The sequence below is a fragment of the Rubrivivax gelatinosus IL144 genome (assembly GCF_000284255.1).
Taxonomy (GTDB): Bacteria; Pseudomonadota; Gammaproteobacteria; order Burkholderiales; family Burkholderiaceae_C; genus Rubrivivax; species Rubrivivax gelatinosus_A.
On record NC_017075.1, the window covers coordinates 556,376 to 610,603 of the forward strand.

Sequence of the window (54,228 nt, forward strand, 5' to 3'; positions counted from 1 at the left end):
TACGGCTTCGACCTCGGCCGCCCGGCGCAGAACGCGCGTGAAGCCGTGCAGTGGACCTACCTCGGTTACCTCGCCGCGGTGAAGGAGCAGAACGGCGCCGCGATGTCGCTGGGCCGCGTCTCGACCTTCCTGGACATCTACATCCAGCGCGACCTCGACGCCGGCCTCATCGACGAAGCCCGCGCCCAGGAGTTCATCGACGACCTCGTCGTCAAGCTGCGCATCGTGCGTTTCCTGCGCACCCCCGAATACGACCAGCTGTTCTCCGGCGACCCGACCTGGGTGACCGAAGCCATCGGCGGCATCGGCGAAGACGGCCGCCCGCTGGTCACCAAGAACAGCTTCCGCTTCCTGCAGACGCTCAACAACCTGGGCCCGGCGCCCGAGCCCAACCTCACCGTGCTGTGGTCGGAGAAGCTGCCGCAGGGCTTCAAGGACTTCTGCGCCAAGACCTCCATCGACACCTGCTCGGTGCAGTACGAGAACGACGACCTGATGCGTCCGTACTGGGGCGACGACTACGGCATCGCCTGCTGCGTGTCTGCCATGCGCATCGGCAAGCAGATGCAGTTCTTCGGCGCGCGCGCCAACCTGGCCAAGGCGCTGCTGTACGCGATCAACGGCGGCCGTGACGAAGTCAGCGGCGAGCAGGTCGGCCCCGTCACCGAGCCGATCACCGGCGAAGTGCTGGACTACGACGAAGTCATCGCCAAGTTCGTGCCGACGATGGAGTGGCTGTCGGGCGTCTACATGAAGTCGCTCAACGCGATCCACTTCATGCACGACAAGTACGCCTACGAGCGCATCGAGATGGCGCTGCACGACCGCGACATCCTGCGCACGATGGCCTGCGGCGTCGCCGGCCTGTCGGTGGTCGCGGACTCGCTGTCGGCGATGCGTCACGCCAAGGTGCACGTCGTGCGCGACGAGCGCGGTCTGGCCACCGAGTTCCGCCTCGAAGGGCGCTACCCGGCCTTCGGCAACAACGACGAGCGTGTCGACACCATCGCCAGCTGGATCGTCGAGACCTTCATGGGCTTTTTGCGCAAGCAGAAGGCCTACCGCGGCGCCACGCCGACGATGTCGGTGCTGACGATCACGTCCAACGTCGTGTACGGCAAGAAGACCGGCAACACGCCCGACGGCCGCAAGGCCGGCGAGCCCTTCGCGCCGGGCGCCAACCCGATGCACGGCCGCGACTACAAGGGCGCGGTGGCCTCGATGGCCTCGGTGGCCAAGCTGCCGTACAGCTGCTCGCAGGACGGCATCTCCTACACCTTCACGATCGTGCCCAGCGCCCTGGGCCCGGACGAAGGCCAGCGCGTGGCCAACCTGGTGAACCTGATGGACGGCTACTTCGGCTCCGGCGGGCACCACATCAACGTCAACGTCTTCGACCGTTCGACGCTGCTGCACGCGATGGAGCACCCGGAGCTGTACCCGCAGCTGACGATCCGGGTGTCGGGTTACGCGGTGAACTTCATCAAGCTGACGCGCGAGCAGCAGCTCGATGTCATCAGCCGTACCTTCCATGCCTGCCACTGACGTCAAAAGCGTCGCGGTCGCCGCCCCGTGCGGCGGCACGCGGCCGGTGTCCGCGCCCGGCGCGGCGCCGGCTGCCGCCGTCACCGAAGGCTGGGTCCACTCGACCGAGACCTGCGGGACGGTGGACGGCCCGGGGATCCGCTACGTGCTGTTCCTCTCGGGCTGTCCGCTGCGCTGCGCGTACTGCCACAACCCCGACACCTGGCACCGTCACGACGGCACGCTCACCAGCGTCGCCGAGATCCTGACGGACATCGGCCGCTACCGCGGCTTCATCCAGGCCAAGGGCGGCGTGACGCTCAGCGGTGGCGAGCCGCTGACGCAGCCGCGCTTCGTCAAGGCGCTGCTGCGCGGCTGCAAGGCGATGGGCCTGCACACCGCGCTGGACACCTCGGGCTACCTGGGCGCCAAGGTCGACGACGAGATGATGGCCGACCTGGACATGGTGCTGCTGGACATCAAGGCCTTCAGCGAGAAGACCTACCACCGGCTCACCGGCGCCGAGCTCAAACCGACGCTGGACTTCGCGCGCCGCCTGGCCGCCCTGGGCAAGCCGATCATCCTGCGCTACGTGCTGGTGCCCGGCTGGACCGACCACGACAACGAGATCCGCGCGCTGGCCGCCTTCGCCGCCAAGCTGGGCAACGTGCAGCGTGTGGACGTGCTGCCGTTCCACCAGATGGGCGAGCACAAGTGGCACGACCGCGCGCTGGACTATCGCCTGGCCGGCGTGGCGCCGCCGTCCGAAGAACTGGCCGAGCACACGCGGCGGCTGTTCCGCGAGGCCGGGCTGGCCGTCGACTGACGCCGGCCCCGGCGCTTCCCACCGCTTCCGACACACCGGGTGCCTGCCCGGCCGGGCAGGCCTTTGCCTGGAGATCGCCACGATGTCGACCCTCTCCCTGTGCGCCGCGCCGAAAGCCCATGCGGCCGCCGCCCCGTGCGAAGCGCCGCTGCCGACGGCGCTGGTCTATCCCTGCGACGAGATCTCGCTGCGTGTGGCCGTCGAGGCCGCGTCTACCGGGCTGCTCGATCCGGTGCTCGTCGGCCCGGCGGCGACGATGCAGCGGCTGGCGGCGATGCACGCGCTGGACCTGTCGGGCTGCAGCCTCGTCGACGCCGCCTCGGCGCGCGCCGCCCTCGAGGTCGCCGCGCAGCTGGCGCGCGACGGCGAGGTCGGCGCGCTGATGCAGGGCGCGCTGCCGGCCGACGAACTGGTGGCCGTCGTGATGCGCAAGGACCACGGCCTGCGCGCCGCGCCGCGCCTGAGCCATGTCGCCGTCGTGCAGCTGCCCGGCCGGTCGCGGCCGCTGCTGATCACCGACGCGGCGATCAACGTCTCGCCCTCGCTGGAGGACAAGGCGCAGATCGTGCAGAACGCGATCCGGCTTGCGCAGGCGCTCGGTGTCGCGGCGCCCAAGGTCGCGATCCTGTCGTCGACCGAGACGGTGAACCCGAAGATCGCGTCGACGCTGGACGCGGCGGTGCTCTGCAAGATGGCCGAACGCGGCCAGATCGTCGGCGGCCTGCTCGACGGCCCGCTGGCGCTGGACGACGCGATCTGCGCCGACACCGCACGCGCCAAGGGCCTGGCCTCGCCGGTGGCCGGCGACGCCGACGTCCTGCTCGTGCCCGACCTCGTGGCCGGCGATCTGCTGGTCAAGCAGCTGCGCCTGTTCGCCGCGGCCGACGCTGCCGGCGTCGTGCTCGGCGCCCGGCTGCCGGTGATCCTGGCCGGCGCCACCGACACGCTGCGTTCGCGCCTCGCCTCCTGCGCCATCGCGGCACGGCTGGCGGCGGCGCGCGCGGCCGATTGAAAAAAGAACCCGATGAACGCTCCGCTGTTTGCTCCCGCCGCCGAGGCGGCCCCCCGCTCGCTGTTCGACCCGCTGGCGCCCGACGCGGTGGCCTGCGCCGCCGAGGAGATGGGCGTCAAGAAGGCCAAGGCCTCGGCCGCCCAGCAGTTCGGCCTGGCCGTGCTCGGCGGCGCCTTCGTCGCGCTGGGCGCGATGTTCGCCACCATCGCCATCGCCGGCGCCGACCACGTGCTGCCTTGGGGGCTGATGCGCCTGCTGATGGGCGCCGCGTTCTCGATGGGGCTGATGCTGGTCGTCGTCGCCGGCGCCCAGCTCTTCACCAGCGACGCGCTGATGGTCATGGCCTGGGCCAGCGGCCGGCTGGCCACGCGGCGCATGCTGCGCGTCTGGACCATCGTCTGGTTCGGCAACCTCGTCGGCGCGCTGGGCACCGCGACCATCGTCTTCCTCGGCGGCCAGTATGGTTTCGGTCACGGCGAGGTCGGTGCCAGCGCGCTGTACCTGGCCGCCAGCAAGGCCAGCCTGCCGCCGTTCAAGGCCTTCTCGCTGGCCATCCTGTGCAACGTGCTGGTGTGCCTGGCGACCTGGCTGTCGCTGGCCGCACGCAGCGTGACCGACAAGATCGTCGCGATGTTCCTGCCGATCACGGCCTTCGTGGCCGCCGGCTTCGAGCACTGCGTGGCCAACATGTACTTCGTGCCCTACGGCCTGATGGTGCGCTGGTTCGCGCCGGCCGCCTTCTGGGCCGAGCCCGCGGCGCAGGCCAAGGCGGCCACCGAGATCCCGGTGGCGCAGTACCTCGTCAACCTCGGCGTCGTGACGCTGGGCAACTGGGTCGGCGGCGCGCTGCTCGTCGCCGGCGCCTACTGGTGGCTGTTCCGTCGCGCGGCGGCGGGCGCCAAAGCCTGATGGCCGGCTTCGGCAACCCCAAGTCAACGGCGCGCGACGTCGAGCGTGCGCTGCTGCAGACCGGCCGCGCGCTGGCGCTGGACTGGCAGGACGCGGCGGCCGTGCAGGCGCTGGTGGCCGAGACGCTGGACCGGCGCCAGGGCCTGAAGGCCGCCGCCGGGCGTATGCCGCACGGGCGCGAACGCCAGCGGCTCAAACTCTGTGCGCTGGTGGTGTTGCGGCGCCGGCTGGAACTGGAGCTCGGTGCGGCCGATGCGCCGGGCGCGGCCTGGGCGACGCTGTCGCGCGCGCTGGACCGCGAAATCGAAAGCCGCCTCGCGGGCGGCTGAAAGCGCGCCGCCGTGCGGCGGCAGCATCGTGAAAGCCCGCCGCCTGGCGGCGGCGGGGGGGGGGCCGTTCAGGCGGCCGCGGTCTCGGCGAGCAGCAGGCTCACCGGGTCGTCTTCGACTTCGGGCGTCTCGTCGGCGATGACGTTGCTGAGGCGGCCGATGCCGGAGATCTCGACTTCGATCGTGTCGCCGGCATGCATGTACAGCGGCGGCACACGCTTCTTGCCGACGCCGCCGGGCGAGCCGGTGATGATCACGTCGCCGGGCGACAGCGCGCTGAAGGTGCTGATGTACTCGATCAGCTCGGCCACGGTGTGCAGCATCGCGCCGGTGCTTTCGTCCTGCACCTGCTGGCCGTTGAGGAAGGTGCGCAGGCGCAGCTGCTGCGGGTCGGGGATCTCGTCGGTGGTCACGATCCACGGGCCGAAGGCGCCGGTGTCGTGCCAGTTCTTGCCGGCGGTGAACCAGGTGTGCTGCCAGTCGCGCACCGAGCCGTCCATGTAGCAGGCATAACCGGCGACGTGCTGCAGCGCGTCTTCGCGCCGGATGCCGCGGCCGCCGGTGCCGATGACCACGGCGAGCTCGCCTTCGTAGTCGAACTCGCGGCTCTGCAGCGGCTTGACGACCGGGCAGCGGTGGCCGGTCTGCGAGTCGGGGAAGCGGATGAACAGCGTCGGCGCCGGGTTGGTCTCGTTGAACTCCTGGCGCTTGGCGGCGTAGTTCATGCCGACGCAGAAGATCTTGTTCGGACGGTCGATGACCGGCAGGAAGACGACGTCGGCTTCCTGGCAGTCGGCCGCGGCGTGTTCGTGCTGGCGCGCCAGCGCCAGGCCGTCGGGCGCGGCCAGCAGCGCGCGCAGCGTGGGGAAGCGGGCGCCCAGGCGCCGGCCCAGGTCGACGATGCCGTGTTCGTTGCGGATGCCGTAGCTGCGTTCGCCCCGGCCGTCGCGGAAGCTGAGCAATTTCATGAGGTCCTCTGAAAACGCTAGGGCATCGGCGTGCTCGTCGTGTCCGTAGCAAAAGGGTTGCGATGGCGACCACTGTAGGAAACGCGGCGATATCTTCATAGACTCAATTCCGAGGTTTCAGAGTTGCCACAAATGGCATTTCATTAGGTCGCCGATGCCCCGTTCGCACGAGGCGTTTGCCGCCGCGCATCGGTCTGCCTTAGCCTTGATTCCCGTCAATGCAGGGGCTGACATGGACCACATCCTCGTCTTCTACGGCTCGTACCGTTCCGACCGCATGGGCATCCGCCTGGCGCAGTTCATCGTCGACGGGCTGCGCGAACGCGGCGCGGCGCCCGAGCTGATCGACGCCAAGGCGGTGGGACTGCCGATGCTGGACCGCATGTACAAGGAGTACCCGCCCGGCGAGGCGCCGCCGGCGATGGAAGCGCTGGCGCGCAAGATCCGCGCGGCCGACGCCTTCGTCTTCGTCTGCGGCGAATACAACTGGGGCCCGCAGCCGGGGCTGAAGAACCTGACCGACCACTTTTTGGAGGAATGGTTCTGGCGCCCGGCGGCGATCGCCAGTTATTCGGCCGGGCGTTCCTCCGGCGTGCGTTCGGGCAGCACCTGGCACGCCATCCTGTCGGAGATGGGCATGGTCGTGATCTCCAGCGCGCTGGCCGTCGGCCCGATCGCGCAGACGCTGGACGCCGACGCCAAGCCGCAGGGCGGCCCCGGCGAATCGCTGCGCAAGGCCTTCGGGCGTTTCGCCGACGACCTGGCCTGGTGGACCGAGGCGGCACGCGAGCAGCGTGCGCGCAAGTCGCCACCTTATTGAAGGAAGAGGGCGGCGCTGCCGCCCGGCCATGTCACAGGGCTTTCACCCGCGGTCCAGATGATCCCCGGCTTTCATGACCCCTGGTGACCCTCCATGTCCTTGAATCCGCGACTGCGTCCGACCTTTCTGCGCCGCGCCGCCGTGCTCGGCATCACCTCGCTGGCCGTGGCCGCGCTGTCGGCCTGCGGCGGCGACGATGACGACAGCTATCCGGCGATCGAGCTGAACATCGCCCACGTCAACGACCACCACTCGCAGCTCGACCCCATCAGCGGCGTCACGCTGACGCTGGGCGGCGAAGCCACGCAGGTCGAGCTCGGCGGCTTCTCGCGCCTGACGACGCTGTTCAACGCCCAGTCCGGCACCAAGAACCTCTTGAAGCTGCACGCGGGCGACGCCGTCACCGGCACGCTCTACTACACCTTCTTCAAGGGCGAGGCCGACGCGAAGATGATGAACACCGTCTGCTTCGACGCCTTCGAACTCGGCAACCACGAGTTCGACGACGGCGACCAGACGACGCGCAACTTCATCGACATGCTGCACGCGGGCAGCTGCCAGACGCCGGTGCTTGCCGCCAACGTCGTGCCCGCCAGCGGCACGCCGCTGAACCCGTCCGGCACCTCGCTGGTCAAGCCGTACACGATCAAGACCTACGACGGCGTCAAGGTCGGCATCGTCGGCATCGACATCGCCGGCAAGACGACGAACTCCTCGCGCCCGCTGGCGACGACGCAGTTCCTCGACGAGGTCACGACGGCGCAGAAGTACATCGACGAGCTCAAGCACCAGGGCATCCGCCACATCGTGCTGCTGACGCACCAGGGCTACGACGTCGACAAGGCGATGGCCGCCAAGCTGACCGACGTCGACGTCATCATCGGCGGCGACTCGCACACGCTGCTCGGCGACTTCAGCGCCTTCGGCGTCGCCAGCTCGGGCGCCTACCCGACGCAGGTGACCAACAAGGACGGCGACAAGGTCTGCATCGGCCAGGCCTGGGAGTACTCCAAGGTCTTCGCGCTGATGAACGTGAAGTTCGACGACAAGGGCGCGGTGGCCAGCTGCAGCGGCAACGCCTCGCTGGTCATCGGCGACCGCTTCGCGCGCAAGAACAGCTCGGGCAGCTTCGTCGCCGTCGACGACGCGACCAAGGCGAACATCGTCGCCGGCCTGGCCAACGAGCCGCGCATCAAGGTGACGACGCCCGACGCCAACGCCGCCGCGCTGCTGGCGACCTACTCCTCGCAGGTCGCGGCCGAGAAGACCAAGACCATCGGCACCGCCACCGAGTCGCTGTGCCTGGTGCGCGTGCCGGGCGAGACGACCAACCGCTCGTCCGGCATCGACGGCTGCATCGAGACGGGGGCGCAAGCCAACCTGCAGGCGCGCGGCAGCGACGCGGCGCAGATCGTCGCCCAGGCTTTCCTCGCGGCCAGCAAGCGTGCGCACTTCGCGCTGCAGAACGCCGGCGGCGTGCGCGTGCCGCTGAAGGCCGGCACGCTGACGATGAACGACGCGTTCACGCTGCTGCCCTTCACCAACGTGCTCGTCGAGATCGACGTCACCGGCGCGCAGATGGTCGCGGCGCTGGAAGACGCCGTCTCCAACCACCTCGACAACGCCCAGTCCAGCGGCTCGCACCCCTACGCCGCCGGTCTGCGCTGGAACCTGGACATGAGCAAGCCCAAGGGCAGCCGCTTCAGCCAGGTCCAGGTGAAGGACCGCGTCAGCGGCGCCTGGTCGGCGATCGACCCGGCCAAGACCTACACGCTTGTAACCAACGACTTCGTCGCCGCCGGCCAGGACGGCTACGCCACGCTGGGCAAGGTCTACGCCACCGGCGCCTACGTGAACACCTACCTGCTCTACACCCAGACCTTCGCCGACTACGTGAAGGCCCAGGGCACGGTGGCGCGACCGGCGCGTGCCGACTACTCGCACCAGCAGGTGACCACGGCCGCGGGCGTGCAGCTGCCCTGAACCCGAGGCGGGCGGCGCGGCCGCCCGCGCCTCAGCGCCGCCCGGCCCGCCAGCGGCCGGGTGTCACGCCGGTCCAGCGCCGGAAGGCGCGGGTGAACGAGGTCTGCTCGGCATAACCGAGCCGGCTGGCCACTTCCACCAGCGCCAGCCCGGGCGTGGCCAGCAGCCGCGCCGCCTCTTCGCGGCGGAACTCCTCGACGACCTCGCTGAAGCTGCGGCCGATCCCGGCCAGCCGGCGCTGCAGCGTGCGTTCGGACACGCCCAGCAGCTCGGCCAGACGCGCGGCGTCGGCGTGGCCCTGCGCCAGCGCGTCGCGCAGCCGCGCGCGCAGCGCCTGCTGCAGCGACGAGTCGCCGGGCTGGGCGAGCTCGAGCCTGGCTGCCATGTCCTTCAGCGCGGCGTGCAGCATCGGGTCGGCGCTGCAGGTCGGCAGCGCCCAGGTGGCGGCGTCGATCAGCATCTCGGCGCAGGGGTGGCCGTAGGCCGGTGCCTGGCCGAACAAGGCCAGGCGTTCGTCGTCATCACCCGCCGGCCGCGCCACCGGCAGCCCCAGCAGCCGCGGCCGGAAGCCGCCGCCGGTGACCTGGCGCAGGCGCAGGAACAGCGTCGCCAGCGTGAATTCCAGCGCCTGCACCGGCATCGGCGCCAGCGCGCGCACGCGCAAGGCTTGGCCGCCGTCGTCCAGCGGGTCGATCTCCAGCGCGGTGTCGGTCGACACCATCGCGAAGTGCAGCCGCGCCGACTCGCAGCCGCCGGCCACGGTGTCGGCGCTGCCGACCAGGTAGTCCAGCGCCCCGAAGGCGCCGAAGGCGATCGTGCCGGCCAGCGCGCTGGCCAGGCCGGGGCCGTGCAGCGGCTCGGCGGCGTGCCACATGCGCACGTAGGCCTGCGCCGGCACCAGCGCGTCCGGCGCGTCGGGCAGGGGGCCCAGTGCGGCCTGCACGTGCGCCGCGTCCAGCCCCAGCGTCGCCAGGCCCTGGAGCTGCAGCCTGAGCGTCAGCGCGGGCACCCAGGCCGGGGCTTCAGCCATGGAGCCGGATGTTCAGAGACTGGCGCGTTCTGGCAAGCCGGCGCGGGGCCCGGTTCATACAGTGAGTCCATCGACGAGCGAGCCGGAAGCTTAGAACAATGAAACGACGTTCCTGGATGCGCGTGCTGGCGGCCGGCGGCGTGACGACCCTGCTGCCGGGCTGCGACACGATGCCCGCCGCGGCCACGGCCCCGTGGCACGAACCCGGCGCCGGTGAAATCGACCCGCGGCGGCGGGCGCTGGCCTGGGCGCTGCTGGCGCCCAGCCCGCACAACCTGCAGAGCTGGGTGGCCGACCTGCGCGAGCCCGGCCTGATCCGGCTGTCGGTCGACCTGCAGCGCCTGCTGCCGGCCGCCGACCCGCAGAACCGCCAGGTGCTGATCGGCTGCGGCGCCTTCCTCGAACTGCTGTGCCTGGCCGCTGCCGCGCAGGGCCAGCGTGCCGACGTGACGCTGCTGCCCGAAGGCGAGTACTCCGCCGGGGGCGTCGACGCGCGGCCGTTCGCCTGCGTCCGGCTGACGGCCGACGCCGGCCTGCGGCCCGACCCGCTGTTCGCCGCGGTGCCGCTGCGCCGCAGCAACCGTGCACCTTACGGCGAGCGCGTGCCCGACGCCGCGGTGCTGGCGGCCCTTGTCGCCGCGGCGCGGCGCCCTGGCCTCACGCTGCGCGCCAGCACCGAACCCGCCCAGGTGCGCCGCCTGGGCGCGCTGGCGGCCGCCGGCTGCCGCGTGGAGTTCGGCGACGCCGCCACCTGGGCCGAGAGCGCCGGGCTGATGCGCGTCGGGGGCGCGGCGGTGGCTGCTGAGCCCTCGGGTTTTGCCGTCACCGGGCTCCAGGCCTGGTTCGCACGGCGGCTCGGCCTGCTGGACGAGGAGCCCCGGCGCCGCACCGACGGCGTGGTCGCGCGCTCGGCGCTGGCCGGGGCGCTGGATGCGATCGAGCACACGCCGGCCTGGATCTGGCTGGTCAGCGACGACAACCGCCGGCACACGCAGATCGAGGCCGGCCGCGCCTACCTGCGCACCGACCTGGCCGCCGCCGAGCAGGGCTGGGCGGTGCACCCGAACTCGCAGCAGCTGCAGGAGTTCGACGCGATGGCGCCGCTGTACCGGCGCCTGCACGCCGAGCTGGGCGTCGCCGCGCCGGCGCGGGTGCAGATGCTCGTGCGCCTGGGCCTCGCGCCGCGTCCCGAGCCTGCGCCGCGGCGCCCGCTGGGCCGCTTCCTGCGCGGCTGAGCCCGTCTTTCCGAGGACCGTGATGAACAAGCTGACTCGTTTTGCTGCCACCGCCATCTGCATCGCCGCCTTGTCGGCCTGCGGCACCGTGATGCCCACCGCCGACAGCGGCTATCTCAGCGACTCCCGCGCACTGGTGCCCGCCGCCGACGCGTCGGGCGCCCGGCGCGTGGCGGCGCAGGCGCTGGACCCGGCCCGCGTGACGATCGCCGAGGTCGTCTGGCGCGCCGATGCGCACAGCGACCTCGGCGACGACGAACGCCAGGCGCTGCTCGCCGGGCTGGAGCGTGAACTGCGTCAGGCCGTGCAGGCGCTGCCGCCGGCGCCCGAGGGGCGGCCGGCGCGCATCCGCGCGGCGATCACGCGGGTCGAGACCGTCTCGCCGGGCCTCAACACGCTGGGCACGCTGCTGCTGATCGGCCCGCTGGACCGCGGCGGCGCGGCCTTCGAGATCGAGGCCGTCGACGCGGCGACCGGCGAGCAGCTCGCGGCGCTGCGGCTGGGCTACTTCGCGCCGCTGGGCGAGCTGAAGGCCCGCTTCAGCCGGCTGGCGCCGGCGGGGATCGCGGCCCACGAGGCGGCGCTCGAGTTCGCCGCCCTGCTGCGGCCGGCGGCATCCCCCGAAGAAGCGCCGCGCCGCTGAACCGCGGCACGGGGGCCGTGCCACACTGCTGCGGTTTCCAGCTCCGGCCCTTGGCGGCCTTCCGATGGACTCCGGCGATCGCAACCGTGTCCGCCTCGGCGGCGACGACGACGACACCCTGGCCCGTGCGGCGCGGCTGCTGCAGCAGCATGGCTTCGTCGTCGAGCGCGGCGACGGCGCCGCCCTGGCCGCCGAGACCGGCCGCCGCCGTGCCGCCGAAGCCGCCTTCCGCCTCAACGAGGAGCGCCTGGACGCGCTGCTGGCGCTCAGCGAACGCCACCATGCCTCGGTCGAGGAGCTGGCCCAGTTCGCCATCGACGAAGGCGTGCGCCTGACGCGCAGCACGATCGGCTACCTGCACTTCGTCAACGACGCGCAGGACGGCTTTCTGCACTACTTCTGGTCCCGGGGTTCGCGCGAGACCTGTGCCGCGGTCGAGCTGATGGACTACACGGTCTGCACCGCCGGCATCTGGGCCGACGCGCTGCGCCTGCGCCGCCCGGTCGTGCACAACGACTACCCGAACGAACCGACCCGCCGCGGCCTGCCCGAAGGCCACCACCCGCTGTCGCGCCACATGAGCATCCCGGTGCTGCGCGACGACAAGGTGGTGGCGATCTGCGGCGTCGCCAACAAGCCGGCGCCTTACGATGCGGCCGACCTGCGCCAGCTGCGGCTGCTGGCCAACCGGCTGTGGAGCATCGTCGAGTCCCAGCGCACGACCGCGGCGCTGGAAGCGGCCAACGCCGAGCTGTCGCGCGTGGCCGGCATCGACGCGCTGACCGGCGTCGCCAACCGGCGTGCGCTGGAGACCTTCCTCGAGCGGCAGTGGAAGATCGCGGCGCGCGAAGGCTGGCCGATCTCGCTGCTGATGCTGGACATCGACTGCTTCAAGGCCTTCAACGACACCTACGGCCACCAGGCCGGCGACGCGGCACTGAAGGCCGTCGGCGCGGCGGCCTCCGAGGTCGCACGCCGTCCCAACGACCTCGTCGCACGCTACGGCGGCGAGGAGTTCCTCGTCGTGCTGACGCGCGCCCAGGAAGACGACGCGATGGCCATCGCCTGCGGCCTCGTCGAACGTGTCCGGGCGCTGGGCCTGGTGCATGGCGGCTCGGCCTGCGCGCCGGTGGTGACGGTGAGCATCGGCGCGGCCTCGCACGTGCCGCAGCCCGACGGCCCGGCCGACTGGCCGGCTCTGGTGGCGGCGGCCGATGCCGCGCTCTACGCCGCCAAGCAGGGCGGGCGCAACCGGGCGTGCGCGGCGTCGAGCCGGGCCGCGGCCTGAGCCGCCGTCCTCAGCAGATGCGCGGCAGCTGCTCGCCGACCAGCATGTCGACGACACGCCGGCACCGGGCGAAGAGCGGCCTCTTCGTCAGCGCCGGCGTGGCAGCGGGCTGCGCGCGCACCGCTGCGGCGTTTGTCCACACCCCCAGTGGTGCTGGCCGCGGCCGGGTACACCGCCGCACGCGCCGCTTGAGACAATCCACATCCATGAAAACCGCGTCCCGCATGAGCAAGGCGACCATCGCCACCTGACCACGCCTTTCGACGCGATCGGAAGGCTTGCGCCTTCCGGCCCCGAACCCCGGCAAGCGCGAGCTTCCCGGGGTTTTCCGTTTTCCACCTTCCGGACTTCTGCCGTGCGCACCTACGACAAGCTGATCGCCACGATTCCCGCTCGCCGGAGCGGGAACTGCGTGCGCCCGTGCTTCGGCTGCGCCTTGCACATCAGTCGCTAGCCCTCAGGCGGATCGCCTGGCGGCTGGCGTTGCCGACCAGGCCCTCGACGGAGCCCCGAGCGGGGCTTCGCGACGAAAGATCCGTATGAACTCGAACGACAGAAACCTCCGCAACATCGGCGTCATCGCCCACGTCGACGCGGGCAAGACCACGGTCACCGAACGCATCCTGTTCCACACCGGCGAGAACCATCGCATCGGCGAGGTGCACGACGGCAGCGCGCGCATGGACTTCGACCCGCAGGAACGCCAGCGCGGCATCACGATCGACAGCGCTGCCGTGTCCGTGCAGTGGAAGGGCGCGCAGATCAACATCATCGACACCCCCGGCCACATCGACTTCAACGTCGAGGTGCGCCGCGCGCTGCGCGTGCTGGACGGCGCCGTCGTGGTGTTCGACGGCGTCGCCGGCGTCGAGCCGCAGACCGAGACCAACTGGCGCCTGGCCGACGGCTACGGCGTGCCGCGCATCGCCTTCGTCAACAAGCTGGACCGCGTCGGTGCGGACTTCCGGCGCGTGGTCTCGATGATCGGCGAGCGCCTGGGCGTCAAGGCCCTGGTGCTGCAGCTGCCCATCGGTGCCGAAGGCGGGTTCCGCGGCGTCGTCGACCTGCTGGCGATGCGCAGCCTGGTCTGGCCGCACGACGACGCCAGCGAACCGCCGCAAGTCGGCGCGGTGCCGCCCGAGCTGCTGGACCTGGCCGTGCGCGAGCGCGAGCGCCTGCTCGAGGCCGTGGTCGAACAGGACGACGAGCTGCTGCTGGCCTATCTGAACGGCCAGGCGCTGCCGGTCGAGGCCTTGCGCCGCGCGATCCGCAAGGGCGTGCTGGCGCAGGCCTTCGTGCCGGTGCTGGGCGGCTCGGCCTACCGCAACCGCGGGGTCGAGCCGCTGCTCGACGCCGTCGTCGACTTCCTGCCGCGCCCGGGCGATCTGCCGGCTACCGAGAACCGGCCGGCGGCCGATGCACGCGCGCCGCTGGCGGCGCTGGCGTTCAAGCTCGCTCACGACGGGCATGCGGGCATGGTCTTCGTGCGCGTCTACAGCGGGCGCCTGCGCCGTGGCGACACGGTGCTGAACACGGTCACCGGTCGCGTCGAGCGCGTGTCGCGGCTGTACGAGGTGCACGCCGACGAGCGCATCGACATCGACGAAGCGCAGGCGGGCGACATCGTCGCCGTCGTCGGGCTGAAGGACACGCTGACCGGCCACACGCTGAGCGACCGGGCGCATCCGGTGCAACTGGAGACCATCAGCGTGCCCGAGCCGGTGATCGACGTCGCGCTCGAGCCCCTGCGCCAGGCCGACCAGCAGGCGCTGACGGCGGCGCTGGCGTTGCTGCAGCGCGAGGACCCGAGCCTGCGCGTGCGCCAGGACGCCGAATCCGGACAGCTCATCCTGTCCGGCATGGGCGAGCTGCAGCTGGAGGTGGCGGTCGAGCGGCTGCGCTCGCGCCACGGCATCGACGCGGCGGTGGGGCGGCCCGAGGTCGCCTACCGGGAGTCGATCTCGAAGGAGGCGGAAGTGAACCATGTGCATCGCAAGCAGAGCGGCGGCCCCGGCCAGTTCGCCGAGCTGCGGCTGCGCCTGGCGCCGCTGGAGCGTGGCGCGGGCCTGCGTTTCGAGAGCCGGATCACCGGCGGCGCGATCCCGAAGGAGTTCATCCCGGCGGTCGAGGCCGGCGTGCGCCGCGCTGCGCAGTCGGGGGTGCTGGCCGGGTTCCCGACCGTGGACCTGCAGGCCACGCTGCTGGACGGCAGCTTCCACGAGCGCGACTCGTCGACGCTGGCTTTCGATCTGGCGGCGGCGGCGGCGTTCCGCGAAGCCGCGGCCCAGGCCGGGCCGGTGCTGCTCGAGCCGGTGATGGCCGTCGAGGTGATCACGCCGCAGGACCATCTGGGCGACGTCATCGGCGACCTGCACCGGCGGCGCGGCACCGTGCGCGCCCACGGCTCGCGCGGCAACGCCGCGGTGATCGACGCCGAGGTGCCGCTGAAGGAGATGTTCGGCTACATCGGCAGCCTGCGCGCCCTGTCGCAGGGGCGGGCGCAGTACACGATGCAGTTCGACCGTTATCGCCAGGCGGCGGCCGAACGGGCGGCGTCGATGCCGGCTTGATCGGCGGGGAGGGCGCGGGCGGAGGCCCGCGCCCTCTTGCGCATCGAGATCCGGTCCGACGCCCGGCGCGTCCCGGTCGCCGCTCTCAGGCCGGCTCGGTGCCGCCCGCCCCCAGTCGATACCAGTCCAGCCGCCGCGTCAGCAGCATCACCGCCGCCAGCGCCGCGAACAGGCCCAGCGAGCCGACGAGCAGCGCCGTCTGCTCGCGCAGCAGCAGCAGGTACAGGAGGCCGTAGAGCAGCGCCATGCCGGCGCCGAACAGCCAGCCGTCACGCACGCCGCCCAGCATGTGGCGGCCGTAGCTGCCCAGCAGCAGCACGCAGGCGGCCGCGGCCAGGCCGTACGCGGCGGCAAAGGGAAGTTGCTCCGACAGCGCCAGCAGCAGCAGGAAGAACAGCGCCAGCGCCAGCCCGACCAGCGCGTACTGCACCGGGTGCACGCGGCGCACGCGCCGGCGCGCCAGCGTCTCGGCCAGCGCCACCGCGGCGAAACTCAGCACGACGAAGAGCAGGCCGTACTTGATCGCGCGGTCGGCCAGCACGTAAGGGTTCACCGGGTCGGTGAAGGTGACGGCCAGCGTGTCCAGCGCCGCCAGCCGGGGTTTGTCGCCGCCGGCCTGTTCGACGGTCTGCGCCGCGTTGCTGGCCAGCGCGCTGACCGACCAGCGGGCGTCGAAACCGTCGTCGCGCACCTCGCGTGTCACCGGCAGGAAACGGCCGCCGAAGGACGGGTGCGGCCAGTCGGAGGCCAGCGTCCACTGCAGGCGGCGCGCGGCGGGTACCACCGCCAGTTCGGCCGTGCCGACGAGGTCCAGCACCACGTTCAGTTCGAGGGCGCCGCCGTCGGCCGTCGCGGCCGGCAGCCCGGCGTGCAGGCCGTCCTTCCAGGTGGCGTGGCCGGTGCCCGGTTGCAGCTCCAGCGCGCGGCCGGCGAGCTGGATGCCGGCGCCGCGCAGCCCGCGCGGGTCGGCCACCGCCACCCACACCGTCGGCGCCTGGCAGCTGACGCGGCCGCCGGCGTTTTCGGCTTTCGGCTGCAGCGCCGCCAGCTGCGGCCAGCGCGCCTGCAGTTCGAGCCGGGCGCTGTAGCCGTTCACCTTGAACAGGCCGCGGTAGCGCGCGTCGGCCTGGGTCTTCGTGTTCGCCACCAGCTCGGCGGGCACGGCCTGCAGCCCGAAGCTGCGGCGCGCGACGCCGCTTCGGCGCTCGCTGCCGCTGCCTTGCACCACGTCCCATTCCTCGACACACTGGCGCTGCAGCACCGGCCCCATCAGCGTCTGCGCGCCGGCGTACGACTGCTGCACGCTGGCCACCGCCTCGCGCTGGTAGTCCTGGCGCTCGTCGACCAGCCAGCCGATGCGCGCCAGCACCACAGAGATCAGCAGCACCGTGGCCAGCACGGCCATCACTTTCACCACCACCGGGTTTCGCATCGCTCCTCGCTCCGTTGTTTCACGATGCGCCGCAGTCTGGCCAGCGGCGGTGAAGCGGCGATGGGCTGCGTGAAGCGGGCGTGAAGTCAGGGGAAGCGCAGCACGACACGCAGCCCCGGCGCGGCCGGCTCGAAGCCGACGCTGCCGCCGTGCAGCCACAGCACCTGGCGCACGATGGCCAGGCCCAGGCCGCTGCCGCGGCCTTCGCCGGTGCTGAAGAAACGTTCGCCCAGGCGTGCCAGCGCGTAGTCGGGCACGCCGGGGCCGTGGTCGCGCAGCGACCATTCGAGCGTGCCGCCGTCGTGCCGCACCTGCACCTCCAGCGGCGTGCCGGCCGGGGCATGGGCGATGGCGTTGGCCAGCACGTTGGACAGCGCCAGCCGCAGCCGCTCGCCATCGCCCATCACCACGGCCGGTTCGGCCGGCAGCCGCAGGCGTTCGCCGGCGCCGTGGGCCTGGGCGACTTCCAGCGCCAGCGTGTTCAGGTCCACCGGCGTGCGTGTCGGCAGCGCCTGCAGGCTCTCCAGCTTGGACAGCTCGAGCATCTGCTCGACGATGGCCTGCAGCCGCCGCGCCTGCACGTCGACCTGCTGCACGAAACGCCGGCGGTCGGCCTCGGGCAGGTCTTCGTGCAGCAGCTCGGCGGCGCCGCGGATGCCGGCCAGCGGCGTCTTCAGTTCATGGGTCAGCGCACGCACCTGGTGTTCGAGCTGCTCGCGGCCTTCCAGGCGCTGGCGCATGCGGTCCATGGCCTGCGCCAATTCGCCGAGCTCGCCGCCGAGTGCGGGCGGCGCCGGCGGCGTGCGCCGCGGGCCTTCGGCGCTCTCGCCGACCGCCTGCGCGTAGGCGCGCAGCCGCCGCACCGCATGCACCGCCCACAGCGTCACGACGACGCCGATGGCCAGCGACAGCCCGAGCAGCAGCACGCCGGCCCACAGCACCTTGTGTTCGGCGCGTTCGACGAAGGGCATGATGGTCGCCAGCGGCTTGGCGACGACGAGCACGCCGACGGTGCGGCCGCCGCTGCGCACCGGCGCGGCGACGTGCATCACCGAGCTCTGGTCGCTGGGGCCGCTCTTGGTGGTGCGTGCGCCGTATTCGCCGCGCAGCGTCAGCAGCACGTCGCGCCAGCGCGAGTAGTCCTGGCCGGTGGCCGGCGGCGTGCCGGAGTCGAAGACCACGCGGCCGCCGGCGTCGGTGACGACGACGCGCAAGTCCAGCGTCGTCTTCTGCAGACCCCAGATCTTCACGTCGACCTCGCGTGCCGCGTACTCGCGCACCGCGCCGGCGAAGGGCCCGTCGCCCAGCGTGCCGCCGGCCGGCAGCGCCGCCAGTTCGGGCGCGGCGACCTCGGCCAGCAGGTTGGCGCTGTCGACCATCACGTCTTCCATCACCTCGCGCACGCTGGGCTTGATCTCGGTGACGAAGACGCGCAGCACGAAGAACGCCGCCAGCCCGGTGATCGCAGCGAAGGCGAAGAACAGGCGCAGGCCGATGTGCATTCAGCCCTCGCCGTCGGCCAGCGTGTAGCCCAGGCCGCGGTGGGTGGCGATCGGGTCGGCGCCCGGATGCACGTCGCGCAGCTTGGCGCGCAGCGTCTTCACGTGCGTGTCGACGGTGCGGTCGGCGGCTTCGGACTGGGTGCCCCAGACGCGGTCGAACAGCGTCTCGCGCGACAGGATGCGCCCGCGCGCCAGGATCAGCTCGCGCAGCAGGCCGTACTCCAGCCGCGTCAGCGCGAGCACGGCGCCGCGGTAGCGGATGCGCTGGCCCGGCTCGTCGAGCTCGAAGACCTGCTGCGCGGCACGCGGCATCGCGGCGCGGCGCAGCAGCGCACGCACGCGCGCCACCAGCTCGCGCGGGCTGAAGGGTTTGGGCAGGTAGTCGTCGGCGCCGGCTTCCAGGCCGAGCACGCGGTCGATCTCCTCGCCGCGCGCCGTCAGCAGCATCAGCGGCAGCGTCGCGACGCGGGCGTCGCCGTCGGCGCGCCAGCGCCGCAGCAGGTCCAGGCCGTTGCCGTCGGGCAGCGCGACGTCGAGCACCGCGGCGGCGGGCAGGGTGCGGCGCAGCGCCGCCTCGGCGTCGCGCAGCAGCGCCACGGCCTCGACGGCGAAGCCCTCGCGTTCGAGCGCGAAGGCCACCGTGCCGGCGATCGCGTTGTCGTCTTCCAGCAGCAGGATGCGGGGCTTCATCGCTCGCTCGGTCAGCTCACGCCTTGGTGGCGCCGAGTCTAAGCGGGCCCTCGTAGCACCCCCGGCGCTGCGGGCGTCGAGCCGCGGTCAGTCGCCTTGCGCCTGCGGCGGCCACTGGCCGGTGGTCACCCGGCTCTGGTGCCAGCGGTGCATCGCGGCGTCCTGCAGGGCGTACTCGCCGCGGGCCGACTTCCAGACCAGCGCCGGCGTTCGCTGCCGCAGCGCCTCCAGCGCCTTTTGCGCCTGCGCGACGCTCACCGGATGGCCTGTCTTCTCGCGATAGAAACGCAGGGCCGCGGCGTCGTAAGGCCGGTAGCGCGCCTCTTGCTCCAGCATGCGCCACAGCACCGCTTGCTCGATCGGCTTCAGCGCGAGGTAGTCAGCCTCCATCTGCGCCTCGTCCTCTGCCTGCTGCTGCGCTGCGGCGTCGAGCAGTGCCGGCTCGAAGCGGCCGCTCAATCCTGCCAGCGGGCTGAGCACCTGGCCGAGCGCGGCCATGAAGAACTGCGGGCGCTGGCCGAAGCGCTCGAAATTCCGATAGTCCTGTCGCTGTTTGTCTCGTGCTGCCTCCATGAAGAACGCCCCCGGCACCGCTTGCGCGGCCCCGGGGGCGCTGGGTCGGATCGGCGCCTTAAGGCTGCTTGCCGATGTACGCCAGGATGCCGCCGTCGACGTACAGCACGTGGCCGTTGACGAAGTCCGAGGCGCTGGACGCCAGGAACACCGCCGGGCCCTTCAGGTCCTCGGTGCGGCCCCAGCGGTTGGCCGGGGTCTTGGCGAGGATGAAGCTGTTGAACGGGTGGCCCGGCGTGCGCAGCGGCGCGGTCTGCGGCGTCTCGATGTAGCCCGGGCCGATGCCGTTGCACTGGATGTTGTGCGCGCCGTACTCCGACGCGATGTTGCGCGTCAGCATCTTCAGCCCGCCCTTGGCGGCGGCGTAGGCCGAGACCGTCTCGCGGCCCAGCTCGCTCATCATCGAGCAGATGTTGATGATCTTGCCGCCGCCCTTGGCGATCATCGCCGGGATCACCGCCTTGGCGAGGATGAAAGGCGCCGTCAGGTCGATGTCGATGACTTGGCGGAACTCGCTGGCCGCCATCTCGTGCATCGGCACGCGTTTGATGATGCCGGCGTTGTTCACCAGGATGTCGACGGTGCCGACCTCGCGCTCGATCTGCGCGACCATCTTCTGCACCGCCGGCTCGTCGGTGACGTCGCACAGGTAGCCGTGGGCTTTGATGCCGGCGGCCTCGTAGGCGGCCAGGCCTTGGGCGAGGAAGTCCTCGTTGATGTCGTTGAAGGCGATCGTCGCGCCGGCCTCGGCCAGCGCGCTGGCGAGCGCGAAGCCGATGCCGTAGCTGGCGCCGGTGACGAGGGCGACCTTGCCCTTCAGGGAGAAGGCGTCGGGGTAGAAGCTCATGGTCTGTCCTTGCTCGGGCGTCAGCGCAGGTCGCCGATCGCGATGTGGTCCATGTCGTCGAAGGTCTGGTTCTCGCCGCCCATCGCCCAGATGAAGGTGTAGGCCGAGGTGCCGCAGCCCGAGTGGATGGACCACGACGGCGAGATCACCGCTTCCTCGTTGTGCACGAGGATGTGGCGCGTCTCCTGGCCCTCGCCCATCATGTGGAACACGGCCTGGCCTTCGGGGATGCCGAAGTAGGTGTAGATCTCCATGCGGCGCTCGTGCGTGTGCGCCGGCATCGTGTTCCAGACGTTGCCGGGCTCCAGCTGCGTCAGCCCCATCGACAGCTGGCAGGTCTCCAGCACGTCGGGGTGGATGAACTGGTTGATGACGCGCTTGTTGGCCGTCGCGGTGTCGCCCACCGGTTTCTTCTTCGCGTCGGCGATCGAGATGAAGGTGGTCTTGCAGGCTTTGTGGGCCGGCGCGCTGACCATGTAGAACTTGGCCGGCCGCGACGGGTCGGCGCTGCGGAACACGACTTCGCGCGTGCCCTGGCTGACGTACAGGCAGTCCTGGAAGCCGAGCTGGTAGCGCACGCCGTCGGCCTCGACCGAGCCGGCGCCGCCGATGTTGAAGATGCCCAGCTCGCGGCGCTCCAGCACGTAGTTCGTGCCGAAGCTCTTCATGCAGGCGATGCCCTTGTCCAGCGGCACCGCCTCGTCCACCGGCATGCAGCCGAAGGTCACCATGCGGTCGACGTGGCTGTACACGGCCTGCACGGTGTCGGGCTGGTACAGGTTCTGGATCAGGAACTCGCGGCGCGTCTCTTCGGTGGTGTAGCGCTTGAAGTCCCGCTGGTTGGTGGAATAGCGGATGTCCATGGTGGTTCCCGTGTCGGTGGCGTGGTTCAGGCGAGGACCTTGACCACGACCTTGCGCACCTTGCGGCTGCGGTCGTCGCAGCAGCCCGGGCGGTGGATGTCGGTGGGGTGGAAGACGGCGTAGCTGCCGGGGCCCAGCAGCAGATCGGTCTCGTCGGCGACCGAAGCGAAGAACTGCACGTCGCGCTCGGCGAGGCGGTCTTCCTCGACGGCGCCGCCGTGGTGCAGCGGCGCGTAGCCGATCACTTCCAGGCCGCGTGCGACGTACTGGATGTCGATGTAGCGCGCGTGCGACTCGGCGCGCTTCTTGTCCTTGGGCTCGGTGTCGTAGTCCTGGACCAGCGCGAACAGGCGGTCGCCGTCGATGTCGAAACGCCCGGCGGGCAGGCTCTCGATGTCGGTCTCGGCGAGAAAACGAAGGCCGCGCAGCAGCGCGGCGGGAATGTGGTCGGCCTCGCGGTCGAGCAGGGCGATGTGACTGAGGAGCATGGCGGATTCCGCGGCGGTCCTGGGGTTCGGGGGGCTCGGCCGGCCCGTGCGGGGTCGGCCGGGGACCGCCCTGCGCGCGTGGCCAGAACCGGCACCACGTGCGCAGGGCGGCGCGTCGGCGTCAGGCCGTGGCCGGCTGGGCCTGGGTTTCGCCGTGGCGGGCGGCCATGCGCTTGGCCCACAGACCGGTCAGCACGGGCACCAGGATGGCGGTGGTCAGGCAGGCGGCGGCGACCAGCGAGGTCGCGGCGGCGGCGGCCGGTTTGAAGGCCGGCACCATCTCCGCGATGATCATCGGGTTGGCCACCGCGGCACCGGCGGTCGACGAGGCGGCGAGGCCGGCGGTGCCGTTGCCGCCGCCGATCAGCTTGTCGGCCAGCATCAGCGGGATGCCGGTGATGATGATCACCATCACGCCCAGCAGGATGCCGCCCAGGCCGGTCTGCGCGATCACGTTCAGGTTGATGCCGTTGCCCAGCGCGAAGCCGAAGAACGGGATCAGCACGTGCACGCACTTGCCGAAGAACTCCTTCAGGTCCTTGTCGAGGTTGCCCAGCGCGAAGCCGACCAGGAAGGGCAGCACGGCGCCGGCGAACAGCCGCGGCTCGAAGCTGGCGACGCCGGCGGCGCCCAGGATCAGCATCGACACCAGCGGACCCGACTCGATCGACATCAGGACGAAGGCGCCCGCCTCCTCCTTGGTGCCGTACTGCTGCATCACCGCGGCGTAGAGGCCGCCGTTGGTCATGTCCATCGCGGCGCAGATGGCCAGCGCCGAGAAGCCGGCGAACAGGCCTGCCTGGACGCCGTCCATCGGCAGGAACTGCGCCGCCATCCAGGTGGCGGCCCAGGCGACCAGCGTCTTGACGACGACGAGGTTGCCCGACTTGCGCAGCACCGTGCCGGTGGCGCGCAGGTCGATCGTCGCGCCCATGCAGAAGAACCACACTGCCAGGATCGGCACCGTGCCCGTGATCAGCCCGTTGGTGAACGAACCGAAGTACTTGCCGGCGTCCGGGAAGAAGGTCTTGGTCAGCGCGCCGAGGATCAGCGGCACCAGCATCAGGCCACCGGGGATCCGGTCGATTGCCTTCTTGATGTTCATGGACGTACCCCTTGTGTGCAGAGAAAGCCGGGTGGGGCCGGCAGGGTGGAACGCGCTACGGGCGGTCTGCGGCCGTTTCCGTGGCGTAGACGTCGGGGGTGGCCTCGGCCGGGATGATGGCGCCGCGGTGCTGGACCACGGCGCCGGCCACCCGGTGGGCCCGGCGGGCGCTTTCGGCCGGGTCCAGGCCCAGCATGCGTCCGAGGAGATAGGCGCCGGAGAAGCTGTCGCCGGCGGCGGTGGTGTCGACGACCTGCGGGATGCAGGTCGCGGCGACGGACTCGACCTGGCCGCCGTGGATCAGCGTGCAGGGCTTGGCGCCGTCCTTGATGACGACTTCCAGCTGCGTCAGCGGGCGGAAGTGCGCCGCGCCGGCCGCCGGGTGCGGGGCCACGCCCAGCACCTCCAGTTCCTCGACCGTCACCAGCACGCGGCGGGCGAAGCCGAACACACGTTCGTAGACGGCGCGCGTCGTGGCCACGTCCTCCCACAGCAGCGGGCGGTAGTTGCAGTCGAAGTCGATCGTCTTGCCGGCGGCGGCCAGTTCGGCCAGGCGCGCCAGCAGGCGCTCGCGGCTGGCCGGGCGCAGCACCGCCAGGCTGATGCCCGACAGGTAGATCGCGTCGAAGCCGGCGAGCGACTCGAGCAGCGCGTCCGAGCCTTCGCACTCGAAGGCCTCGCGCACCGCGGCCTCGCCGCGCCAGTAGAAGAAGCGGCGTTCGCCGGCGGCGTCGGTCTTGATGAAGTACAGGCCCGGGCGGCGGCCGGCGCGGCGCATCGTCAGGCTGTCGTCGACGCCCTGGGCGCGCCAGAACTCGGCCATCGCGCTGCTGAACGGGTCGTCGCCGATGGCGCTGACGTAGTGCACGAAGCGTCCGAGCCGCCGTCCCAGGCGGGCCATGTAGACCGCGGTGTTCAGCGTGTCGCCGCCGAAAGCCTGGCTGACGCTGCCGTCGGCGCGCTCCTGCAGTTCGACCATGCACTCGCCGATCGCGGCGACGCGCAGCACGGGGCTCTTGTCCATCTCTCAGTCCTTGCCAGCGGTCTCCCCGGTCGCCGGCCTCTTGGGCCGGTCGCCGGGTGTTGCGCCGCTCGCATCGGGCCTGCCGTCAGGGCGCCGGGGCGCCGTGGAGCGGGTCAGGTGGGGCGGTCTGTATGCATGATATACAAGGAGTATTTGGTATACATAGCGATGTTTGAGGCGTTTGACCTAGTGTTTTCACCGATTTCCTGACGCGCGTGCTTGACGCTGCGTTTTGCCTCCTGCAGCACTGTCGGCCGCCGCGCCGGGGCCTGCGTTGGGGGATGAGGGTGGCCAAGCTGCTGTCAGCCGAGCCATATATGTAATATGCGAGAACTGCTCGAACGGGGCGCCGGCCGGCGGCGGTCCTGTCGCGGCAGGCGAAGGAATCCCATGGCGGACTGGACCCTCGGTGGCGACGCGCGGCGCGCGGCCGTTCCGAACAGCGCGAGCCTCACGGCCGCGCAGCTGGTGCACGAGCGCCTGCGCGACGAGATCGTCTCGCTGCAGCGGCGTCCCGGCGACGTGATCTACGAGAAGGAGATCGCGCAGGAAGCGCAGGTCAGCCGCACGCCGGTGCGCGAGGCGCTGCTGCGCCTGGCCGACGAGAAGCTGGTCGAGATCGTGCCCAAGTCGGGCACCATCGTCGCCCGCATCCCGGTGGCCAAGCTGCCGGAGATCATCCTGGCGCGCACCGCGCTGGAGACGATCACGGTGCGCGCCGCCGCCGAACGCGCGCGCGGCTCCGACGTCGCCGGGCTGCGCGCGCTGATCGAGCTGCAGCGCGAGAAGCTCGAAGCCGGCGACCAGGCCGGCTTCCACGCCGCCGACGAGACCATGCACCGCGCGATCGCCGAGGCCGCCGGCCTGCCCGGCATCTGGGAGATGGTGCAGCAGATCAAGGTGCAGCTCGACCGCTACCGCCGCCTGACGCTGCCGCAGCCGCACCGCATGGAGCTGGCGCTGGACGAACACGCGGCGCTGGTCGACGCCATCGCTGCGCACGACGCCGACACCGCCGCGGCGCGGGTCGCCGCGCATCTCGAAGGGCTCAACGCCAGCCTGGCGACGATCCGCGAGCTGAACCCCGACTACTTCGCCGGCGACGTCGACGCGGTCTACGAACGCTGGGCGGCGCAGGCGGCCTGAGTCACCAGCCGCGCTTGTAGGCGCGGTGGCAGGCGGCGCAGCTCTCGTTCAGGCGCCCTTGGCGCTCGCGCAGCGCGGACGCGTCGGCCGGTGTCTCGCGCGCCTGCCGTGCCAGCGCCCGAGCCGCGGCCTCGAAGGCCTGGGCGTGTTCGACGAAGTCCGGGAAACGGTTCCAAATCTCGGCCTTGGCGCCCGAGAAGAGGCCGCCGCGGCTGTCGGGCGGGAACAGCGACGGCAGCCGCGCGGCAAACGCCGCCAGTTCGTCGGCCGACGCGGCCACCGTCGCCGCGTCGCCGCGGGCGATCGCCGCCTTGATCGCCGCGTTGGCGCGTTTGCTCGCCTTGAACTCATGTTCGCGTTCGGCGACCGGATCGCCGGCGGCGAACGCGGCGCTGCAGGCCAGGGCCGTCGCCAGCACGGCCGCTCGAAGAGGGGCGCCCATCTCAGCGCGCTCCCGCGGCGACCGCCGGGCGGCGGCGTCCTGCCAGCTGCAGGCCGTCGCGAAGGCTGGCGAACATCAGGGCGAGGTTGGTGGCGCCCGCGGCCAGTTCCAGCGCCTGCACAGCGTAGAACACGGCGTCGAATCGGCCTGCGGCGGCCCAGCGTGCGAGCACGATCGCGCAGGGCAGCAGCACCAGCAGGCCGTTGGCGGCGACGATCGGCATGCGCCGGCGTTTGGCCTCGACCAGCCGGCCGTGGCGCGAGCCGCCGAGCGCGAAGCCGCTGGCGCCCAGCACGGCCATCGCCGGCAGCAGGATCCAAAGCCCCGGCGTGACGATCAGCGCCTTGACGGTGGCGATGGTCTGCGGCGTGCCGAAGAGTTCGGCGGCGACGGTGGCGACGAAGAAGCTCGCGATGCACAGCGGCGCGAGCACGCCGGCGGCGAGATGCAGAGGTTTGGCGATCATGGTTCCGAGGCTTGTCGTCGAACAGCCGACGATGAGCCTCACTCTAGGAGCCGCCGCCCTGGGCGCATAGGCCGGAGCTGGCGACACACTGTCTGCCACTCGCCGACAGTCTCAGCCCATCGCCGGCCCGGGAAAGCGCTGCCAGGCCGGCAGCCGGGCGCGCGGCAGCAGTTCCTGCACCGCGCGCGCCGCCTGGTCGATCGCGCCGTTCGCATAGGCGTAGGCGCCGGCGTCGCTGTTGGCGATCGCCACCCGGCCCCAGCCGCGGCGCGCGGTCTCGCAGGGCAGGGGAGCACGCGGCCAGAACGGATCCCAGGGCCGCATGTACTCGTAGGCGTAGCCGTGCGGCCAGCGGTTCGCGGTGATCGCCTCCAGGTCGCGTGCGGCGTCGAAGCCGTGGGGCCCCAGCGCTTCGCCGAGCAGCGTGACGATCTCGTGCTCGAAACGGCCGAAGTCCCAGTCCAGCAGCGCCTTGCGCCCGGCCGCCGACTGTTCGCGCGCCGGCGCGCCGCCACCCGGCACGACGACCTTGCCCAGGTGCAGCAGGATCGGTTCGTCGGCCGACTCGGGCGGGCGCTGGCGCCCCAGGCGCACCGGGAAGTCCAGCGCGACGTCGTCCCAGAAGCCGTCGACCGGATGCAGCGAAGAGACGCCGGCGGCTTTCCACGCCCGCCAGTTCGACAGCAGCACGTTGGCGTAGACCAGCGGCACCTTGACCTGGTCGTCCAGCGCACGGCGCTGCGCGGCCGGCAGTTCGTCGCAGAGCCTGGCGACGACGCGGTGCCAGCAGGCCAGCAGCACCTGGCGCGCGCGCACCGCACGCAGCCGGCCGGCGGCGTCAACGTAACGCACTTCGACACGTTCGGCCCGCTCGGGCGGCCCGAGGTGGCGCAGGCCGACGACGGTGCTGCGCAGCGAGATGCGCAGCGGCTGTCCGGGCTCGTCCAGCCGCGCGTGCCGCAGCGGTGCATCGACCAGCCCGTCCAGGCCCTCGGCGCCGGGCAGGGCCTGCGGCAGCAGCGAGCGCAGCAGCGCACGCACGACGCCGGCGTTGCCGTCGGGGAAGTGGTAGACGTAGTCGTCCTGGCCCAGCCGCAGCTGGCGCCCGCTGGGCGAGTTGGCGGCGAACGGGCGCTCGCCCAGGTCCAGCGCCTGGAAGCCCGGCAGCCCCAGCGCCCAGGCGTCGAGCGCGCTGGTCGCGTCGCTGCCGACGCCGAAGTAGCCGCGCGTCGCGCCGCGGTGCCAGCGTTGCGCCTCGTCGTCGGCGCCCCAGCCGCGGCGCAGGAACTCGGCATAGGTCCAGCGCGCCAGCACCGCGGCGCGTGCGGCGCGGGTGCGCACGCCGGGCAGCGGGTCGTGGCGCGAGCCCTCGTCGAGCAGCCGGGCGAGCACCTGCCGCGCCTGCGGCCCCAGCGGCGTGCGCGCCAGCCAGTCGGCCGGCGCTTTGCCGTCGCCGCGGAACACGGTGCACGCCCGTCCCCAGCCGGCGGCGCCGAAGTGCAGCGCGTGGCCGTCCAGCCCGTGGCGGCGCTGCCAGTCGTGGTCGAAAGCGCCCTGCTCGAAACGCGCCAGGTCGACGCCGACGCCACGCAGCAGCCCCTTCGAGGCCGGCGAGAACAGCGACGGCGAGTCCAGCGACTGCGAACCCGCGTAGCCGATCAGCGTGTGCCCGCTGCGGCTGATGAACGTGTTGCGCCGCGCGTGGCCGCCGACCTCGGCCGCGGCGTCGAGCAGACGCATCGTCACCGGCCGCCCGGCGTGCTCGCGGAACCACCAGGCGCCGGCCAGCCCGCTGATGCCGGCGCCGACGACGAGCAGGTCGGGCTCGTCGGCGTCGAGTTCGGCGGCCTGATCGTCCCAGCGCCCCGGCCGGTCGCGCCAGACGTGCGCGACGGCGTTGTCGGCCTCGGTCTGGCCTTGCAGGCCGGTGGCCAACGACGGGTCGTCGTCTTGCGCTGCGGCGGCCCCGGGCAGCGCCGCCAGCGCCGCGCCGTGCACGAAGTCGCGGCGCGTGATCGTCATGCGCCCAGGCGCCGCGCCAGATCCGCCTTGCGCGCCACCATCTTCTCGGCCAGCGCGACGCTGCCGCCGTGGGCCAGCACGCAGGCGCGGATGTCGCCGTCGGCGATGCGCGTGACGACCTCGACCGCCTCGCGCAGCGCGTCGTCGGCCATGTCGCCGAACAGCCGGCGCGCGTGCGGGTTGTCGGGGTCCCGGCGCAGGCGCTCGAGCTCGCCGACCTCGGTGCCGAAGGCGCGGCCCTTGGGGCTGCCCTGGGCGCGGAACTCGAGCGCGCCGCCGACGTCCAGCGTCAGCACCGTGCCGCCGGCCAGGCCCTGGTTGTCGCCGCCGTAGCCGGCGGCGTCCCAGTTGGCGGTCCAGGCGTGCACGCCCAGCCAGCGCTGCGCCTGGCGGCGTTCGGCCTCGTCGAGCTGTGAGATCAGCTTCTTGTCGAGCACCACGTAATCGGTGGCGATCTGGTCGGCCGCACGCGTGCGCCGGTAGTGCAGCGTCGGTGCGCCGGCCAGGCGGTAGAGCTGCGCCGCCAGCCACTCGTTGCGCGCATGCGCCGGGCTCTCCAGCTCCTTGACGTAGAAGCCGCGTCCGGCGGCGTCGCGGTAGACGCCGGCGGGGTTGCTGCCCAGGCGGCCGCCGACGCGCTGCATCGCCGCGGTGTCGAGCAGGCGCGCGTCGGGCTCGGGCGCCGGCTCCGGCGCCTCGTGTCGGAGATAGGGCGTCATGGCAGGGGGCGCGTTCGCTGCACCAGCATCATCTGCGCCGGTGTCTCGATGGCCCCATGCCGCGCGCGGCGCACGTCGCGGATGGCCTGGTTCGGTTCGACGCCCAGTTCGGCCAGCAGGCGCGCGGCGATCATGCCGGCGCGGCCCAGGCCGCCCTTGCAGTGCACGAGCACGTCGTCGCCGGCGCGCAGCAGCGCACGGATCTCGGCACCTGCCGCCACCCACTCACGCTCGAAGTGCTCGCCGGGCACGCCGAAGTCCGGGATCGGCAGGTGCCACCAGGCGATGCCTCGGCGCTTCACCTCGTGGCCGAGCTGCGGCACCTTCAGCGCCGTAAGCTCGGCGGGTTCGACCAGCGTCAGCACCAGCTTCGCGCCCCAGGCGGCGATCGTGTCCAGGTCCATGCCCAGGTCGCGTGCCCAGGCGCCGGTGGCGGCGGCGCGGTCGTGTTTGCCGGGGCAGAAGGTGACGCCGATGCGCCCGTGCGCGGGGCTGGCGCGCACCGCGGCGATCTGCAGCGGGTGGCTGTGGCTGGTGCGGGCGGCGGTCACGGCGTGCGGCGGGGCGACGCCGTCGATGCTGCCACAGCACGGCGGCCGCGGGGCCCGCCGGTCCGGGGTGAAACAAAGCGCCCGGATTGCATAAAAAGCGCTTTTGTCGACTGTTGCGATTCTTGATGTCGATCAGGACAATGCTTCGACATGCTGATCGAGCTCCACCGCGACCACGATCACCGCTGCCTGATGTTCGCCGCCGACACGCGCGACGACAACGCGGTGCAGTCCAACCAGTTCCTGATCGTCGACGGCGATACCGGCGCGATCATCGATCCCGGAGGCAACCTCGCGTACAACGACTTGTACGTCGGCATGCAGCAGCAGTTCGCGCCGCACCGGCTGTCGGCCATCATCGCCTCGCACGCCGACCCGGACATCATCGCCTCGCTGGACCGCTGGATGACGGCCACCTCGGCGCAGGTCTACATCTCCGAGATCTGGGAACGCTTCATCCCGCACTTCTGCAAGCCGGGCAAGACGGCGGGGCGGGTCATCGGCATCCCCGACGCCGGCATGCACATCGCCGTCGGCGCCAGCCAGCTGGTCGCGCTGCCCGCGCACTTCATGCACTCCGAGGGCAACTTCCAGTTCTGGGATCCGGCCAGCGGCATCCTGTTCTCGGGCGACCTGGCGGTCTCGGTCGGTGTCGATCCGCGCGTCACGATCACCGAGCTCGGGCCTCACATCGCGCACATGGCGGGCTTCCACCGCCGCTACATGGTCAGCGGCAAGGTGCTCAAGTTCTGGGCGCGCATGGTGCGCCCGCTGCCGATCCGCATGATCGTGCCCCAGCACGGCGCGCCGCTGGCCGGCGCCGCGGTGCGCGAGTTCATCGACTGGGCCTCGGACCTCGACTGCGGCATCGACCTGCTGGCGCAGGCCGACTACCGCATACCCGCCTGAAGGCCGGGGTCGATCGTCTGCTTCAGGTCAAAGCGGCGCCCCGCCGGCGCGTGCATTTGGCACATCTGCGGCCGGTTCGAAGGCCGGAACTGTGGTTCAACCACCTGAATCGGGGTGCAGACGCGGCCGGATTTGTTTGACATTGTTTCAAAACGCCGCAATATCAGGATTGACTACAGTTCGACGAACCGCTAGCGACGCCCCGTGCGGCGAAGTCGGTTCCCGGGGGCTGCCGTCCCTCCCGCCTCTGATCACCATGTCCATCATCCGAACCAAGCGTCTGCAGCAGGCCGCGCTGGCCTGCGCCACCAGCCTTCTCGCCGTCGCCGCTCCTGCCGTCCTCGCGAGTCCGATCAACCTGACGCCGATGTACAGCGGCAGTTTCGCCAGCGGCAGCGGCGCCGATGCCACCTTCGTGAAGATCGACGGCAGCTGGCAGGGCAGCACCGTGCTCTGGAACGAGAGCACGAAGTCCTACGGCAGCGGCAACGCCATCGGCGGCTACGGCTGGGGCACCGGCCTGTGGGGCCGATCCGACTGGCAGGCGGTGCAGGACGCCGCCGCCGGCCTGGGCGGCGCCGGCTCGCCGACGATCCTCTCGACCTGGACCGGGCTGTCCTCGGCGATCAACTACGGCAACGGCTGCTACAACAGCCACTACTCGTCGCAGTGGGGGACGACGACCGCGGTGCCGCTGGCCGACAGCGGCGTCTGCGGCGACGACGCCAACGGCAACTGGACCTCGCACTTCGAGGGCTACATCCGCATCACCGAGGCCGGCCTCTACAACTTCTCGGTGCTCTACGACGACGGCTTCTTCTTCCGCCTGCTGGGCCTGGACGGGGCGCTGGAGATCGGCAAGGACTTCCTGAACCCGCGCGACCGCCTGGGCTTCGACGACAACCTGTTCCTGACGCCGGGCCTCTACGGCTTCGAGCTCGGTTCGTGGAACCGGCTGCAGGCCGGCGTCGTCGACCTGCGCTACAGCTACGAGGGCGGCAGCTGGACGCTGGTGGACCCGCAGAACCTGCTGCCGACCTCGGCGGTGCCTGAACCTTCCACGCTGGCGCTGCTGCTGCCGGCCCTGGCGATGCTGGGGCTGGGCCGCACTTTCGGCCGCCGCGCATGACCCCGGAGAGTCCGCGCGCAGCCGCTCACGGCGAGCGGCTGACGGCGGCGCGTCGCCTCGTGCACGCGGTGGTGGTGCTCGCCGGCTGGGTGCTGTTCGTCTGGGGCTGGGAGCGCGTCGCGTCGGGGCAGCCGGCGGTCGGCGAGCTGCTGTGGCTGATCGTCGGCGCGCTGGTGCTGGTGCCGGCGCTGACGCTGTCGTGGGTGCTGCACAACGTCGGCATCTACCGCCGCAAGGGGCCGCGGCGCAGCAGCGCGCTGGTTGCGCTGGACTACACGCATGACTTCAACGGCCGGCGCATCGATGCCGACTGGACGGCGCTGGCCGGCGCCCGCCGCGTGCTGATTCGCAACGACGGCGGCCACAAGCGCTTCGAGAACGCCGACCCCGCGCCTGCCGCGCCCACGGTGCCCGCCGCGGCACCCGCCACCCCGCTGCCGCGCCGCGACCAGCACGAAGGAGCGCATTGATGGAAGCCTGGCTGCTGGCCGTGCAGACCACGGCCTGGTACGGCGGGGTGCTCGCGTTCTTCGCGATCTACCCGATCGTCACCAGCCTGATGTGGATCGTCACCGCGCTGATCTTCCGCGTGCGCTGGGAGGAGACGGTCGGCCCCGACCCCAAGCGCTCCGACGCCGAGCTGCCGTTCGTCAGCGTGCTGGTGCCGGCGCACAACGAGGAGGCGGTGATCCGCCGCTCGGTCGAGGCCATGCTGCGCCTGGACTACCCGCGCTACGAGGTCATCGTCATCGACGACGGCTCGACCGACAGCACGCTGGCGCAGCTCGAGCCGCTGGCTGCCGACCCGCGGCTGCGCCTGGTGCGCAAGGCCAGCAACGAAGGCAAGGCGATGGCGCTCAACGACGCCATCGCGCTGGCGCGCGGCGAGATCCTGATGGGCCTGGACGCCGACGCCGAGCCCGACGTGCGCATGCTGCGCTACATCGTCCCGCACTTCGACTCGCCGCGTGTGGCCGCCGTCACCGGCAACCCGCGCGTGCGCAACACCGGCAGCTTCCTGGCGCGGCTGCAGGCGGTGGAGTTCTCGTCCATCGTCAGCCTGCTGCGCCGCGCGCAGCGTGTCTGGGGCCGCATCGTCACCGTCTCGGGCGTCGTCGCCGCGCTGCGCCGCAGCGCCGTGCTCGACGTCGGCGGCTACAGCCCGGACATGCCGACCGAGGACATCGAGCTCACCTGGCGGCTGCAGAAGCGTCACTACGACGTGCGCTACGAGCCGCGCGCGCTGTGCTGGATGACCGTGCCGCTGTCCTACCGCGGCCTGTGGCGCCAGCGGCTGCGCTGGGCGCGCGGGCTGATCCAGGTGCTGCGCAAGCACGCCGACGTCATCGTCACCTGGCGCAGCCGGCGGCTGTGGCCGGTGTTCGTCGAGTCCTCGCTGTCCATCCTGTGGTCGGTGTGCTTCGTGCTGCTGGCGACGCTGTGGACGCTGTCCTGGGCCGTCGGCCTGCCGCCGGTCGGCGCCTCGCCGATCCCCAACCTCTGGGGCATGGCGATCGCGACGCTGTGCCTGCTGCAGCTGGCCGTCGGCGTCTGGATCGACCGCCGCTACGACCCCGGCATCACCCGTTTCCTGCCTTATGCCGTGTGGTATCCGCTGATCTACTGGGCCTTCCTCGCCGTCACCACCGTCGTCGCGCTGCCGACCCTGTTCCGCCGCCCGGCGGGCCAGGCGGTGCGCTGGAGCACCACCCGCGTCGGGAGGGGCGCATGAGCCCGCGCCTGGCGCCGCTGGTGCTGGCGCTGGCCGCCGTCTTCGCCGCCGCGCCGGCGGCCGCGGCCGGCCGCGCCGAGGCCCGGGCCGCGGCCGACCAGCGCGACTGGGTGCAGGCCCTGCCGCTGTACGCGCAGCTCGTCGAGGCCCACGGCGACGACGTCGACCTGCTGATCGAGGCCGCGCGCGTCAACGGCTTCGCCGACCGCAATGCCGAGGCTGCGGCGCTGTACCGGCGCGCGCTCGCGCTGGCGCCGGCGCGGCGCGCCGACATCCTGCCCTCGCTGGCCTGGCAGAGCCTGTGGAGCGGCCGCCCGGCCGAGGCCGAGGCGCTGTTCGCCGAACTGCTGCCGCCCAGCGAAGGCGCCGCGCGTGCCGCGCTGCTCGACGGCCTGGGCCAGGCGCGCCAGGCGGCAGGCGACGCGGCCGGCGCGGCCAGCGCCTTTGCCGAGGCGCTGGCGCTGACCCCCGAGGACGCCCGGCTGCAGCGCCGCCTGGCGACCGCGCGGCTGTGGAGCGGCGACGAAGCCGGCGCGGTGCGCGAGCTCGAAGCCCTGGCGCGGCGTTTCCCTGCCGACCGCGACATCGCCTGGGCGCTGGCCAACGCCCGCAACTTCGCCGGCGCCTCGCGTGCCGCGCTGGCCGGGTTCCGGGCGCTGCCGGCGCCGGTGCATCCGGGCGAACGCGCCGACCTGGCGCGCGCCTGGTGGTGGGCCGGCTACGAGGACCGCGCCTGGCCGCTGCTGGCCGAGCCGGCCGACGCCGATTCGGCCTGGCTGCGCGACTGGCGCATCGGCCGCGAGCTGCGGCCTTTCGGCTACGCCAGCTTCGAGGCCTCCGAAGACAAGGACGAGCTCGACACGCGCGCCTGGACGGTGGGTGCCGGCTGGCATCCGGCGCCCGGCGCGACGCTGGACTTCCAGGCGCGCCGGCTGACGCTGGACGACGCCAACGGCGACCCCGCGGCCAACCAGATCGCCGCGTCGCTGCGCTGGCGCATCGGCGAGCCCGACAGCCCGAGCGGCACCTGGTGGCCGTCGGTCGCGCTGCGGGCGGCGCATTTCGGCGGCTGGAACCCGCTGCTGCCGACGCTGCGCCTGGCCGGCGTGCCGGCCGACCACTGGCGCGTGGACCTGCAGGCCGGGCGCGAACTCGTCGAGGCGCCGCGTGCCGTCGCCAACGAGGTGACGCTGAACTCGCTGGCGCTGGGCGTGGACCATCGCCCGACCGGCCCGTGGTCCTACGCCGCGTCGACCGCGGTGCAGCGTTTCGACGACGGCACGACCCGCTGGCGGCTGCGTGGCCGCGCCGAGCGCACGCTGCCGCTGCGCGGCCTGGCGGCCGGCGTCGAGGCCAGCGCCATCCAGCGCAGCCGCGGCGACGACGACGTCGACCGCGGCTACTGGAACCCCGACCGCTACCAGGAGCTGCGCGCCTATCTCGCCTGGTCGCGCGAATGGCGCCCGGTGGACCTGCAGCTGCGCAGCGGCCTGGGCATCGCCCACGAGACCGACACCGCCGGCAACCGCAGCACCGCGCACCCGAACTTCTGGGAACTGGCGCTGGGCTGGGACCTGACGCCGTCGGCGCGGCTGCGGCTGGCGATGGGCGGCAGCGGCCAGCGCATGGCCACCGGCGACTCGGCCAGCGGCTACTGGCGGCGCTACCTGACGCTGGGCCTGGACGTCTGGCGCTGAGCGTCGACCGCGGCGAAAGCCTCGGCCAGGCTGCGGCCCACCGCCGGCGTCAGCGCCTCGACGAGCTGCGGCGCCGGCAGGCTGGCCAGCGGCTCGGCGCGCACGACGTGGCGCATCACCGCCGCGCCCAGCAGCTGCGCGCCGATCAGCTGGGCGCGCAGCGCGCCGTCCTCGTCGTCGAGCAGCGGTGCGATGCCCTGGCGCAGCTGGTGCTCGATCGCCTGCTGCAGCGTCGTCGGCGGCTGCTGCGCCGCCAGCGCGGCGTGCAGCGCGGTGGCCAGGTCGCGGCCTTCGTCGCCGTGCTCCCAGATCTCCAGATAGCGCTCGACGATGCCGGCGGCCAGGGAGTCGAAGGCGCTGTCGTCGAAGGGCGCGGCCGGCTGCGGCGGCGGCATCGTCGGCAGCTGCGAGTCCTGCTCGGCCGCGCGGCGGCGTTCGGCCAGCGTCAGCAGCTTTTCGTAGACGCCGTCGACGACGACGTAGCCGATCCAGGAGCCGCTGCCGAGCCCGACCAGGGTCAACCAGATCTCGAACTCGCTGAGGATGGCGTCCACGAACCGTTGAAGGGGTGAGGAGCGCCGTGCGCGGCGCCGTCGATGCCGGCGACGCGCCCAGGGCGCGGGCGCGGCGGCAAGGCACCGATTCTGGGCGCCGCCTGCCGTGGCTTCTGCCCGGAGATGGCCGGCGAACACCCCTCAATTCCGCCGCCGGACGTGGCTAGACTTGCGCCCGCGGCACCCTCCTGCCGCGTTGCCACCCGCCCCCGAGATGAGCCCTCCTAGCGTTCGCGGCCTGTCCGCGCTGGCCGCGCTGCTGTGCGCGGCGGCCGTGTCCGCCGCCCCGGCGGACACGACGATCGTCATCCTGCGCCACGGCGAGAAGCCGCCAGCCGGCCTGGGCCAGCTCGACTGCCGCGGCCTGAACCGCGCGCTGGCGCTGCCGGCCGTGCTGCTCGGCGCCTACGGCACGCCGAGCGCGATCTACGCGCCCGACCCCTCGGTGCTCAAGCGCGACAAGGGCGTGCCCTACCCCTACATCCGGCCGCTGGCGACGATCGAGCCGCTGGCCGTGCGTGTCGGCCTGCCGGTGCAGCTCGGCTGGGCGATGGAACAGGTCGAGCCGCTGGCCGCGCACCTGCTGGCGCAGCCGCCGGGCACCTACGTCGTCGCCTGGGAACACCATCTCGGCGCGCGCCTGGCGCGGGCCCTCGTCGCCGCTGCCGGCGGCGACGCCGCCGAGGTGCCGGGCTGGGCCGACGACGATTTCGACAGCCTCTACGAAGTGCGCCTGCAGCACGCCGCGGGCCGTGCCACCGGGGCCGAGTTCCGCATCGGCCACCAGGGCCTGAACGGCCTGCCGGCCGCCTGCCCGAGCGGGCGCTGAACGATCTTCTTCACCACCTTCTCACGATCCCAAGTGGCAGAGACCGACAAGGACACCGAAACCTGGCTCAAGCGCATGTCGCTGGCCACCGTCATCTTCGCCGTCAGCGCCACGCTGTCGACCTTCAAGGGCGGTTCGTACTCGACGCAGAGCGTCATCAACCAGGCGCTGGCCTCGGACCAGTGGGCCTTCTACCAGGCCAAGAGCATGAAGCAGCACCTGTTCGAGCTGCAGTCCGAACAGCTCAAGCTGCAGCTCGAGGCGCTGCCCGCCGGCAACCCGGCGCGTGCCGACTACGAGACTCGCATCGCCGAGCTGAAGACGCAGATCGAGCGTTATGGCCGCGAGAAGCACGACATCGAGGCCAAGGCGCGCGAGCTGGAGGCGCAGCGCGACGAGGCCAAGCGCCACAACCAGCCCTTCGGCATCGCCGTGCTGCTGCTGCAGGTGACGATCCTGCTGAGCTCGATCGCCAGCCTGATGAAGGCCAAGCGCATCTGGTGGGCCGCGCTGCCGGTCGGCGCCGTCGGGCTGGTGTATTTCGCGGACGGCTTCGTCGGCTGGTTCTGACGCGCGGCGGCATGGGCCTCGACTCGTTCCTCGCCCGCCGCCTGCTGCCCGCCGTGCTGCGGGTCGCCACGGCATTCGCTGTTGCGTCCGGTCTGGCGGTGGCTGCGCCTGTCGACCCGCCCGACGAAGTGCCCGCCGCGGCCGCTGCCGACGCGACGACGCTGCGCATGCTGCTGCCCGCCGGGGCCCGCCTGATGCACGGCCCGCTGCTGCTGCCCTTCGGCGCTCACGAACGCGGCTGGCTGCTGGCCTGGCGCGAGCCCGAGGCCGGCGTCGCCGTCTGGTACCTGATGCCACGGCCCGGCGACGCGGCGCACTGGCGGCTGCTGCGCCTGCGCGAGCCCGAGCCGGCCGACGCCTTCTTCGACATCGAGCTGCGCGCCGCCTTCGCCACCGGGCCCGAGGGCGCACGCGACCTCGTGCTGCTCGAGCGCTACATCCGCGCGGCGCCGGCCGGCGGCGAGCGCCACGACAGCGCCCGTGTGCTGCGTCGCGACGGCGACGGCGTGCGCGCCGTGCCCGAACTGCAAGCGCTGCTCGACGGCGTGACCGACGCCGCCGAGGCGCGCCGGCGCCTGGCGCCGGCCTATGCGCGGCTGTTGCCGACGGTGAAGGGCGAACTGGCCGCGGCTTTCGCCTCGCTGCCGGTCGAGGTCGTCGACCTGACGCGGCTGGAGCGCTTGCAGCGCCTGCAGCCCGGCCACCCGCTGTACGAGGTGGACGACGTCGCCAACGGCTACCTCGCGCTGCGTGGCGACGGCGGCCGACCGGGCTACGTCGCGGCGCTGTTCCGCCAGGCCGACGGCGGCGCCGTCGTCGCCGTGCAGCAGCGCTGGACGGACGCGCAGCGCACGCGGCTGCTGCGCCGCGACGGCGCGGGCTGGAACGACGTCACCGCCGCGTTGCTGCCCGGCTGGCGCGACGGCGACGACTGCACGCTGCCGCGGCGCGGCCGCACCGTCGCCTGTGCCGACGGACGGCGCTGGACCTGGGACGGGCGGAGCTTCCAGTTGCAGCGGCCCTAGGTCGCTCTTGGCCCGTCCGGCAATGCCTCAGCCGGCCTGCCGCCAGCAGGCCATCGCGTCGCCGCGCAAGCCTTCCTCGACCAGACGGCGCAGCGGGTTCAGCAGGCGTTGCGCCGGGTCGTCGGCGTGCAGGAAGCGGTGCACGACGACGGCCTCGACGTCGAGCACGAAGGGCGTCGTGTGCGTGCCCACCGGGTCGGCCAGCAGCACGATGCGGCGTGCGCTGAGCATGCCGTCGGCGAGGTTCTGTGCATCCAGGTCCAGGCCCCAGTGCCAGTCCGGGTTGCCGCGCGCGATCAGCTCGCCGAGCAGCATCGCCAGGTCCAGCAGCATCGAGAAGACGACCTCGCCGCCGCTGCGGCGGCTGTCCAGCCAGCGCGTGAGGCCGCCAGGGCCGGCAAGCCGCAGCGCCGGCCACTGGGCGAGCGCCCAGCGCTGCAGCTCGTCGGCCAGCGCCGCGGCGTGTGCCGACGGTTCGGCCAGCGCCGCCCGGGTGTCGATGCCGGCGACCTCGTGCAGCAGCGCCGAGATCTGCTGCAGCCGCTGCGGCAGGACCTGTTCGAAGCAGGCGAGGTTCTCCGCCGCCTGGTTGGGGCTCAGTACCGTGCCGGGGCCGGCGTGCGGCGCCTCGTAGGGCGTGTAGTCGCGCAGCCGTGCGGCGAGGGTGGCGCCCGGCCGGGGTTCGCGGCGGCGCTTGAGCCAGTCGAAGATCATCGCGTCTGCAGTCTTGCGGACACGGCGGCGTGGGCGCGGCCTTGCGGTGTGTCGGGGGCCGGCGGGTTCAGGTTCAGCGCGTGGGCCAGGCGTGTCGGGTCGATGCGCGCGCCAGCGCGCAGTAGGGCGTCGGCGACGATCCAGTTGCCCATGCCGGTGGCGAGCTGCAGCGGCGGGCTGCCGTCCCCTGTCGCCAGATCGGCGCGTGCACCGGCCCGCAGCAGTGCCAGCGCCAGATCGGTGTTGCCTTCGCGGATCGCCAGCGACAGAAAGGTCTCGCCCTGCACCGGCAGCCGCGCATCGGGCGACACGCCGGCCTTCAGCAGCACCGGCAGCAGCTGCGGGTCGCGCACACGCGCGGCGGCGTTGAGCAGCGACATGCCGTTGGCCAGCGTGCTTGTCGGGTCGGCGCCCAGCGCCAGCAGGTGGGCGACGACGTCGGCACGCACCGGGCGCACGTAGGCGACGTAGGCCAGCAGCGGCGTCACGCCCTGCTCGCCGGGCGTGTCGACGGCGTAGCCCGCGCGCACCTGGGCCGTCATCGCGGCCAGGTCACCGCTTTCGGCCAGGCGCAGGAAGCGGCGGCTGGCTTCGTCGGCGAAACGGGCCTGGGCGCGCTCGCGCTGGTCGGCGGCGCCGAAGACGGCGGAGACGTCGATGGACACGGGTTCCTCCTTCGGTGCGGCGGCCGGCGAGCAGGCGGCGAAACCCAGGGCCGCGAGGCCCGTGGCCAGCGCCACGCCGACGCCGCTAGGACGCTGGCGCACGATGCCGCAGGACTTCCGCCAAACCATGTTGTTGCGTGCCGAACCGGCCTCCCTCGGCGATCGTGCCCGGGTTCCAGCTGTCCAGGCGCGCGCCGAGGTAAACACGCGCCAGCGGGCTGCCCAGGTCCACGGAGCGGCCGACCGACGCCTGGAACTGGCGCAGCCGGTCCAGCCCCAGCGCGTCGACATAACGCGTCGGCACCGGGCCTTCGTTCAGGAAGCTCATGTTGTCACCCGTCGTGCGGTGGTGACCTGGCCCTCGGCGAAGTGCAGCGAATAACCTTCACGCGTCTCGTCGGCGACGCCGGCGGCGTTGAAGGTCGTGGCCGGCACGCCGGCGCGCCCGGCGGCCGCCCAGCGAGTGGCTGGTGGTATCCAGACGGCCTGCGACAGCTCGGCCATGCGCGTGGCATGCGCGTCCATCGGCGTGGCGCGGAACACGAGGTCGGCGGCCTGCACTTCGCCCGGGGCGACGGCGCGCACCGCGGCGTCGAACACGCGGTCGCCCAGCGCGCGCACGGTCGCGCCGTCGGCGCCGCCGGCGAAGCTACGTTCCATGCGCGCGGCGGTCTGCATCAGCGCGCGGAACGTGCCGTGGTCCGACTTTGCCGTGTGCCAGCCGTTGATCAGGCCCCAGTCCTGCTCGGTGTCGGTGGCGGCGAGCATCACGGCGTCGAGTGCACCGGGCTCTCGCGCCAGGGTCTCGAAGGCGGTGCGTGCCGACGCCGGATCGTCGCCGAAGGACGCGACGACCGAGGCGATCGCCCGCGCCTCGGCGTCGCCCAGGCGGCGCTGGCCGTCGAACTCCAGCAGGCCGCCGACCGCATGCTGCGGCTTGTCGGTCGCCTGGCCGGCCAGCGTCTGCAGGTAGTCCAGCTTGGCTTGCGGCGAGGCGTGGCGGGCCACCGCCGTGCCCAGCTCGGTCACCGGCTGGAAGCCGCCGCTGGCGGCCTCGGTGCCGGCCAGGGCCTTCGACAGCGCGGCCAGCGAGTCGCCGTCCAGGTCTTGCGCCATCGCCTGGAAGAAGTCGGCACGCTGGTCGGCCGTCAGGCCGGGGCCGATCCAGGATCGGTCCATCACCTCCTGCGCCAGCGTCTCCAGGCGACCCGCGGCGGCCATGCGGTCGACGACGGCGTCGGCGTCGCGCGCCGGCAGCGCGCCGATCAGCTCGGTGGCCTGGCGCACCTCGTCGCGGCTGACCCAGCCCGGGCCCGAGGCGTCGAGCAGGCGGTCGAGCCGGCGCAGCGTCGTGTCCACCACCGGCGAAGGCGGCGGCGAGGGCACGCGTGCGGGTTGGCGGCCGATGTCGTTCATGCGCGGTCCTCCGATCGCGGCGCAGCTTAGGAAGCCGGCGGCGCGCTCGCCACCTGGGATCGTGACCAGGGGGAGGCCGTCAGCGCAGCGCCAGGCCGTCGTCGCCCAGCGTCAGCCGGTCGACATCGCCCTTCAGGAACTGCTGCAGATAGCCTCGCGCCGCGTCGCGGCTGCTCTTGGCGACCGCCTCGTCGGGCCTGGACTTCAGCCCCATCTGCGTCGTCGCCATGAACATGCCGATGATGGCCAGCTGTTCGTAGGCCTCGCGCAGCTCGCGCGCCGGCACCGAGGCGAAGCCTGGCTGCGAGGCCATCACCCGGCGCATCTGCGCGACCAGGGTGGCGAAATGGCGGTCGGGGAAGTCCACGCCGTGCATCGCCATCCAGCAGCCGGCGACGAAGGCCGCGGCGGCGCCGCCGAGGTCGCCCGCCTCGATGCCGAAGCGGCGTTCGATGTCGCCGTAGGACCGCAGCAGCGTGGCGAACGTCGACTCGGCCTGTGCCCGCCCGGCGGGCGGGTAGCCGGCGGCCAGCCGGCTGGGGGTTCGGGTCGGACCGTCGGCCCGGGTGACGAGGTTGGCGACGGCGTCGCGGCTCGGTGCGGGCGGCGTGTCGGCTGCCTTGGCGGCCGCATTGCGCTGGCGCGCGTTCTCGACGATGCGGTACTGGATCGACTGGTAGTACCAGGACGAGTCCAGCACGCCGAGGTTGCCGATGTTGTACATCGGGCCGTAGGCGGCCGCGAAGGCCGGCCAGGCCAGCACGAGGCAGGCGGCGGCGTGCGCGAGCCATCGTCGGTGGGAAAGCGGCATGGGCATGACGGGGTCGTTCAACGCTGGGACAGACCGTCGGCCGTGATCTGCAGGCGGTCCAGGTCGCCGGGGATCACCGTCGCGAGGTAGCGGCGCGCGGCCGTGACGCTGCGTTCGCGCAGGCCGTCGTCGGGCTGCTGCGCCAGGGCCATCTGCGTGGCGGCCATGAACATGCCGACGATGGCGAGCTGTTCGTAGCTGCGGCGCAGCTCCACCGGGTCCAGGCGTCGGTAGGCCGGGTCGCTTGCGACGGCTTCGCGCATCTGGCGCACGAGCGCCGCGAAGTGGGCGTCGGGAAAGGGCTGCTGGCGCATCGCCATCAGGTTGCCGGCGACGAAGGCGGCGAGCGCGCCGCCGATGTCGCCGCGGCGGATGCCGAAACGATCCTCGATCTCCCGGTACTTCGCGAGCAGTGTCTCGAAGGTTCGTGCGGCCTGTTCGCGCTGTGCGGCTGGGTAGGACTGCGCCATCTCGCGGGCGGCCGTCGTGCTGGCGCGCTCGACGGTTGGCAGCGGTGCCGGGGTCTTGGTCCTAGCCTTCGCGGACTGCTCGACGAGCTGCATCTGGATGCGGTTCATCCGGTACTGGAAGTCCAGCCCGGCGAGGTTGTCCAGGCCGTAGCAGCACCAGTAGGCGTGGGCGGCTTGGGGCACGAAGGAAAACACCACGCACATTGCCGCGGCCGTCGAGCGAAAAGTCATGTCAGGCCTCCATGAGTCTTTCTAGCACGACAAAGGGCGGCTCCTTTGCAGGAGCCGCCTGACACCGTTTGTGACTGTAAGGTCAGGACTTGCGTGCAGCCTGGGCCAGCGAGTTGCCGATGGAGTCGATCACGGTCTTCATCGTGTTCGTCAGCATTTCGAACTCCTTGCTGGTGGAGTTCATGCTCGCTTGTGCCGTCTGCATGTCTGCGGCGTTTCTCTTCTGACCGTTGATGTCCTCCTTGTCGATCTCGACCTTGGAGAGCTCCCGGATCTCCTTGGAGAGGTCGAGCATCTTGTCGGTCTTCGCAGCCATCGCGTCCGCCATGGACAGCGCGATGACTTCCAGCCAGCTGCTTGCCGAGCGCTTCTTGGCACCGTTGACGCTGCGGCCTTCCTTGACGTCGTCGATGACGCCGTCGATGAAGCGCTGCGTGAAGCCGGTTCCCCAAGCTTGCATCTGGTCGCCCACCTTGTCGGCGACGAACTGATCGACCTGCGGATCGGTCGACTTGTGGTTGGCCTGCACTGCTTTGTCGACGATGCTCTTCGCCAGATCGGCGACGAACTTCGGCATGCCGAACTGCTGCTGCAGGATGTCGATGCCGGCATTCAGTGCCTGGCCCAGCGTCTGGGTGAACAGATTGCTCAGGGACATCGCGATCTGCAGCGGCGGGAAGGCCATGCTGGCGATGTTCATCACCAGGCCGAGGATGTTGCCGCCGCCGAAGACGCTGTTCAGTGCTCCGCTCATGGGAATTGCTCCGGTCGAAGTTGAAGAGTTCGGACCCGGACATCGTGATCGCCCGGACCTGTTTCATCGCAGCGACAAGGGCTCGGTGGCCGCTGCTGCACGATGGGCTGCATTGCATCGTCGCGCCGCAGGGCCGCAAAGCTGGGATCGCTCCTAGGCGGTGGCCACCAGGTGGGGGACGGCCGGCAACTTGTTAACGCCCTGTTGCCGTTGCGACCGTCGCCTTTCAAGCTGCCACCGTTTCGGGATTGCCCTTGCCACGCGTGCCCATCAGAGTCGGCCGCATTTTCGGGCTTGTGGAATTCGGCCCGCCAGAGTTCGCGAGGAAATTGGATGAGCGACAGCCGGCAATGGCGAAAGGCACTGGGTGGAATCGGGCCACTGCGTTATGCGGCGGCAGGTGTCGCGGTGATGGCGTTCGTGCATTTGGTCAGCTGTGGTGGCGGTGGAGGTGGCGGCGACGAGCGGGACAACGGCGCCGGCGGCGAGGTCACCACGTCGGGCCTGCTGTGGCACGACTTCTTCGGCCTGGACGCCGTGAACGGCCTGCAGGTCTCCGACTTGGCGGGGGCGAAGACGGTCCGTGTCTCCGGAGTCGAGACCGCCGTGCCGACGCCTGACGGCCAGCACTTCATCACCTACGAGTACGACCTGGACGACGACTTCTCGACGGTGTCGATCTACACCCGCGACGGGCAGCGCGTCGACGCCGCCACCTTCGATGGCTACGTCCGGCGCGTGCGGCCGTCGCCCGTGCTGGGCCGCATGATCCTCAGCTGGTCGCCGACCGCCGGGGGCGTCGGCTCGGATCAGGTCGAGCTGATCGCGATCGACTTCAACGGCCGCGTCACGCTGGCCAGTTATCCGGGTGTCCATGCGGCGGCCGACTGGCTGCCCGACGGACGCGTGCTCCACCTCGGCGCCGACGGCCGCCTGCGCATCGGCACGCCGGCGCTGCCGGACACCGCGGTCGCGCAGCTGAGCGTCAGCGGCCGCACGCCGGCGGGCCTCTGGGTCGACCCCGCGGGCCAGCGCGTCATCACGCGCTGGAACGTGCTCTGGGAGGGCGGCGGCGTCAGGTCGACCGACCTCTGGATCTCCGCGATCGACGGCAGCGGCCTCGAGCAGCTGACCGACACCGGACTGAGCTCGTACGGGGTCTGGTCCCCCGATGGCGCCTTCTTCGCGTTCGACATGGACCCGGCCAACGCCTGCACCTCGACCGGCTGCTCGGGCATCCCGATCGGCAATTGCGACCTCTACGTCGCGCCGTCGACCTCGCGCCGCGTCGGCGCGGCGGCGGCGTCGTTCACCGTCACCGGCGCAGACGGGCGGCGCAAGGCGCTGGGCTGCGATCTGCGGGGCTGGACACGATGAGGCATCTACGCTCGTGCCCGGGATGGACACGGGCTTCGTGGGCCTTGGCCTCGTCGCTCGTCTCGGTGCTTTGCTGTGCGCCCGTGGCGGCGCAGATCCACATCCCGACCTACACCGGCACGCCGCTGATGATCACCGGCGGCGTGCTGAACCAGCAGATCCTGCAGGCCTCGGTGCCCGGCGCGCGGCCTGCCGCGGAAAGCAAACGAGCGGCTCAGGTCTCAACCGTGGTGCCCGATGGCCCCAGCAGGATGCCGCGCCAACTGGCACAAAGTTATCCGCCCGAGGCCAGGGCCGAAGCCGAACGTTTCTTCGCCGAGTTGCTGTCGGGTTACCAGGGCATCGAACGCCAGTTCGGCATCCCGCGTCGTGACCTGGCCGGCGCCGTGGCCGCCTTCATTGCCGGCAGCTGGATGGCCTATCGAGGCGAGCCCTTTCCCGACCGCGACTTCCCGCCGCTCGTCGATCAGTCGCGCCGGATACTCGCTTCGTTGCCGCAGCTGCGCGAGGCTGCCGGCCCGGCGCGCCAGGACACCTACGAACAGTTGGCGATCCTCGGCATGTTCATGGCCACGACCCGGATGGCGCTGGACCGCCAGCCCGACAGCGTCGCGGCGGCGAACCTCAGACAGGCGGCCAAGCGCTATCTCGAACAGTTCCTGGCGGTCGACGCCGAGCGCGTGCAGCTCGGGCCGAACGGGCTCAGTCTGGAGTGAGACTCGGGCGGCCGGCGATCACGTTTCACGTTTCCGTCGTACAGGAGCTCGCATGGAATCGACGATGTTCCGCCACTGCGTTTGCCGAGGCGTGGTGAGCAAAACCGCAGGCCCGCGCCGCAACTTCACGGCCGGGCTGTGCGTCCTGGCTTTCATCTCGCTGGCGACGCTCGTTTCACCGCCGGCGGCAGCGCAACTGAGCCCAGGCTACGGCGTCGTCGGCGCGCCGATGTCCAATTTCCTGTCCACCAGCTATCTGACGCAGAGCGTCGTCAACGACCTATCGACTCCCAAACGCGTGCAGGCCGCGGCCAAAGCCGCGCCGGAAAACGCGTCCGCGGCGGCGTTGCTGGTACCCACCCGTGGCCCGGCGACGATGCCGGCCAAGCTCGCGGCGCACTATCCGGCGGCTCAGCAGGCCAAGGCGCACGCTTTGTTCGACGATTTGCTGCAGCGTTATCGCGGCATCGAGAAACAGTTCGGCATTCCCCACGGCGACCTCGGCGGCGCACTCGCCGCCTTCCTCGTCGGCAGTTGGATGGGGCTGCACAACCGCTCGTTTCCCGACGAACGTTTCCCGCCGGTGGTGGCGCAGATGCGCAGCGTGCTGGCGGCACAACCCGGGCTCGCCGATGCTCCCGAAGACGACCGGCGCGAGATGTACGAACAGATGGCCATCCTCGCGATGCTGATGGCCGGCACCCAGATGGCGCTGCAGCAGCGACCCGATGCGGCCACCGAAAGTCGGCTGCGCGATGCGGCTCGCGCCTATCTCGGGCAGTTCTTCAAGGCCGACGCCGAGCGCATCGGTTTCGGTCCTGGGGGCTTGCGGGTGGAGTGATGGTCCCCGGTATGCCTGCAACGGCCGCGCAGTGCGGCATCATGGTGCCGGCACGACACTCCGGGAAACCTCGTGGAAGCCTACGTCCTGATCGGCAATCCGCACACGCGCAAGTCATCGCTCGTGCGCAGCCTCACCGGTTGTTTCAACCGCAGCCTGCGCGACATCCAGCCGGCCTCGGGCGGCGCCGTATTGCGCCTGTATGCCCGCGCCGGGGCCTTGCAGGAAACTCGCACGACGCCGGCCGACTTCGCCGCCGAAGTCGCCACCCGGCGTTGCAGCGCGGTGTTGTTCTGCCTCTGGCCGCTGGCCAATCCGATCGACCCGCAGAACCTGCCCGATGCCGGCGCTTATCTCGAACATCTGCAATCCGATGGCTGGCGGCTGAAGTCGATCGCGGTGCTCGGCCAGAACCCCGGGGGCTGGCGTGGCGCGACGATGCGCCAGTTTCCGCAGGCGCCGGTCGATCCGATCAACGTCACCGCACAGCATCTGCGTTCGCATTTCGGCTGGCTCTGACCCTCGCGTCGCGGGCGGCCGGGATTGGATTGAGCGCCATTTGTCCGTCGTCGTGTCAGGTCGTGTAAACCTGCCGGCGGCGTCGTGCGTTTTCGCGTTATCCTTTTCATCCCCATTAATGACGGAACATCACCGAATGGCCACCAAGAAGATTGCGACGCCCACGGCGACCTACGCGGAAATCCAGGCGCAGATCGAAAAGCTGCAAGCTGAAGCCGAAGCCCTGCGCAAGAAGGAAATCGCCGACGTCGTCGCCGGCATCAAGGCGCAGATCGCGGCTTACGGCCTGAGCGCCGCCGACCTGGGTCTCGCGCCCAAGGCCACGCGTTCGCGCAAGGCCGCCGGCAAGCCGGCTTATGCCGACGGCCAAGGCAATACCTGGGTCGGCCGCGGCAAGCGTCCCGAGTGGATCCGTGCGGCACTGGCCGCCGGCAAGACGCTCGACGACCTGCGCGTCCAGTAAGGCGCCACCTCCACTGCAAGGCACCGGCCCGCCAACGGGCCGGACTCGCGGCATTGCACCGGTTCCGTCGCCGGCGCATGCTCGTGCGGCGTGGCCGCCGCGGCCGCGGGAGATCGCGGGTGGAGATTTCATGCCGGCGCTGAAGCGCCGAACGCTGCTGCTGGCGGCCCTGGGCGGGCCGCTGGGCGGCGCCGTGGCGGCGGTCGATGCGCAGGCAGCGCCTTTGCGCCTCGTCGTGCCGTTCGCGCCCGGCGGTGGTGTCGACGCCGCCGCCCGTGTGCTGGCCGGCGCGCTGGCGCCACGGCTGGGCACGCCGGTGCTCGTCGAGAACCATCCCGGGGCCAGCGGCACGATCGGTGGCCGGCTGGTGCTCGGCGCCGCGCCCGACGGCCGCACGCTGCTGTTCTCGGCGGCAACCCACGTCTTCACGCGCCAGGTGCTGGCGCGCCCCCCCTACGACCCGCAGGCCGACTTCGCTCCGGTCGCACGTTTCGGCCGCACGCCGCTGCTGCTGGTGGTGGCGCCGGGCCGCGGCGAGCGCGACCTGCAGCAGTTGCTGGCCGCGATCCGCGCCGAGCCGGGCGGCTGGAGCGCAGGGGTGCCGGCCTATGGCGCGCCGGGCCATCTGGCGATGCTCGACCTGGAGCGCCGCGCCGGGCTCAAGCTGAACCTGGTGCCCTACAAGGGCACGCAGCCGGCGTTGATGGACGTCGCAGGTGGTCACGCCGACCTGCTGCTGGATTCTCTCGTGGCGCTGCAGCCGCTCGCCCGCGCCGGCCGCGTGCGGGCGCTGGCGATCAGCGCCGCCGACCGCAGCCCGCTGCTGCCGCGCGTGCCGACTTTCGCCGAAGCCGGGCTGCCGGCCTTCGTTCACCACTCCTGGTACGGGCTCTGGGCGCCGCGCGATACGCCGGACGAGCGCATCGAGGCGCTGGCGCAGGCCGTCGCCGGCGCGGCGGCGGCGCTGAAAAGCCGTCAGGCGCTGCGGCCGCTGGGGCTGGAGGCGGCGGTGCTGGGCAGCGACGAGTTCCGCATCTTCGTCGCGAACGAACTGGCCGCCGGCAGCGAACTGCTGCGCCAGTCGGGTTTCCACGCCGACTGATCAGCCGGCGCCGCCGGGCAGCCAGCGCAGCAGCGTCTCGTACAGCCGCGGGGGATCGACCGGCTTGGCGACGTGGTCGTCCATGCCGGCGGCCAGGCAGGCGTCGCGGTCTTCGCCGAAGGCGTTGGCGGTCATCGCGACGATGGGCAGCCCGCGCCCCAGCCGCGAGCGGATCGCACGGGCCGCGTCGAGGCCGTCGATGCCGGGCATCTGCACGTCCATCAGCACGAGGTCGAAAGACTGCGAGGACGCCAGGTCGATCGCGCGCTGGCCGTCGGCGGCGACGACCACGTTCAGCCTGGCCTCTTCCAGCAGCGCGATCGCGACCTCCTGGTTCACCGGGTTGTCCTCGGCCACCAGCACGCGCCGCCCGGCGCAGCGCTCGCGCAGGCGGACGAAGGCTTCGTCGGTCGCCGGCGCGGCTTCGGCCGTCGGCGCCGGGCGCAGCAGCCGGGCCAGCGCGTCGTGCAGCGCCGAGGGCGTCAGCGGCTTCATCAGCACCGCGCCGTAACCGGCCCGGCCCGCCTGCGCCTGCAGCGCCGGCGCGTCGTAGGCGCTGATCAGCAGCGCCGGCCCGCGGCCGCCGCGGTCGGCGGCACGCAGGCGCTGCAGGGTCTCGAGGCCGTCCCAGCCGGGCATCATCCAGTCGATGACGAAGACGTCGTAGCCGCGGCCCTGTTCGCGTTCGGCCAGCACGCGCTGCAAGGCCTCGGGCCCGTCGCCGGCCGTGTCGACGGCGACACCCAGTCCCTGCAGCTGCATCGCGATGGCGTCCAGCGCCTCCGGCAGGTCGTCGACGACCAGCGCGCGCAGCGCTGCCGGCAGGCGCATCGGCGCCTGCGACGGCAGCGCGTCGGCCTCCTCGAGCCAGGCGTTGAAGCCGAAGGTCGAGCCTTCGCCTGGCCGGCTGCTGGCGTCGGCGCTGCCGCCCATCAGCTCGGCGATGTGGCGGGTCAGCGCCAGCCCGAGCCCGGTGCCGCCGTGGCGCCGCGTGCGCGTGCTGTCGGCCTGCTCGAAGGGCGTGAACAGCCGCGCCTGGTGCTCGGGCGCGATGCCGATGCCGGTGTCCTGGACCTCGAAGCGCAGCAGCAGGCGCTGGCCGTCGCGGCGCAGCAGCTCGGCGCGCAGCCGCACCCAGCCGCGTTCGGTGAACTTGACGGCATTGCCTAGCAGGTTGATCAGCGCCTGCGACAGCAGCCGCGCGTCGCCGCGCAGCCGCTCGGGCACGTGGTCGGTGTCCAGCACCAGCTCCAAACCCTTGGCGCGCGCCGCGGCCTCGACCACGTCCAGCACGCGCGAGATCAGCTCGTCGCGCGAGAAGTCCGCCGGCTCGAGCCGCAGCTTGCCGGCCTCGATCTTGGACAGGTCCAGGATGTCGTTGAGGATCTGCAGCAGGTGCGCCGCGGCGCCGTCGACCTTGCGCAGGCGCTCGCGCTGCAGCGGGTCGTCGGTGGCGCGGGCGATGAGGTGCGTGAGGCCGATGATCGCGTTCATCGGCGTGCGGATCTCGTGGCTCATGTTGGCCAGGAAGGCGCTCTTGGCGCGTGTCGCCGCCTCGGCCTGCGCGGCGCGCTGCTGCAGCTCGGCGTTGGCCTCGGCCAGGCGCTGCTCGGCCTGCTTGAGCGCGCCGACGTCGGTCAGTACGGCGAGGAAACCGACGACCTCGCCGTCGATCCGGCGCGGCACGTAGTGCGCGTACAGCGGCACGGCGCGACCGTCGGCACGCACCAGCGTGCGTTCGTATTCCTGGTGCTCGCCTGCGAGGGCGCCCTCGATGAAGGGCCGCGCCTCCTGGTACTGATCGGGCGGCACGAGCTCGGCGATCGAGCGTCCGAGCAGCTCGTTCTCGGGCCGCGAGAACCAGTCCTGCGCCGCCAGGTTGGCGAAGCGGCAGCGCTCCTGCCGGTCCCAGTACAGCACGACCGCCGGCAGCGTGTTCGCCAGCTCGCGAGTGAAGGACTCGGCACGCGCCAGCGCCTGGTTGGCGGCTTCGGCGGCCAGCCGGGCGTCGTGCAGTTCGCTGACGTTGCTGGCGATGAAATAGAAGCCGGCGATGGTGCCGCCGCGTTTGTCGGGCAGGCGGTAGACCCAGAAGTGGCCGCGGCGGCCGCGGGCGCCGCTGATGTCGAGTTGCGTCTGCACGACCTCGCCGGCGAGCACGCGCTCCAGCGCCTCGCGCCGCCGCGTCGGCACCTCTTCGCCCAGCACCTCGGCCATCGTGCGGCCCAGCACCGCGTCGCGCTGCAGGCCGTACCAGTCGAGGTAGGCCTGGTTGGCGAAACGCAGCCGCAGCGCGCGGTCCCAGTAGGCGACGAGCATCGCCGGCGTGTCGCCCGACAGGCGCGCGAACGGGTGTTCGCCGGGCTCGAAACCGCCGTGTCCGGTGTCTTCCAGCGGCGCGTCGGGCAGCGAGGTGGCCGGCGCCCGGCTCGGCCGCAGCATCCAGGCGAGCGCGGCGGCGAAGGCCGCGGCTGCCGCCAGCAGCACCAGCCCGAAGCGGCGGTCGGCGTCGCGCCGGTGGGCGTCGGCCAGCGACTGCACGGCGTCTTCGAAGACACGCCAGGCCTCGGCCAGGCGGTGCACGGCCTGGATCTCGTGCGGCCGGGCCAGCGCCGTGTCCAGCGCAGCCGAGAAGGCCACCGCCGGCAGCTCCATGCCTTCGGCCGTGCCCAGCCGCAAGATCGCGCCGCGTGCGCGCTCCAGCTGCGCGACGGTCTCCGGCTCCGCCTTGGGCCCCGGCGAGGCCGCCAGCGCCAGCGTGGCGGCCTCGACCTCGTCGGAGATCTGGTGCAGCGCCGCGACCTGGGTGTCGGCGGCGACCACGGCGCGGTTGCGCGCCAGCCATCCCCAGTTCAGCGCCGCCCCCAGCACGACGGCCGAGGCGACGAGGGGCAGGGCGCGGCGGCGCCGGGCGGCTGCGGCAGGGTCCGATCTCATGGGCATCGGGCGACGCCAAGGCAGCCGCCCGGCCGCGGGAACGCCCACGCACCGTGCGCCTGCCCATCACCCGTCTCCTCCTCGGTGTGGCGGCGGCTGCCGCCGGGGCAGTCTAAGGCGCGGCGGGCCGGCGTCGTCAAGGCGATCGACACCGGGGCGTGCCGGGGTTGTGTCCTCGCAACCGCCGCTTCGCACGTTGTGCGTCCAGGGGTGCCTCCGGCGCCCGCCTCCCGCTGTCCATGGAATTCCTGTACCTGAAGATCCCGTCGGCCGACGAAGCGGCCGATGCCCACCACGCGCTGCACGCGGCGCTCGAGCAGGCGCTGGCCGAAGCCGGGCTGGGCACGCTGCTCGGCTGGGGCGGCTCGCTGGGCGAAGCCGGCCGCAACGGCGGCCGCGCGCTGCGCTTCCACCGCATCGACGTCGAAGTCGCCGAACTGGCGCCGGCGCGCGTGCTGCTGCAGCAGACGCTGGCCACGCTGGGCGTCGCGCCGGGCACCGAGCTGCACTACAGCGTCGCGCGCCGGGCGCGTGTCGACGTCTACGGCGCCTCGGGCTGGGTGCCGCGCGCGCTGCCGGCGCGCTGAACGCCTAGGCGGCGGCCGCCGCCAGCTCCAGCCAGGCGCGCGCGGCGTGCGGCAGGTAGCCGCCGCGGCGCCAGGCCAGCGCCATGTGCCAGACCAGCTCCGGCTCGGCCAGCGCGAGCACGCGCACGCCCGGGCGGCGCCGCGGCTCGGCCATCAGCCGCGGCAGGAAGCCGACGCCCAGCCCGGCGGCGACGAGCTCGACCATGAAGTCGATCTGGCTGGTGCGCGCGACGACGTGGGGCTCGAAGCCCGCGCTGCGTGCCGCGTCGACGAGCATCGGGTTCAGCGCGAAGCCGGCCTCGAAGAGCACGAAGGGCTGCGCGGCCAGCGCCGCGAAGCGCACGCGTTCGCCGGCGACGTCCAGCGGCACCGATTCGGCGACCAGCACCCGCATCGGCTCCTCGCGCACCGACTGCCAGTCGAAGGCCGCCGAAGTCGGCGCCAGCAGCCCGGCGAGGTCGAGCTCGCCGTCGCTGAGCATCGCCTCCAGGCGCTTGCTGCCGTGCTCGACGAGCTGCACCTCGATGCCCGGGTACAGGCCGCGAAAACGCGCGAACAGCGGCGCGAAGAGCTGGCTGCTGCCGATCGGCGGCAGGCCCAGGCGCAGCACGCCGCGCTGCAGGCCGCGCAGCTCGTCGAGCTCGGCGCGCAGGTCGTCCTGCTCGGCCAGCAAGGCCAGCGCGCGGCGGTAGACCACCTCGCCGGCGTCGGTCAGCCGTGCCGGCTGCACGCCGCGGTCGAGCAGCACCACGCCCAGCTCGTCCTCGAGCTGGCGCACGGCCTTGCTGACCGCCGACTGGGTGGCGAAGACCTGGCGTGCGGCGGGCGAAAAACCGCCCTGACGCACGACCTCGATGAAGGCGCGCAAGGCGCGAAGTTTGATATCCATTCCGTTTTGGACTGGCAACCATTCTCAATATTCGCTTTCATCATGCTGCGCTGCACCCTAGAGTGCAAGCCATGGATCTCGCACTCGACTGGCATGGCACGACGGTGGCGCTGCGGCGGCGCTGGCGGCGCAGCCGCATCGCTCAACTGGGCGCGATCGGCGCGGTCTGGGCGGCGGGCGAACTTATCGTGCGCACGACCGGGCTGCCGCTGCCCGGCGGGCTGGTCGGCATGGCGCTGCTGTTCGTGCTGCTGGCCACCGGTGCGGTGCGCGTGGCCAGCTGGCGCCGCGGCGCGAGCTGGCTGATCGCCGAGATGCTGCTGTTCTTCGTGCCCGCGGTGCTGGCGGTGCTGGACCACCCGGAGCTCTTCGGCTGGCTGGGCATCAAGCTGCTCGCCGTCATCGCCGGCGGCACGCTGGCGGTGATGGCCGCCACCGCGCTGGCCGTCGAGTGGATGCTGCGCCGCGGCGGGGCGCAGCCGTGATCGCGATGGTCTCGGCCTCCGCGGCCGGTGCGGTGCTGCTGTGGTCGGCGCCGACGATCGCCGCCTACGCCGCCGCCAAGGCGCTGCACCGCCGCCACCCGCGGGCCTGGACCGTGCCGCTGCTGCTGGCGCCGGCGGTGATGCTCGTCGTCGTGCTGGCGCTGCACGGCAGTTATGCCGAGTACCTGCGCGGCACGCACTGGCTGCTGGCGCTGCTGGGGCCGGCGACGGTGGCCTTCGCGGTGCCGGTCTGGGAGCAGCGTGCGCTGCTGCGCCGCCACGCCGCGGCGCTGGCCGTCGGCATGCTCGTCGGCAGCACGGTGTCCATCCTCACCGCCTGGTGGCTGGCGTCCTGGCTGGGCGTCGGCGGCGAGCTGCGGCTGAGCCTGGTCCCGCGGTCGGTCAGCACGCCGTTCGCGATGACGGTGGCCGGCGACATCGGCGGCGTGCCCGACCTGGCGGCGGTGTTCGTCGTCTTCACCGGCGTGCTCGGCGCGACGATCGGCCAGGCGCTGCTGCGCTGGCTGCCGCTGCGCTCGACGCTGGCGCGCGGCGCGCTGTTCGGCATGGGCGCGCACGGCGCCGGCGTCGCCCAGGCGCACCGCGTCGGCGCCGAGGAAGGCGCGGTCGCCGGGCTGGTGATGGTGCTGGTCGGGGCGCTGAACGTGCTCGTCGCGCCGCTGCTGGCGATGGCGCTGCGCTGAAGCCTCAGGCGCCGCTCATCCCGGCGACCAGCGCGCGCAGGTTGTACTCGTAGAGCGCGATGAAGCTCGCCGCCGGGCCGCCCGGCGCCGACAGCGCGTCCGAATAGAGCCGGCCGCCGATGCGCGCGCCGGTCTCGCGCGCGATGCGCTCCACCAGCCGCGGGTCGCTGATGTTCTCGACGAAGACCGCGCGCACCTGCTGCTGGCGGATCTGGCGCACCAGGCGGCCGACGGCCGCCGCCGAGGGCTCGCTGTGCGTCGTCCAGCCCTGCGGCGCGAGGAACTCGATGCCGTAGGCCGCGCCCAGGTAGCCGAAGGCGTCGTGCGAGGTGATGACGCGGCGCTGCGCACGCGGCACCGTGTCGACGAGGCGGCGCAGCCGCGTGCCCAGCACCGCCAGCCGCTCGGCATAGGCGGCGGCGCGGGCCTCGACCTCGGCACGGCGCTGCGGCCAGCGCCGCGCCAGCGCGGCGGCGATCGTCGCGACATAACGCCGGGCGTGGCCCAGGTCCTGCCAGGCGTGCGGGTCGGCGTCGCCGTGGTCGTGGTCCTCGTGTTCGTCATGCTCGGCGTGGCGCGGCGTGATGCCGGCGCTGGCGACGACGATCTCGCCGCGGTAGCCCGAGTTCTTCACCAGCCGCGTCATCCAGCCTTCGAAACCGAGGCCGTTGACGACGACGAGGTCGGCGCCGGCGAGCTTGCGCACGTCGCCCGGTCGCGGCTCCCAGGCGTGGGCGTCGGCGTCGGGGCCGACCAGCGAGCCGACCTCGAAGTCCGCCGGCGCGACCTCGCGCACCAGGTCGGCGAGGATCGAGAAGCTGGCGACGATGCGCCCGCCGCGCGGCGCCTGCGCGAAGACGGGCGCGGCGGCGCAGGCCAGCGCGGCGGCGAGCAGCGAACGGCGGGGCAGGGTGGTCATGGTCTCAGCGTTGCAGATGGTGGGCGGCCTGGACCCGGCGCACGAGCACGCCGTCGCGGCGGCCGAACAGCACCGAGCCCAGATAAGCCAGGCCGCAGACGAGCACGATGCAGGGGCCCGAGGGCAGCTCGGCGTGGTAGCTCCAGAGCAGGCCGATCGCACCCGAGGCGGCGCCG

General features: G+C 72.1%; 57 protein-coding genes (2 of these 57 only partly in view). 29 read left to right on the forward strand and 28 right to left on the reverse strand.

The genetic code is table 11. The features are described from left to right. The 5 genes from pflB to RGE_RS02630 form a co-directional block, all read left to right on the forward strand. Positions 1–1,545 carry the 3' portion of a formate C-acetyltransferase gene (gene pflB / locus RGE_RS02610; RefSeq protein WP_014426749.1) on the forward strand. Its footprint begins 711 nt before the window's first position, so 1,545 of the gene's 2,256 nt are visible here — the last part of the coding sequence; its start codon lies off the left edge, out of view; it ends in the stop codon at positions 1,543–1,545. Next, a complete protein-coding gene (gene pflA / locus RGE_RS02615; RefSeq protein WP_081528195.1) occupies positions 1,532–2,350 on the forward strand; it encodes a pyruvate formate-lyase-activating protein in 819 nt (272 codons plus the stop codon). The genes pflB and pflA overlap by 14 nt, the downstream gene beginning before the upstream one ends. A gap of 82 nt (positions 2,351–2,432) precedes the next feature. Continuing rightward, positions 2,433–3,362 carry a bifunctional enoyl-CoA hydratase/phosphate acetyltransferase gene (locus tag RGE_RS02620; RefSeq protein WP_014426751.1) on the forward strand — a complete coding sequence of 310 codons (930 nt, stop codon included), beginning with the start codon at positions 2,433–2,435 and terminating at the stop codon, positions 3,360–3,362. A 12-nt stretch (positions 3,363–3,374) separates the two neighbouring features. Continuing rightward, positions 3,375–4,271: a formate/nitrite transporter family protein gene (locus RGE_RS02625; protein ID WP_014426752.1), complete on the forward strand. Its 897-nt coding sequence runs from the start codon at positions 3,375–3,377 to the stop codon at positions 4,269–4,271. Further along, positions 4,271–4,600 carry a hypothetical protein gene (locus RGE_RS02630; RefSeq protein WP_014426753.1) on the forward strand — a complete coding sequence of 110 codons (330 nt, stop codon included), beginning with the start codon at positions 4,271–4,273 and terminating at the stop codon, positions 4,598–4,600. The genes RGE_RS02625 and RGE_RS02630 overlap by 1 nt, the downstream gene beginning before the upstream one ends. A gap of 68 nt (positions 4,601–4,668) precedes the next feature. On the opposite strand, the gene RGE_RS02635 is transcribed toward RGE_RS02630, so the two are convergent. Then, the gene (locus RGE_RS02635; RefSeq protein WP_014426754.1) at positions 4,669–5,568 is read right to left on the reverse strand and encodes a fumarylacetoacetate hydrolase family protein; all 900 of its coding nucleotides are present in this window, start codon (positions 5,566–5,568) and stop codon (positions 4,669–4,671) included. A gap of 232 nt (positions 5,569–5,800) precedes the next feature. On the opposite strand from RGE_RS02635, the gene RGE_RS02640 reads away from it, so the two are divergent. Then, positions 5,801–6,388 carry an NADPH-dependent FMN reductase gene (locus RGE_RS02640; RefSeq protein WP_014426755.1) on the forward strand — a complete coding sequence of 196 codons (588 nt, stop codon included), beginning with the start codon at positions 5,801–5,803 and terminating at the stop codon, positions 6,386–6,388. A gap of 93 nt (positions 6,389–6,481) precedes the next feature. Continuing rightward, a complete protein-coding gene (locus RGE_RS02645; RefSeq protein ID WP_014426756.1) occupies positions 6,482–8,371 on the forward strand; it encodes a bifunctional metallophosphatase/5'-nucleotidase in 1,890 nt (629 codons plus the stop codon). Positions 8,372–8,402: 31 nt separating this feature from the next. On the opposite strand, the gene RGE_RS23000 is transcribed toward RGE_RS02645, so the two are convergent. Further along, positions 8,403–9,401: an AraC family transcriptional regulator gene (locus tag RGE_RS23000; RefSeq protein ID WP_014426757.1), complete on the reverse strand. Its 999-nt coding sequence runs from the start codon at positions 9,399–9,401 to the stop codon at positions 8,403–8,405. A 98-nt stretch (positions 9,402–9,499) separates the two neighbouring features. On the opposite strand from RGE_RS23000, the gene RGE_RS02655 reads away from it, so the two are divergent. From RGE_RS02655 to fusA, 4 genes are all read left to right on the forward strand, one after another. After that, a complete protein-coding gene (locus RGE_RS02655; RefSeq protein WP_014426758.1) occupies positions 9,500–10,636 on the forward strand; it encodes an Acg family FMN-binding oxidoreductase in 1,137 nt (378 codons plus the stop codon). Positions 10,637–10,658: 22 nt separating this feature from the next. Next, entirely contained in the window at positions 10,659–11,279 is a 621-nt protein-coding gene (locus tag RGE_RS02660; protein ID WP_014426759.1) for a DUF3313 family protein, read from the forward strand. Between the two features lie 64 nt (positions 11,280–11,343). After that, on the forward strand, positions 11,344–12,567 hold the full coding sequence (locus RGE_RS23005) for a sensor domain-containing diguanylate cyclase (protein WP_014426760.1): 1,224 nt from the start codon (positions 11,344–11,346) through the stop codon (positions 12,565–12,567). 539 nt (positions 12,568–13,106) lie between these two features. Beyond that, on the forward strand, positions 13,107–15,137 hold the full coding sequence (gene fusA, locus RGE_RS02670; protein ID WP_014426761.1) for an elongation factor G: 2,031 nt from the start codon (positions 13,107–13,109) through the stop codon (positions 15,135–15,137). Between the two features lie 85 nt (positions 15,138–15,222). On the opposite strand, the gene creD is transcribed toward fusA, so the two are convergent. From creD to RGE_RS02715, 9 genes are all read right to left on the reverse strand, one after another. After that, positions 15,223–16,569, reverse strand: coding sequence for a cell envelope integrity protein CreD (creD, locus tag RGE_RS02675; RefSeq protein WP_014426762.1), 1,347 nt, complete (start codon positions 16,567–16,569; stop codon positions 15,223–15,225). Positions 16,570–16,655: 86 nt separating this feature from the next. After that, positions 16,656–18,071 (reverse strand): two-component system sensor histidine kinase CreC, encoded by a 1,416-nt coding sequence (creC, locus tag RGE_RS02680; RefSeq protein ID WP_014426763.1) that lies wholly within the window; start codon positions 18,069–18,071, stop codon positions 16,656–16,658. Further along, entirely contained in the window at positions 18,072–18,761 is a 690-nt protein-coding gene (locus RGE_RS02685) for a winged helix-turn-helix domain-containing protein (RefSeq protein WP_014426764.1), read from the reverse strand. An 87-nt stretch (positions 18,762–18,848) separates the two neighbouring features. Continuing rightward, the gene (locus tag RGE_RS02690; RefSeq protein WP_193788537.1) at positions 18,849–19,334 is read right to left on the reverse strand and encodes a hypothetical protein; all 486 of its coding nucleotides are present in this window, start codon (positions 19,332–19,334) and stop codon (positions 18,849–18,851) included. A gap of 58 nt (positions 19,335–19,392) precedes the next feature. Further along, positions 19,393–20,181 (reverse strand): gluconate 5-dehydrogenase, encoded by a 789-nt coding sequence (locus RGE_RS02695; RefSeq protein WP_014426766.1) that lies wholly within the window; start codon positions 20,179–20,181, stop codon positions 19,393–19,395. A 20-nt stretch (positions 20,182–20,201) separates the two neighbouring features. Further along, positions 20,202–21,044, reverse strand: coding sequence for a 5-dehydro-4-deoxy-D-glucuronate isomerase (kduI, locus tag RGE_RS02700; RefSeq protein WP_014426767.1), 843 nt, complete (start codon positions 21,042–21,044; stop codon positions 20,202–20,204). Positions 21,045–21,070: 26 nt separating this feature from the next. Next, positions 21,071–21,532, reverse strand: coding sequence for a YhcH/YjgK/YiaL family protein (locus tag RGE_RS02705; protein WP_014426768.1), 462 nt, complete (start codon positions 21,530–21,532; stop codon positions 21,071–21,073). Between the two features lie 121 nt (positions 21,533–21,653). Next, on the reverse strand, positions 21,654–22,637 hold the full coding sequence (gene kdgT, locus RGE_RS02710; protein WP_014426769.1) for a 2-keto-3-deoxygluconate transporter: 984 nt from the start codon (positions 22,635–22,637) through the stop codon (positions 21,654–21,656). Positions 22,638–22,692: 55 nt separating this feature from the next. Beyond that, complete coding sequence (locus RGE_RS02715; RefSeq protein ID WP_014426770.1) at positions 22,693–23,661, reverse strand: sugar kinase; 969 nt, start codon at positions 23,659–23,661, stop codon at positions 22,693–22,695. A 390-nt stretch (positions 23,662–24,051) separates the two neighbouring features. Here RGE_RS02715 and RGE_RS02720 point away from each other — a divergent pair, with 390 nt between their 5' ends. After that, positions 24,052–24,807, forward strand: coding sequence for a GntR family transcriptional regulator (locus RGE_RS02720; protein ID WP_014426771.1), 756 nt, complete (start codon positions 24,052–24,054; stop codon positions 24,805–24,807). 1 nt (position 24,808) lies between these two features. Here the strand turns inward: RGE_RS02720 and RGE_RS02725 are convergent, their stop codons facing one another. From RGE_RS02725 to RGE_RS02745, 5 genes are all read right to left on the reverse strand, one after another. Next, a complete protein-coding gene (locus RGE_RS02725; RefSeq protein ID WP_014426772.1) occupies positions 24,809–25,249 on the reverse strand; it encodes a cytochrome c in 441 nt (146 codons plus the stop codon). Position 25,250: 1 nt separating this feature from the next. Then, complete coding sequence (locus RGE_RS02730) at positions 25,251–25,715, reverse strand: hypothetical protein (RefSeq protein ID WP_014426773.1); 465 nt, start codon at positions 25,713–25,715, stop codon at positions 25,251–25,253. Positions 25,716–25,826: 111 nt separating this feature from the next. Further along, a complete protein-coding gene (locus RGE_RS02735; protein WP_014426774.1) occupies positions 25,827–27,737 on the reverse strand; it encodes an NAD(P)-binding protein in 1,911 nt (636 codons plus the stop codon). Then, entirely contained in the window at positions 27,734–28,456 is a 723-nt protein-coding gene (locus RGE_RS02740; RefSeq protein ID WP_014426775.1) for a hypothetical protein, read from the reverse strand. Before RGE_RS02740 ends, RGE_RS02735 begins: the two co-directional genes overlap by 4 nt. Then, positions 28,453–29,007, reverse strand: coding sequence for a cyclin-dependent kinase inhibitor 3 family protein (locus RGE_RS02745; RefSeq protein WP_014426776.1), 555 nt, complete (start codon positions 29,005–29,007; stop codon positions 28,453–28,455). Before RGE_RS02745 ends, RGE_RS02740 begins: the two co-directional genes overlap by 4 nt. Positions 29,008–29,157: 150 nt before the next feature. Between RGE_RS02745 and RGE_RS02750 the strand changes: the two genes are divergently transcribed. From RGE_RS02750 to RGE_RS02770, 5 genes are all read left to right on the forward strand, one after another. Next, positions 29,158–29,916, forward strand: coding sequence for an oxygen-binding di-iron domain-containing protein (locus tag RGE_RS02750; protein WP_014426777.1), 759 nt, complete (start codon positions 29,158–29,160; stop codon positions 29,914–29,916). Between the two features lie 256 nt (positions 29,917–30,172). Beyond that, positions 30,173–31,045 (forward strand): PEP-CTERM sorting domain-containing protein, encoded by an 873-nt coding sequence (locus tag RGE_RS02755; RefSeq protein WP_014426778.1) that lies wholly within the window; start codon positions 30,173–30,175, stop codon positions 31,043–31,045. After that, a complete protein-coding gene (locus tag RGE_RS02760) occupies positions 31,042–31,515 on the forward strand; it encodes a hypothetical protein (RefSeq protein ID WP_070099441.1) in 474 nt (157 codons plus the stop codon). Before RGE_RS02755 ends, RGE_RS02760 begins: the two co-directional genes overlap by 4 nt. Continuing rightward, positions 31,515–32,777 (forward strand): poly-beta-1,6-N-acetyl-D-glucosamine synthase, encoded by a 1,263-nt coding sequence (gene pgaC, locus RGE_RS02765; protein WP_014426780.1) that lies wholly within the window; start codon positions 31,515–31,517, stop codon positions 32,775–32,777. Before RGE_RS02760 ends, pgaC begins: the two co-directional genes overlap by 1 nt. Then, positions 32,774–34,474: a tetratricopeptide repeat protein gene (locus RGE_RS02770; protein ID WP_014426781.1), complete on the forward strand. Its 1,701-nt coding sequence runs from the start codon at positions 32,774–32,776 to the stop codon at positions 34,472–34,474. The genes pgaC and RGE_RS02770 overlap by 4 nt, the downstream gene beginning before the upstream one ends. Here the strand turns inward: RGE_RS02770 and RGE_RS02775 are convergent. Beyond that, positions 34,441–35,028: a TetR/AcrR family transcriptional regulator gene (locus RGE_RS02775; RefSeq protein ID WP_014426782.1), complete on the reverse strand. Its 588-nt coding sequence runs from the start codon at positions 35,026–35,028 to the stop codon at positions 34,441–34,443. The two genes, RGE_RS02770 and RGE_RS02775, sit on opposite strands and share 34 nt — an antisense overlap. 214 nt (positions 35,029–35,242) lie before the next feature. On the opposite strand from RGE_RS02775, the gene RGE_RS02780 reads away from it, so the two are divergent. The 3 genes from RGE_RS02780 to RGE_RS02790 are packed head-to-tail and all read left to right on the forward strand — an operon-like array spanning position 35,243 to position 37,452. Next, on the forward strand, positions 35,243–35,857 hold the full coding sequence (locus tag RGE_RS02780; protein WP_014426783.1) for a hypothetical protein: 615 nt from the start codon (positions 35,243–35,245) through the stop codon (positions 35,855–35,857). Between the two features lie 33 nt (positions 35,858–35,890). After that, positions 35,891–36,427, forward strand: coding sequence for a DUF4337 domain-containing protein (locus tag RGE_RS02785; protein ID WP_014426784.1), 537 nt, complete (start codon positions 35,891–35,893; stop codon positions 36,425–36,427). A gap of 11 nt (positions 36,428–36,438) precedes the next feature. Beyond that, complete coding sequence (locus RGE_RS02790) at positions 36,439–37,452, forward strand: hypothetical protein (RefSeq protein ID WP_014426785.1); 1,014 nt, start codon at positions 36,439–36,441, stop codon at positions 37,450–37,452. A 27-nt stretch (positions 37,453–37,479) separates the two neighbouring features. Here RGE_RS02790 and RGE_RS02795 read toward each other — a convergent pair whose 3' ends face one another. The 7 genes from RGE_RS02795 to RGE_RS02825 all read right to left on the reverse strand — a co-directional run bounded on the left by RGE_RS02795 (position 37,480) and on the right by RGE_RS02825 (position 42,513). Next, positions 37,480–38,166, reverse strand: a complete 687-nt coding sequence (locus tag RGE_RS02795) for a hypothetical protein (protein ID WP_014426786.1) — start codon at positions 38,164–38,166, stop codon at positions 37,480–37,482. Then, on the reverse strand, positions 38,163–38,831 hold the full coding sequence (locus RGE_RS02800; RefSeq protein WP_232504976.1) for an ankyrin repeat domain-containing protein: 669 nt from the start codon (positions 38,829–38,831) through the stop codon (positions 38,163–38,165). Before RGE_RS02800 ends, RGE_RS02795 begins: the two co-directional genes overlap by 4 nt. An 85-nt stretch (positions 38,832–38,916) precedes the next feature. After that, positions 38,917–39,159, reverse strand: a complete 243-nt coding sequence (locus RGE_RS02805; protein WP_014426788.1) for a hypothetical protein — start codon at positions 39,157–39,159, stop codon at positions 38,917–38,919. Beyond that, positions 39,156–40,247, reverse strand: a complete 1,092-nt coding sequence (locus RGE_RS02810; RefSeq protein WP_014426789.1) for a hypothetical protein — start codon at positions 40,245–40,247, stop codon at positions 39,156–39,158. The genes RGE_RS02805 and RGE_RS02810 overlap by 4 nt, the downstream gene beginning before the upstream one ends. Positions 40,248–40,326: 79 nt before the next feature. Continuing rightward, positions 40,327–41,058, reverse strand: a complete 732-nt coding sequence (locus tag RGE_RS02815; RefSeq protein WP_232504977.1) for a DUF6683 family protein — start codon at positions 41,056–41,058, stop codon at positions 40,327–40,329. A 17-nt stretch (positions 41,059–41,075) separates the two neighbouring features. Continuing rightward, the gene (locus RGE_RS02820) at positions 41,076–41,759 is read right to left on the reverse strand and encodes a DUF6683 family protein (protein ID WP_232504978.1); all 684 of its coding nucleotides are present in this window, start codon (positions 41,757–41,759) and stop codon (positions 41,076–41,078) included. A gap of 82 nt (positions 41,760–41,841) precedes the next feature. Beyond that, positions 41,842–42,513 carry a hypothetical protein gene (locus RGE_RS02825; protein ID WP_014426792.1) on the reverse strand — a complete coding sequence of 224 codons (672 nt, stop codon included), beginning with the start codon at positions 42,511–42,513 and terminating at the stop codon, positions 41,842–41,844. Positions 42,514–42,924: 411 nt separating this feature from the next. Between RGE_RS02825 and RGE_RS02830 the strand changes: the two genes are divergently transcribed. From RGE_RS02830 to RGE_RS02855, 6 genes are all read left to right on the forward strand, one after another. Further along, on the forward strand, positions 42,925–43,890 hold the full coding sequence (locus tag RGE_RS02830; RefSeq protein WP_014426794.1) for a TolB-like translocation protein: 966 nt from the start codon (positions 42,925–42,927) through the stop codon (positions 43,888–43,890). Positions 43,891–43,934: 44 nt separating this feature from the next. Continuing rightward, positions 43,935–44,606, forward strand: coding sequence for a DUF6683 family protein (locus tag RGE_RS02835; RefSeq protein WP_148280107.1), 672 nt, complete (start codon positions 43,935–43,937; stop codon positions 44,604–44,606). Between the two features lie 52 nt (positions 44,607–44,658). Next, entirely contained in the window at positions 44,659–45,447 is a 789-nt protein-coding gene (locus RGE_RS02840) for a DUF6683 family protein (protein ID WP_052310962.1), read from the forward strand. Positions 45,448–45,519: 72 nt separating this feature from the next. Further along, a complete protein-coding gene (locus RGE_RS02845) occupies positions 45,520–45,966 on the forward strand; it encodes a hypothetical protein (RefSeq protein WP_043783751.1) in 447 nt (148 codons plus the stop codon). Between the two features lie 40 nt (positions 45,967–46,006). After that, positions 46,007–46,429: an H-NS histone family protein gene (locus tag RGE_RS02850; RefSeq protein WP_232504979.1), complete on the forward strand. Its 423-nt coding sequence runs from the start codon at positions 46,007–46,009 to the stop codon at positions 46,427–46,429. A 130-nt stretch (positions 46,430–46,559) separates the two neighbouring features. After that, a complete protein-coding gene (locus tag RGE_RS02855) occupies positions 46,560–47,531 on the forward strand; it encodes a tripartite tricarboxylate transporter substrate binding protein (RefSeq protein ID WP_014426798.1) in 972 nt (323 codons plus the stop codon). Here RGE_RS02855 and RGE_RS02860 read toward each other — a convergent pair whose 3' ends face one another. Then, a complete protein-coding gene (locus RGE_RS02860) occupies positions 47,532–50,468 on the reverse strand; it encodes a response regulator (protein WP_014426799.1) in 2,937 nt (978 codons plus the stop codon). A 239-nt stretch (positions 50,469–50,707) separates the two neighbouring features. Between RGE_RS02860 and RGE_RS02865 the strand changes: the two genes are divergently transcribed. Continuing rightward, the gene (locus RGE_RS02865; protein WP_014426801.1) at positions 50,708–51,055 is read left to right on the forward strand and encodes a hypothetical protein; all 348 of its coding nucleotides are present in this window, start codon (positions 50,708–50,710) and stop codon (positions 51,053–51,055) included. 4 nt (positions 51,056–51,059) lie between these two features. Here RGE_RS02865 and RGE_RS02870 read toward each other — a convergent pair whose 3' ends face one another. Beyond that, entirely contained in the window at positions 51,060–51,938 is an 879-nt protein-coding gene (locus RGE_RS02870) for a LysR family transcriptional regulator (protein WP_409077221.1), read from the reverse strand. A 77-nt stretch (positions 51,939–52,015) separates the two neighbouring features. Between RGE_RS02870 and RGE_RS02875 the strand changes: the two genes are divergently transcribed. Together RGE_RS02875 and RGE_RS02880 are read left to right on the forward strand one after the other, a co-directional pair. Next, on the forward strand, positions 52,016–52,429 hold the full coding sequence (locus RGE_RS02875) for a CidA/LrgA family protein (RefSeq protein ID WP_014426803.1): 414 nt from the start codon (positions 52,016–52,018) through the stop codon (positions 52,427–52,429). A 5-nt stretch (positions 52,430–52,434) separates the two neighbouring features. After that, positions 52,435–53,133, forward strand: a complete 699-nt coding sequence (locus RGE_RS02880) for an LrgB family protein (RefSeq protein ID WP_043784558.1) — start codon at positions 52,435–52,437, stop codon at positions 53,131–53,133. Positions 53,134–53,137: 4 nt separating this feature from the next. Here the strand turns inward: RGE_RS02880 and RGE_RS02885 are convergent, their stop codons facing one another. Then, positions 53,138–54,052 carry a metal ABC transporter solute-binding protein, Zn/Mn family gene (locus RGE_RS02885; RefSeq protein ID WP_014426805.1) on the reverse strand — a complete coding sequence of 305 codons (915 nt, stop codon included), beginning with the start codon at positions 54,050–54,052 and terminating at the stop codon, positions 53,138–53,140. Between the two features lie 4 nt (positions 54,053–54,056). After that, on the reverse strand, positions 54,057–54,228 hold the 3' end of the coding sequence (locus RGE_RS02890; RefSeq protein WP_052311041.1) for a metal ABC transporter permease. 656 nt of this gene lie beyond the right edge of the window; 172 of the gene's 828 nt are visible here — the last part of the coding sequence; its start codon lies off the right edge, out of view; it ends in the stop codon at positions 54,057–54,059.

What these genes read in the sequence shown, in the direction of transcription:
- creD (WP_014426762.1), bottom strand. Translation starts at nt 16,569, where the DNA reads ATGCGAAACCCGGTGGTGGTGAAAGTGATGGCCGTGCTGGCCACGGTG.
- RGE_RS02865 (WP_014426801.1), top strand. Translation starts at nt 50,708, where the DNA reads ATGGAATTCCTGTACCTGAAGATCCCGTCGGCCGACGAAGCGGCCGAT.
- RGE_RS02755 (WP_014426778.1), top strand. Translation starts at nt 30,173, where the DNA reads ATGTCCATCATCCGAACCAAGCGTCTGCAGCAGGCCGCGCTGGCCTGC.
- RGE_RS02750 (WP_014426777.1), top strand. Translation starts at nt 29,158, where the DNA reads ATGCTGATCGAGCTCCACCGCGACCACGATCACCGCTGCCTGATGTTC.
- RGE_RS02860 (WP_014426799.1), bottom strand. Translation starts at nt 50,468, where the DNA reads ATGAGATCGGACCCTGCCGCAGCCGCCCGGCGCCGCCGCGCCCTGCCC.
- RGE_RS02715 (WP_014426770.1), bottom strand. Translation starts at nt 23,661, where the DNA reads ATGGACAAGAGCCCCGTGCTGCGCGTCGCCGCGATCGGCGAGTGCATG.
- RGE_RS02690 (WP_193788537.1), bottom strand. Translation starts at nt 19,334, where the DNA reads ATGGAGGCAGCACGAGACAAACAGCGACAGGACTATCGGAATTTCGAG.
- RGE_RS02795 (WP_014426786.1), bottom strand. Translation starts at nt 38,166, where the DNA reads ATGATCTTCGACTGGCTCAAGCGCCGCCGCGAACCCCGGCCGGGCGCC.
- RGE_RS02885 (WP_014426805.1), bottom strand. Translation starts at nt 54,052, where the DNA reads ATGACCACCCTGCCCCGCCGTTCGCTGCTCGCCGCCGCGCTGGCCTGC.
- RGE_RS02640 (WP_014426755.1), top strand. Translation starts at nt 5,801, where the DNA reads ATGGACCACATCCTCGTCTTCTACGGCTCGTACCGTTCCGACCGCATG.
- RGE_RS02770 (WP_014426781.1), top strand. Translation starts at nt 32,774, where the DNA reads ATGAGCCCGCGCCTGGCGCCGCTGGTGCTGGCGCTGGCCGCCGTCTTC.
- RGE_RS02810 (WP_014426789.1), bottom strand. Translation starts at nt 40,247, where the DNA reads ATGAACGACATCGGCCGCCAACCCGCACGCGTGCCCTCGCCGCCGCCT.
- pgaC (WP_014426780.1), top strand. Translation starts at nt 31,515, where the DNA reads ATGGAAGCCTGGCTGCTGGCCGTGCAGACCACGGCCTGGTACGGCGGG.
- RGE_RS02760 (WP_070099441.1), top strand. Translation starts at nt 31,042, where the DNA reads ATGACCCCGGAGAGTCCGCGCGCAGCCGCTCACGGCGAGCGGCTGACG.
- RGE_RS02735 (WP_014426774.1), bottom strand. Translation starts at nt 27,737, where the DNA reads ATGACGATCACGCGCCGCGACTTCGTGCACGGCGCGGCGCTGGCGGCG.
- RGE_RS02685 (WP_014426764.1), bottom strand. Translation starts at nt 18,761, where the DNA reads ATGAAGCCCCGCATCCTGCTGCTGGAAGACGACAACGCGATCGCCGGC.
- kdgT (WP_014426769.1), bottom strand. Translation starts at nt 22,637, where the DNA reads ATGAACATCAAGAAGGCAATCGACCGGATCCCCGGTGGCCTGATGCTG.
- RGE_RS02620 (WP_014426751.1), top strand. Translation starts at nt 2,433, where the DNA reads ATGTCGACCCTCTCCCTGTGCGCCGCGCCGAAAGCCCATGCGGCCGCC.
- RGE_RS02880 (WP_043784558.1), top strand. Translation starts at nt 52,435, where the DNA reads ATGGTCTCGGCCTCCGCGGCCGGTGCGGTGCTGCTGTGGTCGGCGCCG.
- RGE_RS02815 (WP_232504977.1), bottom strand. Translation starts at nt 41,058, where the DNA reads ATGCCGCTTTCCCACCGACGATGGCTCGCGCACGCCGCCGCCTGCCTC.
- RGE_RS02695 (WP_014426766.1), bottom strand. Translation starts at nt 20,181, where the DNA reads ATGAGCTTCTACCCCGACGCCTTCTCCCTGAAGGGCAAGGTCGCCCTC.
- RGE_RS02660 (WP_014426759.1), top strand. Translation starts at nt 10,659, where the DNA reads ATGAACAAGCTGACTCGTTTTGCTGCCACCGCCATCTGCATCGCCGCC.
- RGE_RS02645 (WP_014426756.1), top strand. Translation starts at nt 6,482, where the DNA reads ATGTCCTTGAATCCGCGACTGCGTCCGACCTTTCTGCGCCGCGCCGCC.
- RGE_RS02655 (WP_014426758.1), top strand. Translation starts at nt 9,500, where the DNA reads ATGAAACGACGTTCCTGGATGCGCGTGCTGGCGGCCGGCGGCGTGACG.
- fusA (WP_014426761.1), top strand. Translation starts at nt 13,107, where the DNA reads ATGAACTCGAACGACAGAAACCTCCGCAACATCGGCGTCATCGCCCAC.
- RGE_RS02855 (WP_014426798.1), top strand. Translation starts at nt 46,560, where the DNA reads ATGCCGGCGCTGAAGCGCCGAACGCTGCTGCTGGCGGCCCTGGGCGGG.
- RGE_RS23000 (WP_014426757.1), bottom strand. Translation starts at nt 9,401, where the DNA reads ATGGCTGAAGCCCCGGCCTGGGTGCCCGCGCTGACGCTCAGGCTGCAG.
- RGE_RS02825 (WP_014426792.1), bottom strand. Translation starts at nt 42,513, where the DNA reads ATGAGCGGAGCACTGAACAGCGTCTTCGGCGGCGGCAACATCCTCGGC.
- RGE_RS02730 (WP_014426773.1), bottom strand. Translation starts at nt 25,715, where the DNA reads ATGATCGCCAAACCTCTGCATCTCGCCGCCGGCGTGCTCGCGCCGCTG.
- RGE_RS02725 (WP_014426772.1), bottom strand. Translation starts at nt 25,249, where the DNA reads ATGGGCGCCCCTCTTCGAGCGGCCGTGCTGGCGACGGCCCTGGCCTGC.
- RGE_RS02820 (WP_232504978.1), bottom strand. Translation starts at nt 41,759, where the DNA reads ATGACTTTTCGCTCGACGGCCGCGGCAATGTGCGTGGTGTTTTCCTTC.
- RGE_RS23005 (WP_014426760.1), top strand. Translation starts at nt 11,344, where the DNA reads ATGGACTCCGGCGATCGCAACCGTGTCCGCCTCGGCGGCGACGACGAC.
- RGE_RS02830 (WP_014426794.1), top strand. Translation starts at nt 42,925, where the DNA reads ATGGCGTTCGTGCATTTGGTCAGCTGTGGTGGCGGTGGAGGTGGCGGC.
- RGE_RS02720 (WP_014426771.1), top strand. Translation starts at nt 24,052, where the DNA reads ATGGCGGACTGGACCCTCGGTGGCGACGCGCGGCGCGCGGCCGTTCCG.
- RGE_RS02705 (WP_014426768.1), bottom strand. Translation starts at nt 21,532, where the DNA reads ATGCTCCTCAGTCACATCGCCCTGCTCGACCGCGAGGCCGACCACATT.
- RGE_RS02805 (WP_014426788.1), bottom strand. Translation starts at nt 39,159, where the DNA reads ATGAGCTTCCTGAACGAAGGCCCGGTGCCGACGCGTTATGTCGACGCG.
- RGE_RS02875 (WP_014426803.1), top strand. Translation starts at nt 52,016, where the DNA reads ATGGATCTCGCACTCGACTGGCATGGCACGACGGTGGCGCTGCGGCGG.
- RGE_RS02630 (WP_014426753.1), top strand. Translation starts at nt 4,271, where the DNA reads ATGGCCGGCTTCGGCAACCCCAAGTCAACGGCGCGCGACGTCGAGCGT.
- RGE_RS02780 (WP_014426783.1), top strand. Translation starts at nt 35,243, where the DNA reads ATGAGCCCTCCTAGCGTTCGCGGCCTGTCCGCGCTGGCCGCGCTGCTG.
- RGE_RS02840 (WP_052310962.1), top strand. Translation starts at nt 44,659, where the DNA reads ATGGAATCGACGATGTTCCGCCACTGCGTTTGCCGAGGCGTGGTGAGC.
- pflA (WP_081528195.1), top strand. Translation starts at nt 1,532, where the DNA reads ATGCCTGCCACTGACGTCAAAAGCGTCGCGGTCGCCGCCCCGTGCGGC.
- creC (WP_014426763.1), bottom strand. Translation starts at nt 18,071, where the DNA reads ATGCACATCGGCCTGCGCCTGTTCTTCGCCTTCGCTGCGATCACCGGG.
- RGE_RS02625 (WP_014426752.1), top strand. Translation starts at nt 3,375, where the DNA reads ATGAACGCTCCGCTGTTTGCTCCCGCCGCCGAGGCGGCCCCCCGCTCG.
- RGE_RS02790 (WP_014426785.1), top strand. Translation starts at nt 36,439, where the DNA reads ATGGGCCTCGACTCGTTCCTCGCCCGCCGCCTGCTGCCCGCCGTGCTG.
- kduI (WP_014426767.1), bottom strand. Translation starts at nt 21,044, where the DNA reads ATGGACATCCGCTATTCCACCAACCAGCGGGACTTCAAGCGCTACACC.
- RGE_RS02740 (WP_014426775.1), bottom strand. Translation starts at nt 28,456, where the DNA reads ATGACGCCCTATCTCCGACACGAGGCGCCGGAGCCGGCGCCCGAGCCC.
- RGE_RS02635 (WP_014426754.1), bottom strand. Translation starts at nt 5,568, where the DNA reads ATGAAATTGCTCAGCTTCCGCGACGGCCGGGGCGAACGCAGCTACGGC.